This is a genomic window from Ferruginibacter sp. (assembly GCF_049840995.1).
In the GTDB taxonomy this organism is placed as follows: Bacteria; Bacteroidota; Bacteroidia; order Chitinophagales; family Chitinophagaceae; genus Ferruginibacter.
In genome coordinates this window covers 1,787,818-1,845,488 of record NZ_JASGIP010000003.1, presented here as the reverse complement: position 1 = coordinate 1,845,488, position 57,671 = coordinate 1,787,818, and the positions used below count along the sequence as shown (strand labels likewise).

Genomic DNA, 57,671 nt, shown 5'->3' with positions numbered 1-57,671 from the left:
TAAATAAAAATGTGCAGGAGGTAATTCATCACCGTTCTTTTTTTTGCTGATCAGTTCTTTATACACCTGGTGCACATAACCTTTCACGCCATCCCAGTCTTCTCTTGAAAGTACCGGTATATAATGAATGCCTTCATTGGCAGCAGCCAGAGCATTCAGTTCTTCGAAGTATAAAAGATTTTCCACTTTGCGTGTACCAAAGATCAGGTACACATTCTTATGGGGTATACTATGCCTGGTGATACCGTGCAGCATACTCCTGAATGGTGCTATACCTGTACCGGTGCAGATAAGATAATAATCTGTTTCCATTACTTCAGGCAGGGTAAATACGCCCTGTGCACCACGGAATAATATCTCGCTGCCCACCGTTACTTCGTTGAATAGATAGGTAGTGCCTGCTCCTTCTTCCATCAGCACGATCACCAGCTCAAAAACATTGCTGCCATCGGGCCAGCTGGCAATGGAATAGCTGCGCCAGCGTTTATTCTTTTTTTCATGAATGGGCAGGTCCAGCGTAACAAACTGCCCGGGTTTAAAATCAAAACGCTCCAGTTCAGGTACTTCCATCCAGAAGCGGCGGGTATTGGCGGTCTCATTTTCTATCTTGATCACTTTAGCAATGCGCCAGGGTTCAATAGCCATATCGTTATTTTTCAGAAAGATAATAAAAACTAAGTAATAAAAAACCAAAGCATAACGGCTAAACAAAATGAAATTTTGTTATACCTCCGTATCTTTGCAGCCGCATGAACCTGGAAGTGTTGCTGAAAGAATATGCCAACGACCCCCGCTGTTTTAAAATAGTGGATGGCATCACATTGTCTCAACCGCAGCGATTACACTTATCCGGCCTGCATGGCAGTGCTTCCCAATTCATTATTTCGGCAGTTTTTAATCATCCCGCAGCTGCACAGCTCAACCATCTCATCGTTTTACGGGATGCAGAAGAGGCCGTTTATTTTCATAATACCTTAGAGAATCTTACCGGAGCTTTAAACCTCTTTTACTTCCCTGCTTCTTTTAAAAATAAAAAGAATTACAGCCTGCTCAATCCCAGTCACGTAATGCTGCGTACCGAAGCGCTCACCCGCTTAAGTGGTGGCAGTAATAAGAACATCGTGATCACTTATCCCGAAGCATTGTTCGAAAAAGTGGTGCTGTCAAAAACACTGGCAGAAAACATCATCTCCATCAAACAGAGTGATACGATAGATGTAAATGGCATACTGGGAAAGTTTGTGGACTATGGTTTTGAAAGAACAGATTTTGTATACGAACCCGGGCAGTTTGCCATCCGTGGTGGTATACTCGACATCTATTCCTTTGGTAATGAAAAACCTTACCGTATAGAATTATTCGGTAACGAAGTGGATAGTATCCGCATATTCGATCCCGAATCGCAATTGAGCGAAAGAAAATTATTACAGGTAAATATCATACCCAATGTAGATATACTGCAGAATGAAGCAGGAGAAAAAATTTCTTTCCTCGAATTTCTCCCGGAAAATACAGCACTGTGGCTGGAAGACTGGCACTTCATCAAAGAAAAAATTGAACAGCAGGAAGAAGATTTTGGAATATGGCAATCGGAATTCAGCAGCCGACCAAAAAGTACCGATACAGAAGACACACTCAGCACCAAAGAATTTACAGCAGAAGATATAGTAACCGCCACTGCAGTGGAACAACAGTTGCAGTCAAGGCATATCATTGAGTTTGGCAACAAAGCTTATTTGCAGGATAACAGCGCTGCCAGCCGTACCCTGCAGTATGCTATCAAAGAACAACCGGCATTCAATCGCCAGTTTGATATACTCATCAGGAACCTGAAAGAATACGAAGCAAAGAAGTACAATATTTATTTGTTTGCCGAAAACCCCAAGCAGCTTGAAAGGCTGTACACCATTTTCCAGGATCTGAAAGCAGAGATCAATGTGGTGCCTGTACCCACTTCTATTCATGAAGGTTTTATTGACGACGACCTGAAAGCAGTTTGTTATACCGATCACCAGATATTTCAGCGCTACCATAAATACAAGGTAAAACAGGCATTCAGTAAAAACAAAGCGCTTACATTAAAAACCCTGCGTGAATTACAACCGGGAGATTATGTAACGCATATCGATCATGGGGTAGGTGTATACAGCGGCTTGCAAAAAATTGAAGCCAATGGCAAATTACAGGAAGCCGTACGCATACAATATAAAGATGGCGACCTGCTGTATGTAAACATTTCATCGCTGCATAAAATAAGCAAGTACAGTGGTAAAGAAGGCAGCATACCCAAGATGAATAAACTGGGCAGTGATGTATGGAGTAAATTAAAAGACAAGACCAAGAAACAGGTAAAAGATATTGCCACCGACCTGATAAAATTATACGCACAGCGCAAAAGCCAGGAAGGATACGCTTTTAGCCCCGATAATTATATGCAGGCCGAGCTGGAAGCAAGTTTTATTTATGAAGATACCCCCGACCAGAATAAAGCCACTGTAGATGTAAAACGGGATATGGAAAAACCATCGCCAATGGACAGGTTAGTGTGCGGCGATGTGGGTTTTGGTAAAACAGAAATTGCCATCCGTGCTGCATTCAAAAGCTGCTGTGATGGCAAACAGGCTGCCGTATTGGTGCCTACCACCATTCTTGCTTACCAGCATTATAAAACCTTCAGCGACCGTTTAAAAGATTTTCCTGTTACGGTGGATTATGTAAACCGCTTTAAATCTTCCAAAGAAAAAAAAGAGACCCTGCAAAAATTATCCGAAGGAAAGATCGATATCATCATTGGTACACACGCATTGCTCAGTAAAGACGTTAAGTTCAAAGACCTGGGTGTGATGATCATAGATGAAGAACAGAAATTTGGTGTAGCCGCAAAGGAAAAATTAAAACAGTTAAGGGCAACAGTAGATTCATTAACACTAACGGCAACGCCTATACCCAGAACACTGCAGTTCAGTTTAATGGGCGCACGGGACCTGAGCATCATCAACACACCGCCGCCCAACCGCCAGCCTATACAAACAGAAGTAACGGTATTTAATGAAGATGCCATCCGCGATATGATCTATTACGAAACGGAAAGAGGCGGACAGGTATTCTTTATACACAACCGGGTGAACGGCCTTTCGGAAATGAAAGGATTGATACAGGGCCTTTGCCCCGACCTGAGCATTGCATTTGCTCACGGGCAAATGGATGGCGACGAACTGGAAGACACCATCCTCGACTTCATGGATAAGAAATACGATGTGCTGGTTTGTACCAACATTGTAGAAAGCGGCGTGGACATACCGAATGTAAATACCATCATTGTAAACAATGCCCACCAGTTTGGCCTGAGCGACCTGCACCAGTTAAGAGGCCGTGTAGGCAGAAGCAACAAAAAAGCTTTCTGTTATTTACTGGCGCCGCCCATGAGCACACTACCACCCGACAGCCGTAAACGCTTGTCAACATTAGAACAATACAGCGACCTCGGTAGTGGTTTCCAGATAGCAATGAGAGATCTTGATATACGTGGCGCAGGTAATTTATTGGGTGGCGAGCAAAGTGGATTCATCGCAGAGATCGGTTTTGAAATGTACCAAAAGATATTAGACGAAGCCATCCGCGAATTAAAACGCACCCAATTCCGTGACCTGTACAAAGAAGAGATACAGCAGCAGGATGATTTTGTAAGTGACTGTAGCATTGATACCGACCTGGAGATACTGATACCCGACAGTTATGTGGAAAGCATTACTGAAAGACTGAGTTTGTACAGCCGCCTGGATAATTGTGAAACCGAAAAAGACCTGCAGGATTTTCATACCGAAATGACGGATCGTTTCGGGCCCATACCGCCACAGGTAGAAGATCTTTTTACAACTGTCCGTTGCCGTAAACTAGCTGTGGAACTGGGTTTTGAAAAAATGTTCATAAAAGACGAAGTGCTCAAATGCTTTTTTGTAAGCAACCCCGAATCGCCTTATTTTACCAGTGCTACCTTTAATGGCATTTTACTATTTTTACAAAAAGGCACCAATAAAGCTAAACTGAAACAGGTGGGCAAGAATGGTATACTCGTGGTGCAGGACATAAAGACCATGAGCGACCTGCATGAGTTTTTACAAAGAATGACGAATAGCATTGCTGCTTAAATTTGTTGGCATTCATTCCTTGCTATAATTTTCTTTCATGAATAAAAAAGAATACGGCCTTCTCTCACTGCCCGTAATAGTTGCGGCGCTGGGTTTTTATGTAGATATATTCGACCTGTTGTTATTCGGCGTGGTACGCATCAAAAGCCTCAAGTCGTTGGGTTTGCCGGAAGATGCCGTATTATCAAAAGGAGAATTGATAGTAAGTATACAATTGATCGGCATGGTGGTAGGCGGTGTACTGTGGGGTATAATAGGTGATAAGTTCGGACGTTTGAAAGTATTATTTGGTTCCATCCTCCTCTATTCCCTCGCCAATATTACCAATGGTTTTATTACCGATTTGAACCAGTATATCATCGTTCGCTTTATTGCCGGTGTAGGCCTTGCAGGCGAACTGGGTGCAGGCATTACACTTACTGCCGAAATATTACCGAAGGAAAAACGGGGCCTTGCAGGCACCATCATCGCCAGTTGTGGTGTGCTCGGTGGTATCTCTGCCGCCCTGTTATCCAAATTCATCACCGATTGGCGAACCCTTTATTTTATAGGTGGTGGTATCGGCCTTGCATTACTGGCATTGCGTGTATCCGTAGCCGAAAGTGAAATGTTCACATCATTGGGTAATAGTAAAGTACAACGCGGCAATTATCTTCTATTCTTCAACAATAAGAACCGTTTTCTTCGGTTTGCCAAAGGCATGCTGATAGGGATGCCGGTATGGTATTGCATCGGGCTGCTCATGTTTTTTGCCAATGAATTTGCCACCCGTATGGGTGTACAGGGTATTACGCCCGGCGATGCGATCCTCTATCAATATATCGGCCTGGGCTTTGGAGATGTAAGCGCGGGTTTGATCAGCCAGCGTTTGCAAAGCAGGAAAAAGGCGCTCTACTTTTTCTATTTTGTATTTGCCATTTTTATGGTGCTGTTCTTTACACAGCACAACAGTTCGCCCGCATGGTTTTATTTTATTTGTGCAGGGCTCGGTTTTGGTTCCGGAATTTCAGTATTGTATATCATTACCAGTGCAGAACAATTTGGCACTAACTTAAGAGCATCAGCCTCTTCCTCCATCACCAATATTGTAAGAGGATTTACGCCATTATTGTTATTTATTTTTGCGCAATTGAGAGAGAATAAAGCAATAGGATATATCAAGGGCGCCTGGTTACTTGGCATCGGCGTAATGATCATCTCCTTCACAGCACTCTATTTCACCAAAGAAAGTTTCGGCAAAGACCTCGACTTCATCGAAGAATGATCCATAAACCTTAATCCCCTTAACTTCTTAATGTTTAAAAATCGATCGCAGATCGGTTTCCAAACTCCTCCATGTTCTCCAATCGACCAGCGGTCGATTCCCTACCGAATCAGCATCACCGTCTGCTTCTTCTCAATCGTATTCCCCTTAAAGTCGATACCATTCGCCATTACAACATATACGCCACCGGGCTGTTTGTCGCCCTTCCATTTCCCATCCCAGGCCTTATTGTAATCAGAAGAAGAGAAGATCAATTGTCCCCAGCGGTTAAATACCTTCAGGTAATTGAATTGCTTGATGCCGACAGGCGTGCCTTTAAAATCATCATTCAGCCCATCACCATTAGGCGTAAACGCAGTGGGCAGGTAAATATCCGGCCCCTTGTAGATCTTCACTTCCACATCATCATAGCTTTCGCAGCCTTCGGGCGTAGAAGCCTTTAGAGTAAATACCTGTGTGGAAGTAAGAATAGTAACCGGGTTGGGTATAGTAGGATCGCTTAAAAGATAAGCAGGTGTCCAGCTATAACTCAAACCACCGCTGGCACTCAGTTGCACCGGCTGGCCTGCGGCAGCAATAGTATCATTGCCGGCAAAAGCATTGGTGCCATATATATTGATCGTTTTTTCCAGCGAATCAGAATAACAGCCGTTGGAAGCCGTAGCATACAATTTTACTTTATACGCACCATTGGCAGTATACATATGCTGTGCATTTTGAGTAAGCGCCGTACCACCATCACCAAACACCCATTTCCATTGTGTTACAGTGGCGGAATTATCTACCGCACTAAAATCCACCAGCGCAAACTTACAGGCATCTTTAAAATTAATGCTCACACTCGGACTGGGGTTTACATAAAACGTCTTGCTGGCAGTATCACTCACACAACCCAGGTTGCTGGTAGCCACCAGCTTCACCGTTTGCGAACCTGCAGTAAATGTATTGGAAGGATTTTGCGCTGTACTGAACTGCGTACCGTTATATACCCACGACCATTGCGTAACCGTGCCGCCATTTACTTTCGACGAATCCGAGAACTGCACCGGCAAGCCATTACATACCGGTGTACTGTACCCGAAATTAGCGGTGGGTTTACTATTGATCACAATAGGTTTCTTAAGCGTGTCTGAAGCACAGCCTTTGGCATTGTGCACCACAAGCAGTACCGTATCATTACCCGTAGCAGTATTGAATACAGTGGAAGGGTTTTGCTGGTTCGATATGCCACCGCTGGCGCCTAAGGTCCACCACCATTGATTAATGGGAACACCATCTGTTGTAGTGGAAGCATCAGTAAGCGTAACACTGGTTGCCTGGCAAATTGTTCCATAATTAAAATTTGCAGTTGGTTTGTTTACTACAAAAACAGCTTTCGTTTGTATTCCAGTGCATCCTCCCGGGCCCGGACTTACATAAAGCGGATAAGCGAAAAGCGATACACCATGGCTTCCTGGTGTTAGATAAGTGTATGTAGGATTTAATGTATTGTAAACAATATTATTATCAATTTGCCAGTTCCATGTAACCGTAGCAGTATCCCCCACCGCAGGAACAGCATTACCTGAAAATAAGGTGGGTTGACCTAAACAAACAGAATCCGTAAAAGTAAAATCTGGAATCGGTGGCCCATAAATATGTACAACTTTATACAACGTATCTGATTCGCAACCCTCCTGGCTTTTTACCACATGTTTTATGAATTTATCGCCCGGTGTTGTATATATAACCGGCACGGAAAACGTAGTGCCTGTTTGTCCATTATTATCCAAATCCCAATAATAAGACTGTAAGGTGCCAACTGTTACAGTGGAAGTGCTTGTAAAAGCCAGCGGATTATTCTGTGGTCTGAACATGCAATTGCCATTAGTAGTAAAACTTGCAATTGGCTTAGACCCAATAGTAATGGTCTGCGTATTCGTAGCTTCACAGCCATCTGCACCAATTACTCTTTGTATAACAGTATATAGCCCTGCCGTAGTATAAGTATGCACCGGGTTCAGGTTCACAGAATCAATTGGGCTGCCATCTCCAAAGTCCCAGTAAAATTTTGCAATAGTGGAGAATGCCACCGTCGCATCTAAAAATGTAATGGGTTCATTCACACATTTTTTTTGCGTGGTACTGAAATTAAAAGCGGGGCTCAAAGCGGTTTTGAATCTTTGTAAATTAAATTCTCCGCCTGTGCTTCCGGTGAATCCCCAATAAACCATTGGATTTCCTGCAAATACGGTATTTACAAGATCCCTCACAGCACTTACTCTTAAACTTCCGTCTATATAAATTGAAAGCGTCGTTGTAGCGGCGTCCCATTGAACACGCATGGTATGCCAGGCTGCATCCTCGATATCATTACTTCCGTTTACAGCAGTAACAGGACCGGCAATATTATTAGCGCTGTTATGATTGATATCTCCGTTCAACTGGATGGCGATATGATCATAAGATGGGTCATTATCCGGCGAGCTGTTCTGGTACGTATCAATAGTTACACCAACAGCAGGTGTAATGCCTGAATAACCCATACCATTACCGCTGCTGCCTACACTGGTACTTATGGGCTGCAACACAAATGCAATACCATCTGCACCGGCTCCGCCAGGCTGGGGGCTTCCCAGCCAAACGTCGAACTTAAAGTCAAAAGATTGTGTAAGATTGATCTTGTTATTGTTCCACACCGAGCCGCTTTGTCCGCCGGCGGCAGGTGTTAAAGTATAAGCATTGCAGGCAGTTTGTGTGGCACTTCCGTTAACAGTGTATTGTTGTGCAAAAAGGATTTGACTGCAGCAGCTAAAAAAGAACAGTAGGAAATAATTGATGGTAAGCTGAACTCTCATGCTATAAAAATAGATTTTTATTGTTATTGTTATAGCAGGCAGTTAATAAATAAGGCTATCCCAAATATAGGATAGCCTCCGCATTTTTTAAAAAGATTTATTAATCCCAGCCTTTCTTAGCAACGCCGTCTGCCACAGCTTTCAGGGCAGCCGCTTCTCCAAGCATGGTGGTCATTTTATTGCCTTTACCATCGTGGCCCTGCGCCATATAACCGCCACGGGATGTTTTTGTAATAACTGCATCCTGCATAGGAACGTTCTTTTCCTTGGTTTTCATGCAGTAAGCTGTGATCATGTTACTCATTTTCTTTGAATTTATTGTTAGTAATTATGGATGAATAAAAGCCTTCGGGGTACAAGCTACAGAAAATAGGGGATTTACCAAAACAACCCCACAGGCACCCCAGTTCCTTTTCCACAGCAAAGATTGCAAACGCATTGCAGTATAAAAGATATTCATCAACTGTATAGGCTATATTATAAGGGCAAAGGCTTATCCCTAAAGCAGCTTTTTGACCGTAAACCCTTTTGCTTACAGGCTTTTATAAAAAAATCCGCCTCCTAAGATCCGCCCACGATACACTGGTCAATTAAAATGGGAGCCGATGGCTCCCATTCAATTTTATCTAATTATGTGATTTAAAATCTTAATAACTTTTCTGCCCACAGGGCCTTAAAAAGCCGTTTTGTATTGCCCGGATTATTTTTCCTGGTCAGCAGTACCGGTTACTTCGTAACGGATGGTATTGCCATCGATCACTTCCTGGTAATAAACACCGGCAGGTGATACAAAATATTTCTCCTTTTTCAGGATCACGGTTTTAGAGCCTTCCGGCAACCTGTCGAACCTGGTACCCACTTCTGGAGTAGTGTTGGTGGGTTGCGGCGCTGGAATCACTTTATCATTAGTGGTGGCCTGGCTGTTATCATTATCGTTATCAATTACAGGAGGAGGAGGAGGAGCAGGTGCATCTTCTTCGGTACCGGCGCCGGTATTCAGCACGCCATCCGTACCCACCACCCTGTAGCTCAGCTTATTTTTTGCACTGATCTCTTCCTGGTAAAAAGTCCCGCCCAGTTCATAATACTTCACACCATCTATCACGGTTACTTTAGCGCCGGAAGGCAGGTGCTTAACAGTAGCGCCCAGTGGCGGAGCTGTTACTTCGTATCCACCACCGCTGTAAGGGCGATAGTACACACCATCGTAATAGTAATAAGGATTAGCGCCAATATAGAAAGGATAATAACCCACGGGCAGGATATTGATCCTGAAACCGAATGCAGGGCCAAAATGCACATAGGAATAAGAGTAAGGTGCCCTGTATACCGGCCTGCTGTAATAAGGCCTTGCATAATGATACACCGGCGGCCTGCCAATGTTAATAGAAACAGACGGACGAACCGGCCTGTAATTGTAAGAATAATAACCACCGTAATGGCGGCCACGGTCATTGTAACGGCGCTGTGCCGAAACACTGGTACTGATAGCCAAAGCCAATACGAGTACGAAGATCGTTAAGGGTAGTTTTGTATTGCGTTTCATAAAATTGTTTTTTTCTAGACGATAAATTTACCTAAAAGTTACATGGCTTTTTTAAAACAGAAACTATTTAACAAATAGATTAAAATTCAATAAAAAGTCCCGCCGGTGGGCGGGACTGCTTCATAAATAGCTTTGTCCATTATGCGTCTATCTTGGCATATTTCGCATGCGTTTCAATAAATTCCCTGCGGGGTGGCACCTCGTCGCCCATTAACATACTGAAAACACGGTCTGCTTCTGCAGCACTTTCAATAGTAACCTGTTTCAATGTTCTTGTTAAAGGGTTCATAGTGGTTTCCCATAATTGCTCGGCATTCATCTCTCCCAAACCTTTATAGCGCTGAGTATTCACACTCTCGTCTTTGCCCTGGCCAAACAATTGTATCAGTCCTTTGCGTTCTTCATCTGTCCATGCGTATTCCTGTTCTTTTCCTTTTTTAACCAGGTATAGGGGTGGTTGTGCAATGAATACATAACCCTGTTCCACCAGCTCCTTCATGTAGCGGAAAATAAAGGTCAGTATCAATGTGGCGATATGGCTACCGTCCACATCCGCATCCGTCATGATGATCAGTTTATGATAACGCAGTTTGGAAGTATCCAGTGCCTTGGGGTCTTCCGGCGTACCGATCTTAACACCCAGTGCGGTGAACATATTCCTGATCTCTTCATTATCATAGATCTTATGTTCCATTGCTTTTTCCACGTTCAATATCTTACCACGCAAAGGCAAGATAGCCTGGAAGCTCCTGTCCCTGCCCTGTTTGGCGGTACCACCCGCCGAGTCTCCTTCCACCAGGAACAGTTCGCATCTTCCGGGATCTTTATCACTGCAATCGGCCAGCTTACCGGGTAAGCCACCGCCCGTTAATACACTTTTGCGCTGCACCATTTCCCTTGCCTTACGTGCTGCGGCCCTTGCCTGTGCAGCCAGTATCACTTTCTGTATAATGGTCTTGGCCTCTTTAGGATTTTCTTCCAGGTAAGCATCCAGCACACGGCTTAAAGTGGCATCCACCACACCCATTACCTCGTTATTACCCAGCTTGGTCTTGGTTTGTCCTTCAAACTGCGGCTCGGGAACTTTTACCGATATAATTGCGGTTAGCCCTTCCCGGAAGTCATCCCCTTCAATTTCTACTTTTGCTTTTTCAAACAGTCCCTGTTTTTCGCCGTAGCTTTTAAACACCCTGGTGATACTTCTGCGGAAACCAGCCACATGCGTACCCCCTTCAATGGTGTTGATATTGTTTACATAGCTGAAGATATGTTCCTGGTAACCGGCATTGTACACCATCGCTACTTCCACAGCCACATTGGTACCGGCATCATGCCCTTCGCAATTGATCACCCTTGGTATCAGTGACAAACGGTTGGCATTCTTATCGATCATTTCCACAAATTCAGAAATACCACCTTCGCTGTAAAAAGTTTTGGTATAAGTGCTGCCATCATCTTCTTTTTCCCTCAGGTCGTTAATGGTGATGGTGATCTTACGGTTCAGGTAAGCCAGTTCTCTTAAACGGCCTTCTAAAATATCTTTGTTATAAATACCGGATGAAAAAATAGTAAGGTCGGGCCAGAACTGTACCTTGGTACCATGCGTATCAGAAGTACCAATTTCACGAACCGGGTATTTTGGGATACCGATACCATATTCCTGTTCAAATATTTTACCATCGCGGTTTACGGTTACATGCAGTTTGGTGCTCAATGCGTTCACGCAACTTACACCCACACCATGCAAACCACCCGATACTTTATACGAATCCTTATCGAATTTACCACCGGCATGCAGCACGGTCATTACCACTTCCAGCGCACTTCTTTTTTCCTTGGTGTGCATGGCGGTTGGGATACCACGTCCGTCATCTTCTACAGTGATAGAATTATCTTCATTGATAGTTACTGTAATGTTCTTGCAATGGCCGGCAAGGGCTTCATCAATGGAGTTGTCCACCACCTCGTACACCAGGTGATGCAAACCCTTGATACCAATGTCTCCGATATACATGGCAGGCCGCTTGCGCACCGCCTCCAGTCCTTCTAAAACCTGTATACTGTCGGCGCCATAACTGGCTTTTTGTGCGGCGGTGATTTCTGCTGTTTCTGTGCTCATAAATGGGGGGATATCTCCTTATTTTTTTATAAAAACGATTATCGGCAAATATACTGAAAATAAGGCGTTTTTCCCAGTATAAAATACCTTCCAAAACGTTAATTACTTATAATTTTTCCACAGCTTTTTCAATTACCGAAAAGCGGAAAAAAAGGGCGCATCTTTTTCCCGATTTGACAAAGAATGTAATAAGTACTATATTTGCATATACAAAGATGCCGGAACACATTGACATATTAGAATTGGCCTACAAACAGCCCCTGATGCACAGCCAGTTGCAACAACTGATGCATAAGGAAAAGCAGGTACCGGGCAGTGTCACCTATTCCATCAAGCGCTACGCAAAGGAACCGCAGTGGAATATGGATGATATTGGTATGATCAATTATCATGTAGAAAAGAACAACCCCGATGAAAATTACCTGCAGCTGCGCTTTTGCGTAAGCGGCAATGTATACTGTCGTGAAAAGAAGACCGAGTGCGATTTCTGTAAGTTCAGCGCCTCTAAATCCTGCGTTGAAAAAGTGGACAGTGTGGATGTGCTCAGTTTTACTTTCTCACCTTCCTATTTAAAACAGTTTGCCAGCGGTAAAAAGAACGCCACCTTATCTGATAATGTGCTTTCATTTCAGCATACTACCTCCTTCAGCAAAACGCTTCCTTTGTGCGGTAAAACACGCCTGGCAATAGAAGCGCTGTTGAACCATACTTACACCGACAGCCTGGAAAATATCTTCCTGAATGCTCAAACACAGATCCTGCTGCTGTACAGCATGGATTGTATGATGGGCGACCCCGAAGAAAAATTCACCTGTAAGTTCCTGGCAAATTCTGATGACAGGGAAAAGATCACCCGTGCCAGGGAAATATTATTGCAGCATATCGGCGAACCACTCACCATCAAGGCGCTGAGCCGTAAAGTGGCCATCAACGAATGTTATCTTAAAAAAGGATTCAAGGAATTATTTGGTACCACCATCTTTGATTTTTATCAGACACAAAGAATGGAACACGCTAAATATTTATTGTACGATAAAGGTTTGAGTGTAACAGAAGTTTCCTCCTTACTGGGTTATTCCTCCATCTCCCACTTCAGCACTGCTTTTAAAAAGCATACCGGCATTAAGCCCTGCGAATTATTATTGCATTAAGAAACCAGGAGGGAGATGTAGACACAACTCCCGGATGGATATCTTCCACATATTTTATACGTTAAACAATTTCAGTAGACCTGCGGCCTTCATTTCAGTATCGGCATACTCTATCATTTGCTGCAGGCCCGCCAGTTCATCCTCGCTCAGTAAAAAACTGATACCTTCCGAAGGCGTGCGGATAACAATGGATTTTATTTTCCGGTCTGCAGATGGCTGCCGGTGCTCCACTGCCGTGAGCAGGTAATTCCTGAAGTTCTCAAAATCTTCTGTTGTAAAAGTGATCATCAGGTTGCCAAAACCCGTTTGAATTTTATTGCATTGATTACATTCCACCACGTAGCCCACTGTATCATCATGAAACCAGGTTTGGTAATTGCACATAATTGTAAATTTTACCAAAAATGATAAAAACAAAACAGCCTTGCTTTCACTATCAGGAAATCGGTTTACGCAAAAAGGAAACTGACAATACTATTACAAATGCATGGTCCGACGCCCCTGTCTGACCATGCACATGGTCTGACGCCCCCGTCTGACCATGTACCTTCGGATCATAATGAAGAAGCGATTTTTTTAAACCCGCCCGCGCCCCATCCTTTCACAGCTTTCGAAGCAAAGACAAATTACTTTTAGCTAATCTCCGTGCTTTTTTTACATGGTCAGACGGGGGCGTCAGACCATGTAAAAAAAAAGCAGTCAACTAAAAGTTGACTGCTTTAAAACGTTGCGTAATTATCTTAAGAACCGCAGCTGATACAGCCATCCTGCATCGTACAAACCGGTCCGTCTGCTTCAGTAGCTTCCACATCAATCACCGTGTTGCCTTTTGTCTGCTCCACATTCGGTATCACAGGTTCCACTTCATTGCTACCCTGTTTTTCCACCGTAAACTGTACCGCCTGTGTAGCCGCCTGCGAACGCAGGTAATACATACCGGTCTTCAAACCTTTTTTCCAGGCGTAAAAATGCATGGACGTTAATTTGGAAGAAGTAGGACTATCAACAAACAAATTCAGCGATTGTGATTGACAGATATAAGCACCCCTGTCTGCAGCCATATCGATCAGGTTACGTTGCTTGATCTCCCAAACTGTTTTGTACAGTTCTTTGATATGCGCAGGGATCTCGTCAATATTTTGTACCGAACCATTGGCAGCAATGATCTTATTCTTCATGCTGTTGTTCCACAAACCTAAATGCACCAGGTCTTTCAGCAAATGTTTGTTCACAATAATGAATTCGCCGCTCAGTACACGCCTGGTGTAGATGTTGCTGGTATAAGGCTCAAAACATTCGTTATTGCCCAATATCTGCGAAGTGGATGCGGTAGGCATCGGCGCAACTAATAAAGAATTTCTAACACCATATTGCTTCACTTCTTCTTTTAAAGCAGCCCAGTCCCAGCGATCGGTAGGTGTTACACCCCACATATCAAACTGGAAGATACCTTTTGAAACCGGTGAACCTTCGTAGGTTTCGTAAGCGCCATGTTCTTTAGCAAGGTCCTTGCTGGCAGTCATGGCAGCAAAGTAGATGGTTTCAAAAATATTCTTGTTCAGCATTTTTGCCAGGTCGCTTTCAAAAGGCAGGCGCAGCATAATGAACACATCTGCCAGTCCCTGCACACCCAAACCTACCGGGCGGTGCCGCAGGTTAGAGGTTTTAGATTCCTCTACTGGGTAATAGTTATTATCAATAACAGCGTTCAGGTTTTTGGTAACCTGGTAAGTTACTTCATATAATTTCTGGTGATCAAAACTATTGTTGATCACATAACGGGGAAGCGCAAGCGAAGCTAAGTTACAAACCGCTACTTCTTCAGGACTGGTATATTCCATGATCTCGGTGCACAGGTTGCTGCTCTTGATCGTTCCCAAATTCTGCTGGTTGCTCTTGCTGTTGGCAGCATCTTTATACAGCATATAAGGTGTGCCGGTCTCAATCTGCGATTCCAGTATCTTGAACCAAAGGTCTTGTGCTTTGATCGTTTTCCTGGCCCTTCCTTCTGTTTCGTACTGCGCATATAATTTTTCAAATTCAGGTCCCCAGCATTCGCTCAGGCCCGGTGCTTCGTTGGGGCAGAATAAACTCCATTGTTCATTGGCTTCCACACGTTTCATGAACAGGTCACTGTTCCATAAAGCAAAGAACAGGTCCCTGGCACGCATCTCTTCTTTACCATGGTTCTTTCTCAGGTCCAGGAATTCAAAGATATCAGCATGCCAAGGTTCTAAGTAAATAGCAAAAGCGCCTTTGCGTTTGCCACCACCCTGGTCTACATATCTCGCTGTATCATTGAATACACGCAGCATCGGGATGATACCATTGCTGGTACCATTGGTACCGCCAATATAGCTTCCGGTTGCACGGATATTGTGTATAGCTAAACCAATACCGCCTGCACTCTGCGAAATCTTAGCGGTTTGTTTCAGTGTGTCGTAAATACCATCAATGCTGTCTTCCTTCATGGTCAACAAGAAGCAGGAACTCATTTGTGGCTTAGGCGTACCGGCATTGAACAAAGTAGGTGTAGCATGGGTGAACCATCTTTCACTCATTAAGTGATAGGTTTTGATCACGCTTTCAATATCGTTCTTGTGAATACCGACAGCCACACGCATGTACATGTGTTGCGGACGCTCTGCAATTTTGCCGTTTACCTTCAGCAGGTAAGATTTTTCCAGTGTTTTAAAACCAAAATAATCAAAAGCAAAATCACGGTCATAAATAATGGTACTGTCCAGCAGGTCAGCATTGTCGTCAATGATCTGCATCACATCATCGGCGATCAGCGGTAATTTTTTTCCGGTTGTAGCATCTACATAATGGTAGAGTTTTTTCATCGTGGCAGAAAAACTCTTTACCGTGTTCTTATGCAGGTTGCTTACAGCGATCCTGGATGCAAGGATGGCGTAATCAGGATGTGTAATGGTTAACGAAGCGGCGGTTTCAGCAGCCAGGTTATCCAGTTCTGTGGTAGGTACACCGGCATAGATACCTTCAATGGTCTTTTTAGCCACGTCTATTACGTTCACGATCGGGCTGAGGCCATAGGATAATTTTTCTATTCTTGCGGTTACCTTATCAAACTTAACGGATTCTTCTTTTCCGTTTCTCTTTATAACATACATCGTTATTATATTTAAGTGGTTAGTGCGTTGTCTTGTCAGTTGTGAGTTGTCAGTAGTGAGTGAAGAACCCTGTAATGCAGCGCTCTTGATAATACTCACCATTCACTACTCACCACTCACTTTTAAAAGTCTTCTTCCAATGAAAACGACTGCGTTTCCTTCGTTCCCATCACCCCTGCTTTCTGGTAATCGCCTACTCTTTTTTCAAAGAAGTTGGTTTTGCCCTGCAGCGAGATCATCTCCATAAAATCAAATGGATTGGTGGTGTTGTACACCGTAGCATAGCCCAGTTCGCTCAACCACCTGTCGGCAACAAACTCAATGTATTGCTGCATCAGTTTGGCGTTCATACCTATCAAAGCCACCGGCAATGCTTCTGTAATGAATTCTTTTTCTATCGTTACAGCATCGGTAATAATTTTATGTACCTGTTCCTGTGTTAATTGGTTTTTCAGCATTTTGTACAGCAGGCAGGCAAATTCGCAGTGCAAACCTTCATCGCGGCTGATAAGCTCGTTGCTGAAAGTAAGGCCCGGCATCAGTCCTCTTTTCTTTAACCAGAAAATGGAGCAGAAGCTGCCGCTGAAGAATATACCTTCCACAGCTGCAAAAGCCACCAGCCTTTCGGCAAAATTGCCGTTGTCGATCCAGCGCAAGGCCCACTCTGCTTTTTTCTTTACCGCAGGAATGGTATCAATGGCATGGAACAGTTTATATTTTTCGTCAGGATTTTTAATGTACGTGTCTATCAGCAAAGCATAGGTTTCGCTGTGGATATTCTCCATCATGATCTGGAAACCGTAAAAGCACCTTGCTTCGGGCAGTTGCACTTCGCTCATAAAGTTCACCGCCAGGTTCTCGTTCACGATACCATCGCTTGCAGCAAAAAACGCCAGCACATGACTGATGAAATGGCGCTCGCCATCATTCAGGCTGTCCCAGTCCTTCATATCGCCGCTCAGGTCAATTTCCTCGGCGGTCCAGAAGCTGGCCTCGTGTCTTTTATATTGTTCCCATATTTTGGGATAATTGATCGGCAGGATCACAAAACGGTCCTTGTTCTCTTTCAATAGTATTTCATCTGTATGATCCATAGCGAAAAAAGGTTTTCTGCCGGGAGAGAAGTAGGGCGCTGAAGGGATGAGCCGTTTTAAACAGCTGAACCATCAGTATCTTGCCTTTCTCCCGAAAGCGTTGTTACTAAAATTGATAATGGCAGGTCTTCTGACTTACTTCATTGTTTAAGGCCTTCCCGTCTTTGCGAGGCGAGACAGTGGCTCGAAGATCAAACAACTTATTGAAGCTCACAGCTACGGGGATAGTCCGGGATTCCATTTTTTTGAAAAGATGTACACCTGGTTCCCTTTTAATGCCCCGCAAAAAATACTACGGGGTCAACCAAAATCTTTTGTAAAATAATAACCTAAAATTAAAATACGGCGAAGTTGTTATTCACCGCATGTTGAAAACATTTTCGTCATATATCAGAACCCTTTGGCAGCAATATTTTGCGGCCGGGCAGCTGCATTTTGTAGTTGGCTTTGCATTTAAATTATAGTAATCAGGTAAATCTTTTTACTTTTATCCCGTTCATTTCCTCATCCTTAATTATTCGAACCATGTTATCAAAATCAATGCAGGATGCCCTCAACAGGCAGGTATTAATGGAAGCACAATCCTCGCAGGCATACCTGGCCATGGCCAGCTGGGCCGAGATACAGCCGGGGCTGAAAGGCGTTACAGAATTCTTTTTCCGCCACAGCGACGAAGAGCGTATGCACATGCTTAAACTGATGCACTTTATCAATGAAAGGGGCGGTTTTGCCATCATCCCACAGCTGGAGCAACCTACACTTACTTTTGTATCGTTGAAAAAAGCTTTTGAAGAATTAATGAAGCACGAACTGGCGGTAAGCGCCAGCATCAACGAGCTGGTGGATCTGGCCCTGAAAGAAAAAGATTATGCCACCCATAATTTCCTGCAATGGTATGTAATGGAACAAATGGAAGAAGAAAGGCTGGGCAGGGAATGCAATGATAAGCTGGAAATGATCGGCGATGATAAAAGCGGCCTTTACCTTTTTGATCGTGATATTATGACGATGGACGCCGGGGGCAGTAAGAAAAGATAGTCAAACACTTTATTTTTTATAGCACCAAATGCACGCCCTGTACTGTGGTTATTATACGCCCCGGTACAGGGTTTTACTTAACGGCAATGCAGCAGCAACCTGTTTCATCCTTCGGTTATCCTTCGGACTGCGTTCGGTCTACTTCCGGTCATGATCTGGTCATCTCTTCTTCGATCATAACATCTACTGCAGGCAATAGTATGCTTCCCCACCCTATCATATAGTTTTCGTATTGTCACACCCCCGTCAGTTTTCTTTTTCCGTAAATCATTTTCCCGATTATTATAATGAATTAAATACGATTGCAATTTCTTTACATTGCAAACAGGCGACACCGTTATACAACAACAATTATTATCTTATTGTTTATTTTTTATTTTAACAATTTGGTTCAACAATTACTGTTTTAATTTGTATTCAGTTTGTAAGTATCGCCTTTAAAAAATATTAAGCCCGGTCAAACAATATAATTTATTTGGTATCTGGCAGCAGTTGGTTATAAAGTATAATTATACATAAGATTGTTTGCACCGGCACCAATTGATCCACTGAAAGGTTTTCGCAACAACAGCGAAAACCTTTTCATTTTCCTTTTGCGTAAATCATTTTCCCTCTACAGCAGCAGTAAATACTGTTACTGCAATTACTTTCGCCGCAAAAGAAAGCAGCAAAGCGATTGTCACAAAATTGTCAAATAGGTTTATTGAATTCTTCTTTACAATTCTGTGATAAAACTCCTTCTTCCGTAGAGGAACTTTGCAGCCGCAACAGAAGAACATGAAAAAAAACTACACTGTATTATTAGCCTTATTTGTTTCACAAGGCTTATTGGCGCAGGATACTGCAAATAGCAAACAACTTGAACAGGTAATTGTTACCGGCCAGTTTAAAGCACAATCTTTAAAAAAATCTGTTTACCAGGTACGTGTTGTAAACCAACAACGCATTGCGTTAAGTGGCGCAACCAATGTTCAACAGGTATTGAATAATCAACTTGGCTTCAGGTTTAATAATGATAATACATTAGGTACAAGCAGCGTTCAGCTTTTGGCAATGAGTGGCAGAAATGTGAAGATACTACTGGATGGTGTGCCTATGCCAGATAGAGGAGATACAAGAGAAAGTCTTAACCAGGTAGATGTTAACAGCATTGAACGTATAGAAATAGTTGAAGGTCCTATGTCCGTATCCTATGGTTCCGATGCTTTGGCCGGTGTGATCAATATCATTACCAAAAAAGGTAACGGGCACTCGCTTTCTGTAACTGCAAAAGCACAGGAAGAAACTGCGGGTAGCGAATATTATCCATTCAGTTATAAAGGCGCCCATATTCAGAACATCGGTATCACTTCTTCTGTAAAAAAATGGAATTTTTCTGCAGCCGGTACACACAATGATTTTGATGGTTTTGGTGGTGATGATTATGGAAGAGGTAAATTATGGAGACCTAAAGAACAATGGTTTGGTAATGGCAGAGTGGGTTACAATAATGGAAAGATCAATTTATATTACAGATTGGATGGATTACATGAAGACATATCAGACAGGCAGGCTATTAATTTCGCTAATTACAGGGCTATTGATAAATATTACATCACTAACCGCTACATGCACCAGTTGCAAAACCAGTGGCATATCAGTGATAAAGCACAGTTAAGCTCCGTTCTTTCTTATACCGATTATGAACGCCGTACAAAAACATTGCGCCACGATTTTCAGGCGGGCACAGAAGTGCTTACTACGGGTGCCGGAGAACAGGATATTTCCAAATTGAAAAGTTTTGTATTCCGCAATACATTAAGCTACCAGTTCTCTGATAAATTTTCAATACAACCCGGCATTGATATCAACTACGAAAAAGTAAGTGGCGACAGGGTTGCAGGTTCACCTTCCATAACAGATTATGCTTTGTTTATAGCAGCAGAAATTGCACCAACCGACAAGATCAATATCCGTCCGGGAGTGCGTTTCATCAAAAATTCTGTTTATGATGCGCCGCCAGCCATTCCTTCAATCAATACTAAATTCAAATTAAGCAATACGCTGGATTTTCGCGCCGCTTATGCTTATGGCTTCCGTGCTCCTGCGTTGCGTGAGTTATATTTTTCTTTTCATGATGCCAACCATGATATTGATGGCAACCCCAATTTAAAAGCAGAGCACTCCAACAGCTTTAATGCTTCTTTCAACTGGGCGCCTGCACAAAAAAATGAGGTTCGTTTTGGTGCTGTGCTGGGTGGTTTCTATAATATTTTCAATAACCAGATAGATCTTGCAAGCAGCACTGTAAATGGTGCAACTGTATACACTTACTTTAATGTACTTCGCTCTAAATCTGCAGGTGCTACATTGGAAAATACCATCAACTGGAAAAATCTTGAAGCTACCGTTGGGTTCTCATACATAGGTTTTTACAATGGGTTGTATGATGACAAGAGTTATATCAAAGATGACAGCCGCGATTTTTTATGGACGCCGGAGGTCAACAGCAATATCATTTACAACATCACAAAGCTTAAGACCAGGTTGGGCTTATTCTATAAATATTCAGGCAAAAAACCTGCTTTTGCTTTCGGCACCAACAGCAGCAACCAGGATATTATATATGTAGCAAAAACTGATGCTTATAACCTGGCAGATTTTACCATCACTACTACCGTTAATAAATTCATTACTGCAACTGGTGGAATAAAGAATCTTTTTGATGTTACTAACGTAAACAATACTGCAGTAAGCACAGGTGTACATAGCTCCAACGGCCCGTTGGCATTGAACTACGGCCGCTCTTACTTTTTAGGACTCACTTTTCAATGGAATAGAAAATAAACAATCACCATAATAACTAAAACAAACGAATAATTTTATGAAGCATTTACAGAAATTGATGGCAGCGGCTGTGATAGCCGGAACTTTTACGGCTTGCAAAAAAGATAAAGACCCCATTATAGTAGTACCGCCATCCAGCGGTGCACAGGTGCAGCTTGACGGTGGTACCGGAGGAGCATCAGCAGTGAACTCAGTTTTTCTTGATCTGAGCACCGATAAACAAACTGCATTGGCCCGTGCCAGCTGGGATCTTGGCTTTTACTGTGGCAGCGATTTCAGGGTGATCTTAAACAATACTGCAAGTGCGGGTGCAAAAGTGTTGACAAAAAATGATCTGACTGCTGTGGTAGCTGCAGATACTATTGGCTTAACATTGGCAACCAGCCAAACTGCTCCGGCTCCCGGCGACCTGGCTTATTTTGATGATATCGCAGGTGATCTTACCAAAACTGTTATTCCTGCTGTTTCAGCAACCGATGCAGATAACAAAGTGATCATCTTAAACCGAGGTATAGGTGGCGCTATCCCTGCCCGTGCATGGGTTAAACTGAGGGTATTACGTAATACCAGCGGTGGCTACACTTTGCAATACGCCGGTATACAGGAAACAACTTTTAAAACTTTACAGATCTCTAAAGATGATATCTATCATTTTAAATTAGTATCAATTGAAAATGGTGTTTTATCAAGTGGCTTCCCTGAAAAAGATAAATGGGATATTACCTGGGGATACTCTGTTTATCAAACCGATTTCGGTGGCGGCATGGTTCCTTACAACTTCTCCGACCTGATAGCAGTAAACTATTTAGCCGGTGTAACTGTTGGTACTAAAACTTATGCTGATGCTACAGTAGCCGGTAATGCTTTTACTGCATTCAATAAAGATAGTGTAGCCAACACAACAATGGTAAGCGGCCGCTGGACCATCGGCAGCACCTGGAGGAGCACACAACCTGCAACAGGCGCTATCCTCAATAGGTTCTATATCATTAAGGACGCTGCCGGCAATTATTACAAATTACGTTGCCTTGCTATGGGCGTAGGCTCTGACGGTGGTACAAGGGGTAAACCTGATTTCAAATACACCCTCATCAACTAAGTCTCTTTTCACTCTGATATAAAGCTGTCCTCCAACCTGTTGGAGGGCAGCTTTTTCTTTTTGCGTAAACCCAATTACCGATACCGTAATCTATTGTCATCATTCTGTCATTGTTTTGCGATACAAAAACTATAACAGATGAAAAAAACCTTCTTCGTAATAAGCCTGTGCATCAGTCTTGCCTCTTTTGGTCAGCAACAGGCCGGTAAAAAAAATGTAGAATCCCTTTGCGGCTGCTTTGATGTGGAATTTAAATATGCCGAAACATTTTCGCCCGACCCTAATTATAAATACCACGACAGGGAAACTATCAGTGGCGGTACCGAATATATTTTTCCTGTTGTAAATACCGACAAACGTTTGGTGTTACAACATTTACTGGTGGTTACCGATTCTATTATTGTAAAACACTGGCGGGAAGAATGGACCTACGAAAACCCGGTGCTCTATAATTTTAAAGGCGATAAAACATGGGTAAAGGAACAATTAAAACCAGAACAGGTAAAAGGCAAATGGACACAAACTGTATGGGAAGTAAGTGATGCGCCACGTTACCAGGGCTTTGGCGACTGGGTGAATATTGAAGGCAAACCCACCTGGCAAAACACTGCTTTTGCTCCACTACCACGTCGTGAGTATTCTGTAAGAAGCGATTATAATATTTTAAAAAGACAGAACCGCATCATCATCGATACCGATGGCTGGATACACGACCAGAACAATCAAAAGATCATCCGTGCAACAGATGGTACCGATAAACTGCTTACCGAAGAAAAAGGCTTGAACACCTATAAAAAGATCAATGAATCGGCCTGCCAGGCAGCCAAAGACTATTGGGAAAAAAATAAAGTGTACTGGACCAAAGTGCGTACCGCATGGGAAGACTATATCAAAACACACGCGGTAATAAAATTAAAAGAAGATGCCGGTGGCAAACCTATGCACGATCTACTATTTGCCATTGCAAAAGACTTTGCTGATAAAAAGATCACCGATGTACAGGTAGATGAAAAAATAAAAGCAACGTTTGATAAATATCTCTCAGAAGAAAAAACAGCAGCTGTAAAATAACTGCTGCAACATATTCCATAAATGAAAGAGCATCCATATAGGATGCTCTTTTCACGTACTAATTTTAAACTTGAACTAAGGCGTGTTCTTCTTTGGAATGATTTTAACGTGGTTTCACCGATATTGATTGGTTGATCTGGATATTGAATCGCAATTTTTTGTCTTTTCCTGGATATGGATTGCTAAAAACGGAACCATGTGTAAGTTTTATTAGAATAAAAAAATGTGACGGGAGCAAGACTACCCCCGTCTTTACCCTAATAAAACCCTAAACCAGCAAAAAATTAAAACGCATTCGTGTTAAATATTTTTTATTCAACGGTATTGGAAAAAAGTTACTTTCAATGGAATTGGAAACTACTATTCTGTTTTTTAAAGGTTTGTGATGCCGGCCTTTGATCAGCCCTCTTTCACAAATCCTTCGCTTGAATAATTACCAATATTATGCCAATAGCCCAAAATGTGGATAACTCACCGGACTTGTGTACTTTTCTCGAATTTTTACTACAACCCCTTGTTTAGCAAATAAGTACGACCGTATTTTTACTATCCATTTTGCTTAAAAACTACGGCGTAAAAGCCGTGTGCACGGGTCATCGCAAAAAACGCTGTAGCCTTTAGTTCTTAATTAGTAACGCGGCGCACCGCCTATTTTAACTACCTTTGCAGCCTTATTTTTTAACAGGGTCGGGCGCCCCCGTCTGACCAAGACCGGATTTTTTTATGGCAGGCAAATACAAAGAATACAACCAGTTGAATTTACCCTCTATAGGCGAGGAGATCCTGGCAAAATGGAACCAGGCCCATGCTTTTGAGAAAAGCGTGGAATTGCGGGAAGGAAAGACCCCGTTTGTTTTTTACGAAGGCCCCCCGAGCGCCAATGGTATGCCCGGTATTCACCACGTTATCAGCCGTACTTTAAAAGACCTGGTATGCCGTTATAAAACCATGCAGGGCTTCCAGGTACAGCGCAAGGGCGGATGGGATACCCATGGCCTGCCGATAGAACTGGGCGTTGAAAAAGAACTGGGTATCACCAAAGAAGATATCGGCAAGAAAATAAGCGTGGAGGATTATAATAAAAAGTGCCGCGAAGTGGTGATGCGCTTTAAAGATAAATGGGACAGCATTACCCAGCAGATGGGTTATTGGGTGGACCTGAACAATCCTTATATCACGTTTGAAAATAATTATATCGAAACACTGTGGTGGTGCTTAAGTGAGTTATATAAAAAAGGTTACCTGTACGAGAGTGTGAGCATACAACCTTATTCTCCTGCTGCGGGCACCGGTTTATCATCGCACGAGTTGAACCAGCCGGGCACCTATAAAGATGTGAAGGATACGAGTGCTACGGTGATGTTCAAAGCTATACAGAATGCAAAATTCAAAATAAAGAATGTTGATGGCGATGTATACCTGATGGCATGGACCACCACACCATGGACACTGCCTTCTAACCTTGGATTAACGGTAGGGCCGAATATTGATTATGTGCTGGTAAAAACTTTCAATCCTTACACTCATCTTCCTGTTAATGTAATTCTTGCGAAAGCATTATTACATAAATACTTTAAAGCAGAGGGCGAGAATGGTGACCTGGAGAATTATTCTGCCGAAGTAAAATTAATACCCTGGAAAATTCTTTCGGAATTTAAAGGAAGCGAACTGGATGGTGTAGAGTATGAACAGCTGCTCCCTTCCGAAGCAAATACTTTAGATAAGATACACGAAATAACGCCAGGCGCACAACCATTCCGCGTTATATTGGGCGATTTTGTTACCACCGAAGATGGTACTGGTATCGTGCACACTGCACCTGCATTTGGTGCGGATGACTATAAAGTGGGAAAGAAGAACAACCTCGGTATCTTAACCTTAGTTGATAAGCAGGGAAAATTTGTAGAGGGCGTGGGCGAATTCAGCGGCCGCTATGTAAAAGATTATAAAGATGAAGCAGGTTATGTGGATGTGAATGTTGACATCTCCGTTAAATTAAAATTAGAGAACCGTGCTTTTAAAGTAGAAAAATACGAACATACTTACCCGCATTGCTGGCGTACCGATAAGCCGGTAATCTATTACCCGCTGGATGCATGGTTCATCAAGACCACCGCTGTTAAAGACCGCATGGTGGAACTGAACAAGACCATCAACTGGAAACCTGCTGCCACCGGCACCGGCCGCTTTGGCAACTGGCTGGAAAATATGGTGGACTGGAACCTGAGCCGCTCCCGCTTTTGGGGTACTCCCCTGCCCATCTGGAAAACGGAAGATGGCGAGGAAGAAAAATGTATCGGCAGCATTGAAGAACTGAACAGCGAAATAAGAAAAGCTGCCGAAGTACTGGGCGGTGAGACCAATAAGCATTACTTACACGATGGCATACTCGATCTGCATAAACCTTATGTGGATGATATTACATTGGTATCTGCCGCCGGCAAACCCATGAAGCGGGTGCCCGACCTGATAGATGTATGGTTCGACAGTGGCGCCATGCCTTATGCGCAATGGCATTTCCCTTTTGAAAATAAAGAACAGTTCAAAAAATCATTCCCTGCAGATTTTATTGCCGAAGGTGTTGATCAAACGAGAGGATGGTTCTATACTTTGCATGCGCTGGGTGTTTTATTATTTGATTCTGTTGCTTACAAAACTGTAGTGAGTAATGGTTTGGTACTGGATAAAAATGGTAACAAGATGAGCAAACGCCTCGGCAACGTGGTGGATCCTTTTGAGACCATTAATAAATACGGCGCCGATGCCACCCGCTGGTACCTTATCACCAATGCGTCCCCATGGGACAGCTTGAAATTTGATATTGGTGGTATACAGGAAGTGCAACGCAAATTCTTTGGTACATTATATAATACCTACCAGTTCTTTGCGCTGTATGCCAATGTGGATGGTTTTGCTTTTAAAGAAGCGTATATCCCCGTTAAAGAAAGGCCGGAGATCGATCAATGGATATTATCTTCTTTAAACACTTTAATAAAAACGGTACAGCAGTACATGGACGATTACGAGCCCACACAGGCGGGCCGTGCGATAGAAGAATTTGTGGACGCTCATTTAAGTAACTGGTACGTGCGCTTATGCCGCCGCCGTTTCTGGAAGGGTGAATATGAGCAGGATAAGATATGCGCTTATCAAACTTTGTACGAATGCCTGGAAACCATTGCTGCACTGATCGCTCCTGTTGCGCCTTTCTTTGCCGACTGGTTGTTTGTTAATTTAAATGAAGTAAGCAACCGCTTTGCAAACGAATCGGTGCATCATATATCATTCCCGCAGGCAGATGCAGCGGTGATGAATGCAGAACTGGAAAAAAGAATGCAGCTGGCACAGGATGCCTCTTCACTGATATTATCGCTGCGCAAAAAAGTAAATATCAAAGTACGCCAGCCACTGCAGAAAGTTTCTATCCCCGCTATCGATAAAGAAATGGTGGAAAGGATAAAACTGGTGGAAGATATCATTAAGGCAGAAACGAATATCAAGGAGATAGAAATGCTGGCCGATGATAATAATTTCATCCGCAAAAAAGCAAAGGCCAATTTTAAGACCCTGGGTAAAAAACTGGGGCCAAAAATGAAATGGGCGGCCGAAGAGATAGCAAAATTTGATAATGCGATGATCGAAAAGGTACAGGAGGGCGAGTACCTGCTGAATGCGGATGAAGTGGCAAAGGGCGGGGCGCCGGTGTATATCACGGCCGAAGACATGGAAATTTCCACCGACGAGATACCGGGTTTTGAAGTGGCGGCAAAAGGTCCGCTTACTGTGGCCCTGGATATCGTGATCAGCGACAGCCTGAAAAAAGAGGGCGATGCCCGTGAATTTGTGAACAGATTGCAGAATATCCGTAAGGAAAGTGGCTTTAATCTTACTGACAGAATAATTGTAAAAGTATCTGCAAATGCAGACCTGCAGGCATCTTTTAGTGAATATAAATCTTATATTTGCGCCGAAATTTTGGCAGATTCCCTCGAGTTTTTGCCTCAAATTAACGATGGTAACGCTATTGAAATTAACGAATCCATTGTAAATGTGAACGTTATAAAAAAAGGATCATAACATGGCAACTAAAAAGAAAGCTGCAAAACCTGCAGCAAAAAAGCCTGCTAAACCTGTTAAAGCGGCCACTAAAAAGGCTGCACCTGCAAAAAAGCCCGTTAAACCTGCTCCAAAAAAAGCGGTAAAACCTGTTGCAAAGGCCAAGCCGGCAGCAGCAAAGGCTAAAAAGCCGGCTCCTAAACCAGTAGCCAAAAAAGCGGTTCCTGTAAAAAAGGCCGCCAAACCAATAGTTAAACCAGTATCAAAAAAACCGGTTCCTGTTAAAACACCGGCACAAAAACCTATGGCAAAAAAAGTTGAAGCACCGAAACCGGAAGTGAAACCGGCCGCAGCAAAATCCGCTACTCCTGTAAAATCTGAAGCAGCAATAAAAGCAAAAGATATTAAAGTAGCGCCACCCAAACCAGTAGTAATACCAAAAATAACTACTAAAACCACCCGTAAATACCAGCCTGATTTTACCAAATCGGTACTGGACCAGCCTAAGAACGACCCGGGAGCTCCGATCGTAAGGTACAGCGATGCTGACCTGGCAGAGTTCAGGGAACTGATACAGCGCAAGCTGGAATCGGCTAAAAAAGAACTGGCTTATTTACAGGGACTGATCACCCGCAAGGATGAAATGGGTGGTGATAATGATGATGCCCGTTACATGACCATGGAAGATGGCAGTATGAGCATGGAAAGGGAGCAACTGAGCCAGATGGCCAGCCGCCAGATCACTTTCATCGATCACCTGGAAAAAGCATTGATGCGTATTGAGAACAAAACCTATGGTATTTGCCGTGTAACCGGTAAACTGATCGATAAGGCCCGTTTACGTGCCGTACCGCATGCCACCCTTAGCATTGAAGCTAAAATGGGTTCCGCAAAATAACCAGGTAAAATATTCATGAATAAGTAAAGGAGAACAGATCATTGTTCTCCTTTTTTAATTTTACCTTGGCATACTTTCATTCATTCAACTGAAAATCTTTCCTCATGTTCAATAAGCTCCGCACAGTAATTTATTATGTGCCCGATATGCAGCAGGCAAAAGAATGGTATGTAGCCGTTACCGGTATACAACCCTATTTTGATGAACCTTTTTATATTGGTTTTGATATCAATGGCCACGAACTGGGCCTGCATCCCGTGGAAGGAGAGCAGACAAAAGGCAATCAAACTGTTGCTTACTGGGCGGTGAATGATATTAAAGCAGTTGTTGCAGCATTGCTTGCAAAAGGCGCTGCATTATACGAACAGGTAACCGATACCGGTGGTGGTATTAAAGTGGCCACTGTTACAGACCCCTGGGGTAATGCTGTGGGCCTTATTGAAGGCGCTTAAACAAAATACCCGCTTAACGGTATTGCCCTGCCTGCATTTCAGCTGTTCTTTTACATAAAAAAGATGAAGTACCTTTTACTGATCTGCCTGCTGTTCTCACTATCGCTTACTGCACAGGTAAACGAAAAAGAATTAAAGGAGAACATGGCAAAGCTCGACAGCTCTACTGCAGCACTCAACGAATCCATTGCCAGGAGTATGCACGCCGCCGATTCTATCGAAATGGCCCGTACCAACGAACAGATGGCCCGCAACATGAGTTCGTTTATGGCTGCCCGTAAGGAACAGGAACGTAAACAAACACAGCAAATGTATTTTCGCCTGGCATTTGGCGGCGCCATGCTGGTGGTGTTGGTAGTGGGCTTATTGAGAAAGAAAAAGCCGAAGGCCTGATCGTCCTTATGGCTTAAGGATGATATAGGGCTGTTTTAAAATACCGGGCGCATCGTCTGCATGCACTTTAAAATGCCTGCTATGATCGGATGCATAATATGTTTCCCTGGAAACAGTTCCTTTAAAACTGGTATTGCCCGATCCCACATATATTACTGCCACTCCTCCCGCTACTTTTGGATTAGGTAATGCAGGGATCTTTTCTGCTGCTATCCGGCGCCTTACTACGGCGCCGCAACACATAGTTTTATTGCTCATGATCTGTATCTTGTTTGATTGTTGAAAAATAAAGTGTGATCTTTTCTATAATGGAAGCGCCGCCTGCAACAGCGAAAATCAAAAAAATGCTTTTCCACTCCATATGGTACACCGTAATGATTGTAAGCATGGAAAGCCATACTGCAGCACAATGAAAACATTCTATCAAACTTCCCATTTTAAGTTTATAAAATAACCAACGCAGTTTGGTAATGCAATTAAAAGGCCCGGCTTCATAGCAGATCAATGTAGTGAGCCGCCATACCACCAGTATGGAAATCAACAACCAGAGTGCATTACCGGGATCTATTTTTAAAAGCATGACCTTAGATTAAATAAACAGGATGAAAATGGGTTAACACGTTCACCCTGCTTTGTGTGAACATTTACTAACCAGTCATTAAGAACAGAAACCGGCAGGTGGGCATGGACCAGTTACGTTGAAGCCAAATGGCGCCTGCAGGTTGAGTACGGTGATACCGCCAAAAGTGCATTTCAGCTGTGCATTGATACCGATACCATAGGTACAGTTGCTGCCCGATGTGGTTCTGCCCACACCAGCCACACCGGTGATAGTAGCGGTACAGCCAGCACAGAAAGTAATCCCCACCAGGGTGGCGCAGGCCTGTGCACTTGCCCTGCCCCATGCAGTGGCACCGCAGCAGGTAACCCTGTACCCAACGCTTACGTCTACACTAAAACTGGCGCCCGCCAGTACCACATTCTTGTGGCATACCCTGAATGGATTGGTCCAGCTGGGGCACCAGTAAGGGATACGTACGGTAAGGCTGAAGGATTTACTGAAATGCTTGGTAAAGGTTCCTTCTTTAAAAGGTACAGAACACAGGTTGGCAATAGATGTAGCCACAACGGAGTTGTCGATCAATACACCTGTTTGAGGAACAAAGCCGCCTTTTAAAACAGTTTGCCCGGTAAGCGTTGCGGCAGGTACACCTGCTACCGCCACACCGGAGTTGGCGATCTTTACAATGGCATTAAAGTTGGGTTTACTTGCCACCAGCTCCTGCGAAAATTTACGCAGGTCGGATTCTTTTACATTCTTTAATCCTGCTGAAGCAAATACCTGGCTGCCCGCTTTTACAACATTATCCCACTCGCCCTGCACTTTTGCTTTTGCAGCAGCGGTGGTGGCAGCTGCCATACGTGTTTTGAATTCGGATTCCATTTTGGTGAATTCAAGCGTGCTTACAGAGGAGAACAAAGTGCCGATCACTTTTGAGGGATCCATTTTTTGGCCGGCCAGCGCTTCTGCCGTTGGTGTGGTACTTTCATTGATGGCACGGATCTTTGCCACCGCGGCAGCATTCAGGCTTACAGCAGTAATGTTTTCCAGCTTTACTGTATCTGTGGGTGCCGCCTGCTTGCCCTGGAAGTCTTTAAGTTTTGATTTGAGTGCTGCTGTTGTAACAGCAGTTTTTGGCTGATCTGCTTTAAAGAGTTTTACCTTACCGAATTCTTTGGTAAGTTCAGCATCGCTTAACAGTTTAAAATCGATTGAGTTTGGCATAATTTACCGTTTTGATTTTGAAAAAATGGGATGTTATACTGCAACAGTGACCCAGGTTACCGGAGCATTACAATCTTTCAACAGGAGTTTTAAGTTGAGTGTATTTTTGGCCTGGAACCGCCTGCAGCAGCAGGCTTATCTTATCAAATTGTCATGCATGATTGATTTGAAAAGCACAACACAAAGATGAAAAACGGGCAACGTGAAATCAATGTGCCATCAAACATAACTGCAGCATTTGCAACGGAAATCAAAACCCGTTAAATAACGGATATACGCTGTTCTTTACACGGAAAATAAGTGTTCAATTTTTTTATAACGGCTCCTTTATCAGGTAGTTACTGGGCAGGAAAGAAAAATGCCCTTTTCAGGCTATTGCAGCAGGAAGTGTTTTGCTATACATTTGAAAGCAATATTCTTTCACTTAAAAAAATCAAACATGAAAAAGATACTGATCTTATGCAACCTGCTTTTATTGGCAGTTATTTTCTTCCTGTCCTGCAATCACGACGATATCAAAAAAGCGGATGAGGCCTTATGGGAGAAACAATGTAAGAATAAACTATGCGGAGATTATGAGGCCGGTTCGTGGAGTGGTAAGATCAATGCGGTATTTGCAAGGCAGATTGCAGATAATTACCAGAAAGATATTGCCAAGAATTTTATCTGGCGAGATGGTAACAATACCGGTAGTGAAGATGCCAGGTCGATCTGGTTCTCGCTGGAAACCATCAAGAAATTCATCTGGATCATAGAATCCAATCAATGTAAAAAGAATTGTAGGGACAGCCTGGGCATCCGTATATATTATGCCCGCTACCCCGAAGCAAAAGACCCGATCTGGAAAACGCCGGGATTAGCACCGGAAGCAAGGTATGCAGGGCATCATACCGTGTTCATGATACCAACCTATTGGGACCCAAGAGACAGTATGCATCACGACTTTGATCCCATGAGCCGTATTTGCCGTGGCCCTTTCGATACTTCCGCCACAGCCAAACCTACTACTATATTCTTTGAGTTCACCGGCGATCCTGATGGACAAAATCATGGCAACCTGATACCCCCTGATCTTAACAGTGGCAATGCTTTTTAAAATGTACCGATGAAACAGCGGCTTATCTTTTTACAGGAACTACTGAACTACAGCGAGATGGTTGCGCTGGTGGCGGGGCTTATTGCGTGGATATTCATTACAGATAAAAGGGTGAGGTACTTTGTTGTGTACCTCGCCTTTATTGTTGCCTGCGAACAGTTGGGCCATTACTTTGCAAAGTCGCAGCTAAAAACGGAAAATGTGATACTGTACAATTACCTGGTGATACCGGTAGAATTTTTATTCAATATCTGGTTCTTATACAGTTTCATGCCTTCCAAAAAAAGGTGGCAGCTATGTTTTGTTTTTTCAATCACCGGTATACTGGCACAGGTAATTGAGCTGACGTTCTTAAAAGATGAACGTTTTTTCTTTTCTTCTCTCTCGTATATCGTCAATACTTTTTTATTACTGGTGGTGATCCTTATGTTCTTATTGCAGTTCATCAAGACGGATCAACTGCTGCAGTATTACCGGCATTTTTCATTCTGGGCAGCCATTGCATTACTGATCTATTACCTGGGATCATTTCCCTTGTTTGCATTTTATAACTACTTATACCAATCAGACAAAAGCAGTTTTTATGTATATTGGCAGATACAGATATGCCTCAACATACTGATGTATCTTTTGTTTGCAGCCGGATTATTATGGACAAATATAAAATACAGATCTTCATCACCCTGACACTGGTTGTAGTGCTGGCACTTATAACCGGTATCATTATTTACATATTCCAATATCGTAAAAGAAGATTGCTGAATATCAAAGAACAACAGGAAATGAAAAGAGAACATCAACAGGAACTTTTATCCACCCAGCTGGAAATGCAAACGCAAACGATGCAGCATATCGGCCGGGAGATACACGACAATGTGGGCCAGAAACTTACCCTTGCCAGCCTGTATACGCAACAGCTTGCTTATGAAAACAAAGCGCCGCAGATCAATGATAAGATCGAAAGCATCAGCCATATCATCAACGAATCGCTGGCTGAACTGAGACAGTTATCAAAATCACTCACTGACGACAGTATTGATAATAACAGCATCACGGAATTGCTGCAGCAGGAATGCGATAAGATCAATAACCTGAAAAAATGTAATGCCCATTTTACCTGCAGCCGGGATAATATTGCTTTACCTTACCAGACAAAAAGTATACTGGTAAGGATAGTGCAGGAATTTTTGCAGAACAGTATCAAACATGCCGATTGCAGGAACATCTATGTTGTATTAAAAACAGGTGATACTACTTTAGAACTTGACCTTAATGATGATGGTAAAGGATTTGAAACAACCAGTACTGAAGGCAAGGGGATCGGGCTGGCAAATATAAAAAAGAGGACCGCATTGATAGGCGGCAGCTGCCGGCTGGAAAGTGAAATTGGTAAAGGCACAGCGTTAAACATAATCATACCTTTATAGCATGCAACACTCCATTGTAATAGTTGATGATCATATTCTCATTGCAAAAGCGCTTGCAGGTATCATTGAAAATTTTAAACAATTCAATGTATTGTATGAATGCGAGAATGGTAAAGTGCTGCAGGATAAATTAAAGGTAAAGAAGAACATTCCTGATATAGTGCTATTGGATATCAGTATGCCGGTAATGGATGGTTTTGCCACAGCGCAGTGGCTTAAGGAAGCGCACCCCGAAGTACTTACCATTGCACTGAGCATGCAGGATGACGAACAAAGTCTTATAAAAATGATCCGCTATGGCGCCAAAGGATATTTATTGAAGAATGTACACCCCGCAGAGCTGGAGAAAGCATTGGATTCATTGGTAAAAAATGGATCTTACTATCCTGAGTGGGTAACCAGCAAAGTATTCATGAGCCTTAGCTCCGAGAGTGCTGTACATAGCAGCAGGATCGACATTACAGCTAGGGAAAAAGAGTTTTTGCAGTATTCCGTTACCGAAATGAATTATAAAGAGATAGCCGAAAAAATGTTCTGCAGTCCCCGTACAGTAGAAAGCTACCGGGATAGCCTATTCGAAAAACTGGGATTGAAAACAAGAGTGGGATTAGCCGTATATGCTATGAAAAATGGTTATAACTGATACCGGGCCTGTTATTTCACTTCCTGCATATCCACCAGCCTTTTATAAAAACCATTTTGTAACAACAGGCTGTCGTGTGTTCCTCTTTCCACTATTTCCCCTTTTTGCAACACAATGATCTCATCTGCATGGCGGATGGTAGATAAGCGGTGTGCAATTACAATAGAAGTACGGTTGGTCATTAAATTATTAATGGCATCCTGCACCAGGCGTTCGCTTTCTGTATCCAGCGAAGAAGTGGCTTCATCTAAAATGAGGATGGGCGGGTTTTTTAAAACTGCTCTTGCAATGGTCATGCGTTGTCTTTCTCCACCACTCAATTTAGTACCCCTGTCGCCGATATTGGTATTGTATCCTTCTTCTTTTGTAATGATAAAATTATGTGCATTGGCTACTTTAGCTGCCTGCTCAATTTCCGCAGCGTTGGCGTTGTTCATGCCCAAAGCAATATTATTGGCAATGGTATCATTAAACAAAATAGGTTCTTGTGTAACAATGCTGATCAAACTTCTTACCGATTCCAGCGAATAATCTTTGATATTGATACCATCAATTAATATCTCTCCGCTGCCAGCATCATGAAAGCGGGGTACCAGGTCGGCCAGCGTGGATTTACCAGCCCCGCTGCTGCCTACCAACGCTACTGTTTTTCCTTTCGGGATCTTTAAATTGATATTCTTTAATATCACAGCATCCTCATACATGAATCCTACATTCTTAAATTCAATGCAATCTGTAAATGTTTCAATTTTTTTCCCGTTAGGATTATCTTCTACTGTAACAGGTGCATTCATGATCTCTTCTATCCTGTCGATAGCAGCTGCTCCTTTGCGCATATTACTGAACGCAGTGGAGATGGATTTTGCAGGATCGATAATGTTATAGAACAATCCCATATAGGTTAAAAACAAAGCGCCATCCAGGCCAAGACTCGCACTTTTACTCAATACCAGTCTTCCGCCAAACCATAGTATTCCTGCAAAGATGGCCACGCCCATCATTTCGCTTGCAGGTGATGCAAGATCCCTGCGAAAGCCCACATTGTTTCTTGCTTTTTCCCAATCGTAACTGATGTTGGAAAATTTGTTGCGCAGTATTCTTTCTACATTGAATGCTTTTATCACTCTTAAACCACCCAGCGTTTCTTCAATGGTGGAAATGGTTTCACCGGCTTTTACCGCAATGATACCTGATTGTTTTCTTAGCGACCTGCTGATACGGCCTATTACAAAACCCATAACAGGAATACACAACAATATAACACCTGTGAGTAAAGGGCTGATATAAAATAAAAAGAACAGGTTGATGATGATCGTCAGCGGATCTCTTACCCAACCTTCCAGTGTGCCTACCACAGATGCTTCCACTTCGCCTACGTCAGTGGTAATGCGGCTCATCATATCGCCTTTGCGGCGTTCGGTAAAATACCCGATCGGCAGTTCCAGTATCTTATTAAAAATATCTACACGAAAACGGGTTACAATACCATTCTTGATAGGTCCCATTGCCCTGTAGGATAGATAAAGAAAGAAATTCTTGAGAAAAATAGATATCACAATGAGGATACATACCACACCCAATGCATGAAATTTATCGCCCCCATTGATAAGCCCATTCAACTGGTCGGTCATGAATCTTGTAATGGGATTATTAGAGGTGGTTTTTGGAATGCCTGCCTGTTCTACATTAAATATCAGTTGCATAAAAGGCAATAACATACCTATTGATAAAATTGCAAAAACTATGGAAAGAAGAATGCTCACAAAATACCATGCTATGCCGGCTTTGTACTGTTTCAGATAATTAAAGACCCTGGAATATTGCCTCATTTGTAATAAATAGAAATATAAACGGCAAAGTAACTAATTTTACAGCGATTAAAGCGTAAACAATATGTTAGAAGGTAAAAGGCAGAAGCAGGTTGCCGGCCTGTTGAACAAGGAGCTGAGCGATATTTTTCAGCGCCTGGGTTTGAATATGATCGATGGGGGCATGGTTTCAATAGCCGGTGTAAAGATCACACCCGATCTTTTTGATGCCCGCATTTACCTTAGTTTTTTTAAAGTAAAGGATAATGATCTTGCGCTCAAAAAAATTGAAGAGCATGCGCACGAAATAAAAAAAGAATTGACTGCAAGGGTAAGGCACCAGCTGCGGAGCATGCCCAAACTGAGTTTTTATATTGATGATACGCTGGAGTATGTTGATAAGATAGAAAAGCTTTTTAAAGAGATCAAAGAAACCCCGCATCCTTCGGAAGACAAGGAAAAAAGTGCAGAAGACTAACCGGCCAACCTGAACCACCAACTTTGATATATTCATGTATTTAGCCTTTGCCTGGAGATATTTTAAAGCAAAAAAAAGCGCTAATGCCATCAACATCATTGCATGGGTTACCGTGGGCGCTATTGCGCTGGCCACCTGCTGCCAGGTGCTGGTGCTGAGTGTATTCAACGGGTTTGAAGGACTGGTAAAATCCTTATACGCTTCTTTTTATACCGATATTAAAATTGTACCTGCCACCGGAAAAACTTTCCTGCTTTCACCTCAGCAACTTGCACAAATAAAACAACAACCTTTTGTACAGCAATATTCTTTAATTGCCGAAGAAAAAGCGCTGTTGCAAAACACCGGCGCCGATGAATCGCAAACAGTGATCTACCTGAAAGGTGTGGATGATAATTATGATAAAGTGTGTGGTGTGGCTGCAAAAACCAATAAAGGTAAATTCAATACCGGTACGCTGGATGAACCGGGACTGATAGTTGGTTCGGGTATACAATATGCCGCAGGCATCAGCCTCAATCCTGCTTTTGACACGGAGAAACTTACGGTGATATTACCCAAAAAGAACAGCGGCAGCAGTGACCCATTGCAATCACTCAGCGAAGGCAATGTAGCACCCACCGGCATCTTTACCATACAGCAGGATTTTGATAACAAATACGCCATCACCAATATTGATTTTGTAAAACAGCAAATGGGGCTGGACAGTAATGAATACAGCGCCCTGGAATTAAAGCTTACTGCCAAGGCTGATATTGAACAGGCAAAGGAAAAATTGTCTGTATTAATGGGCAGCAAATACAAAGTGCAAACACTTTACCAGCAGAATATGAGCCTGTACAATACCATGAAGCTGGAGCGCTGGTTCATCTTTGCAGTGTTTACACTCATCCTTATTGTATCGGCATTTACCATGGTAAGTGCTCTCACCATGCTGGTGCTGGAAAAACAAAAAGACATTAATGTGTTGCAGAGTATGGGCGCCAGCCGCACGGCTGTTCTAAAAATATTTTTGAGCGAAGGATTGTTGCTGGGAAGTATTGGTGCTGCAGGTGGTATTTTATTGGCTACCATCCTTTGTTTATTGCAACTGAAATTTAAATTGATAAAGATCGGTGGCGGTTCTTTTTTGGTGGATTATTATCCTGTGCAATTAATAGCAACCGATTTTATATTAGTGGCCGTAACTGCCCTGCTCATTGCTTTCTGCGCTTCCTGGTTCCCGGCACGCAAAGCTGCACAGCAACCTTTTGAATTAAGATAGAATTTTAATCCAGCATTTTTAAAATATCCAGGCCCTGTTGCCATTGCCAGTGCCCCGATGCCGCATTGATATGCCCTGCTTTGCCGATATTGATCAGTTCGCTGCCCCAGTTGTTAGCAAAGAATTTTGCCCTTTCCAGTGTAACCCATTGGTCATCTTCACTTGCTACTACAATGGTCTTAAAATCTATTTTCTGTAATGGTATGGGCGTAAAACCTGTTGCAGGAAATGTATAAGCCGGATTTTCCACATCGCTCGGTGCTACCAGCAATGCCGCTTTGATCTTTCTTTTATAAGTAGCTGCCCAATGTGCAATAGTGGAGCAGCCCAGGCTATGCCCTATCAAAACCACCGTTGCCGGATCGTAGCCCGATAAAGCATCGTCTATAGTTGCTATCCAATCCTTACAGGCAGGTGCATCCCATTCCTGCTGCTGGATGCGGCGGAAATTGTTACCGGTGCTTTCAAAAAAAGTTTGCCAGTGCTGCGGGCCGGAATTGCCCAGGCCGGGTACAATAAAATAATTGGTCATGGTCATAAATTAAAAAGAGTTGGTGTAAACCAACTCTTACTATTTTTTAAGACTTAATAATCTCCCAGGGTTTCCGGCAACTGCGCCAGCGCTTTTGCCAGCTGCTCATCGTTGGGGGCAATACCGTGCCATTCGTGGCTGCCTTCCATAAAGTCGATGCCTTTACCCATTATAGTACTCATCAGTATCACAATAGGCCTTCCTTTACCTACAAAGCTTTTAGCATGGTTTAAACCGGCCACCACGGCATCCATATCATTACCGTTCATTTCCAGTACTTCCCAATTAAAGGCTTCAAATTTGGCCCGCAGGTTATCCAGTCCCATTATTTTTTTGGTAGGGCCATCAATCTGCTGACCGTTCCAGTCGATGGTGGCAATAAGATTATCCACATTTTTGTGGGCGGCAAACATAATGGCTTCCCAGTTCTGTCCTTCGTCCAGCTCTCCATCGCCATGCAGGGAGAATACTACGTGATGATCGTTATTGAGTTTTTTAGCCAAAGCCGCACCAATAGCCACACTCATACCCTGCCCCAGCGATCCGCTGGCAACACGTACACCCGGCAGGTGTTCGTGCGTAGTAGGATGGCCCTGCAGCCTCGAATTCAGCTTTCTGAAAGTAGCCAGTTCCTTTACAGGAAAATAACCGCTGCGGGCCAGTGCACTGTAAAATACAGGCGAAATATGCCCATTGCTCAGGAAGAAAACATCTTCTCCCACCCCATCCATCTTAAAGTCGGGGTTATGCTTCATTACATTAAAGTAAAGCGCAGTAAAAAATTCTGTGCAGCCTAAAGAGCCGCCGGGGTGACCGCTTTGAACGGCATGTACCATACGTACAATATCCCTCCTGATCTGTGATGCTATTTCCGGTAATGTATTCATCTGGAATATTAATTTATTGTCAACAATCGCAAGTTTTTATACCTAATTTTCGATGCAAACCTACTTAAATCAGTCGATAGAAAAACTAAAAAATTGATTCCTGTTTAAATAGTTAATAATAAGTTTATAATTTCTTCGTTATTTCATTAAAGAAAACCGGCTGAAATCATTTTTGTCTAAAAAATCCGGAATTAATTTAACAGGCAACTTTTTGGTTTAAAGCAGCGTCTTACTTAAATATTATAAGTATTTCTATAAAATATTAGGTTTACTTAAAACATATTTAATACTTTTGTACCATAATGATTGCCATTAAATAATTTGAATGGAACATATCTTACTTAGTGCGTCCCTGGCTTTTTTGATAACTTTTTTTGCCATACCTATCGTAATACAGGTTGCTAAAGACAAAAAGTTATTTGACGAGCCCGACGAGCGTAAAGTTCACAAAACTGTTATCCCCACTTTAGGAGGTTTAGGCATTTTTGCCGGGTTCATTATCGCCACTTTAATGTGCGTTCCCTCAGGCATCACTTCCGAACTACAGTATTTTGCAGCTGCCACTACCGTTATCTTCTTTTTGGGGCTTAAGGATGATATTCTTATCCTGTCTGCCAGCAAAAAATTCATCGGCCAGTTGGTTGCAGCAGGTATTGTGATCAGGTTTGGAGGCGTACAGTTGACCAATATGCATGGCTTTTTAGGTATTTACGAAATACCCCATATTGCCAGCGTGGTATTGACCATATTTACCATCATTGTTATCACCAATTCATTCAACCTGATAGATGGAGTGGATGGACTGGCAGGCAGCCTGGGTGTATTGACCACTTTGGTATTCGGTATCTATTTCTTTTATGCAGGACAATTGACCTACGCTGTAATGGCACTTGCTCTTACCGGTAGTATCGTTGCCTTCCTGATCTATAATTTTTCGCCTGCAAAAATATTTATGGGAGATACCGGTTCGCTGTTGCTGGGCCTTGTAAACTCCATACTGGTGATCAAGTTCATTAATGTTGCAGGTAACCCTGCTGCCAATAAATTTGCACTGGAAGCTTCTCCTGCCATCGGTTTCGCTATCTTAATGATCCCTTTGTTTGATACTTTAAGGGTGTTCACACTGCGTATCTTAGACCGCAGGTCTCCATTCAGCCCCGACAGGACGCATATTCACCATTTCTTGCTGGACCTTGGTTTCAATCACAGGATGGTAACTTTAACCTGCGTTACTGCCAATATCGGTTTTATAGTGCTGGCTTACTTTATCCGTGGCCTGGGCGCTACCACCGCTATCGGAATTTTGCTGATCTCTGCTTTTACTTTTATTGGTGTGATCTATTACAGCCGCCCCAAAAACAAAAGCGTATCCAATATTCCGCCGGTTAATAACAACAATATCATTAAACCCCGTAAGATACTTTCGCTTGCACCTGAAAGCGTGGAAGCTGATTAATAAACCGTTCACCTCTTTTAAAGCCTTAATATTCAATGATATTAAGGCTTTTTTATGCTTTTAATTGAGCGGCAAATACCAAATAACGCTTCTTTTTTATAGCTTTGCACCCACTTAATACATACATATGTCTGCAGAATTAGATAAAATACTCAGCGATACAGAATCATCCATGACAAAAGCGATCAGCCACCTGGAGGCAGAGCTGGTTAAGATACGTGCCGGTAAGGCCAATCCCAATATGCTGGACGGTATAATGGCCGATTATTATGGCAACCCTACCGCCATTAACCAGGTAGCCAATATTTCTGTATTAGATGCCCGTACCATTTCGGTACAGCCCTGGGAAAAGAATATGCTGCAGGTGATAGAAAGAGCTATTATTATGGCCAATATCGGCATCAATCCTCAAAATGATGGATCGGTGATACGCCTGTTTTTACCACCCCTTACCGAAGAAAGGAGAAAGGAATTGGTAAAAAGGTGTAACGGCGAAGGTGAGCATGCTAAAGTGGCTATCAGGAACATCCGCCGCGATAGTATTGAAGCCATTAAAAAACTGCAGAAGGATGGTTTGAGTGAAGATGTTGGCAAGGATGGCGAAAAAAGGATACAGGATACTACTGATAAATACATTGCCCTGGTTGAAAAACATCTTGCCGCCAAAGAGAAAGAGATAATGGCAGTATAATTGCGAATGTAAAATATACAATGTCGAATGTAGAAAACAGTTTGATCAATTGTAATTACCTTCTTTCTATAAATATTCGATATTCAACATTATAAAATTCAACATTCATTATGCAATATGCAAGGGAAACATGGTTCTTATTGCTTTCTACTCCCCTGTATGCAATGCTGATAGGATTGGAGATCTTACTCAGTAACTGGCAGCATAAAAAATTCTATACTTTAAAAGAGACCTTACAAAATGTTTACCTCACTTTAGTGAATGCGGGGCTGGACCTGCTGTTGCGCTGGGCATTTTATATCAGTGTACTGCAATGGAGTTTCGATCATCATTTTTTTGCCATTGAAAATCCTTTTCTCTACTGGTTTCTTTTATTTATACTGGAAGATCTGGCTTTTTATGTGGAGCATCGTATAGATCATTACTGTCGCATTTTCTGGGCCGTGCATGTTACGCATCATTCGTCTGAAGAATTTAATCTTACCACCGGTTTCCGTTCGTCGGTATTACAGCCGGTATATCGTTTTGTATATTTTATTCCGCTGGCATTGGCAGGGTTCAGGCCCGTGGATATTGTGTTTATGTATTCGCTTACTCAAACCTATGGCATACTGGTGCATACGCAATACATTCATAAAATGCCCCGCTGGTTCGAAGCTGTTTTTGTAAGTCCCAGTCATCACCGGGTACATCATGCCAGCAATGTCATTTACCTGGATAAGAATATGGGCATGTGCCTCATCATCTGGGATAAACTGTTTGGCAGTTTCCAGGAAGAAGTGGAGAGTGAGCCTGTAAAATATGGCCTTACCAAACCGGTGCCCAACCATGGCCATCCTTTAAAACTCATTTTTCACGAATGGCAGAATATCGGCAGGGATATTTCCAAAAAATTGCCGCTGGGCACAAGGCTCAAATACCTTTTTATGCCCCCGGGCTGGAGCCATGATGGCAGCACTAAAACTGCAAAAGAAATGAGGCAGGAACGTTGATGCAGTAAGTTATTGTTTTACTTTACGGTTGGCAAAATATACCCCGAACAAAATGATAGCCAGGCAGAGTACCTGTTTCCATCCTACTTTTTCGCCGTAAATAACACCCCAGATGATGGCAATTACCGGTATACCATAAGTAACCATTGATGCAAATACCGCCCCTGCTCTTTTTACCAGCATATAGAAAATAATGGAAGCTACTGCGGTGCCAAAAACACCCAGTATAGCAGCAGCGGTTGTTGACCATAAAACTGTTTTACTGGTAAGTTCCAGGTTGAAGTAGCCGGTGAACGCCAGCACGATCAATGCGGGTATGGCATTTAGTGTAAGCGCCACCGCAGCTATCTGCAATGATCCTATATCTTTTAAATGCTTGTGCACCATATTTACATTAAAGCCATAAAATATTGTGGCGAGTACCACGTAAAAAACATAGAGCAGGTTTTGCCCTTCCTTTAAATGGCCCTTACTAAGCAGCAATAAAATACTACCCGTAAACGAAATGAGTATGCCAATTACCTTATTGGTGTTGGTATTGCTTTTAAAGAATAATGCGCCGGTGATGATAACAAAGATGGGCGTAAGGCTGTTGAGTGTGCCTGCCAGTGCACTTTCTATACCATCACTGCTTTCGGCAATGCAGAATAAATAAGCCGGTAATAAACTGCCCAGCACACCGCTCATAAAAATGGTGAATATTTTATTGAGTGGTATCAAGGGTGCATGCCTTATAGCCACCGGCAATAAAACAATACCGGAGAATATGATGCGCAATGATGCCACCTGGTAAGCAGATAAACTTACCAATCCTTCTTTCATTAAAATAAAACTGCTGCCCCAGATGATGGAGAGTATTACAAAAATGAACCAGTTAAAAAATCCTTGTTTCAAAAATTTAAAATTTCAGGTTGCAAAGTTGTAGTTTTTAAATGGAATTAAGAACAATATTTAGCAGATGCTGATATGCATACTGTAAGATGTACTACAGGATCTTGTAGTACTGCATTTACAAAAGCAACCGTTAAGTTTAGTTTAACCAACATTGTTTGCAATCCTGCTTTTTTTTATATAGCTTTATTTTCCGCTGTTACCCTTTGCAAGCTTATCATTCTATTTTTAAACTACAAAAATTACACTTATGGGATTCATGAAAGAATTTAAAGAGTTTGCAATGAAGGGCAATATTGTTGACCTTGCAGTTGCAGTTATTATCGGTGGCGCTTTTGGAAAGATCGTTACAGCTTTGACTGATTCGATCATTATGCCAATAATCAGTCTTGTAATGGGCAAAGGAGGAATGTCTGAAGTTACTTTTACGGTAGGGCATACTGTATTCCCGGTTGGGATCCTCATCCAGGCCATTATTGATTTTATATTGATAGCCCTGGTGTTATTTGTAATGATAAAAGCTATGAACAGTGCGATGAAGAAAAAAGAAGAAGCTCCCGCACCTCCTGCAGGTCCTTCTTCCACCGATGCATTACTGATGGAAATAAGAGATGCATTGAAAAAATAAGTAGTTTTATACAACCTTAATAAAGCATTGTTTGTCTAACGACTGCAATGCTTTTTATTTTTAATTAAACTAACAGTATGAAACAGATCATCCTTTCCCTTACATTTTCAGGTTTTGCATTCGGAGCACTGGCACAGGATGCCACGGTTAAGCAATTACAGAAAGACGCCGGCAAAGATGTAAAGAGCGCCGAAAAAGACGGCTGGAAAAAATCCGGCACATTGGTATTGAACTTAAACCAGGGCAGCCTGAGCAACTGGGCTGCGGGTGGCGAGCAAAACACGCTTGGTGTTAATGGTATCTTTAATTATGGCATCAATTACCGCAAGGGAAAGAATACCTGGGACAATTATTTTAACCTGGCACTGGGCTTTCAGAATGCCACCAGTTATAATAAGTTCCGTAAAACAGACGACCTGATCGATATTACCAGCAAATACGGTTACCAGGTGGCTAAAAAATGGTATGCGGCCGCATTGGTCAATTTCAACAGCCAGTCGCTGGAAGGTTTTGCGTATACGGATACGGTGAACACCAAAATATCCAACTTTTTAGCGCCCGGCAAGCTGCTGGTTTCGCTGGGTATGGATTACCGGCCCAATGCCGATCTTTCGGTATTCATTTCGCCCATTACCAGCCGCTGGATATTCAAGCAGGACCCTGATTTTTTTGCCCTGGATAAATTTGGCGTGCCTGCCTTTAAGAAAACTTACAACGAAATCGGCGCCTATCTTACCGCCAAATACACTAAAGCGCTGGCAAAATGGGCCACTTATGCCGGCCGCCTGGATCTTTTCAGCAATTACAAACGCAACCCGCAGAATGTGGATGTGTATTGTACCAACCTGTTAACCATGAAGTTCAATACCTGGCTGGGCACCACCATCAGCCTGGATATGATCTACGACGATGATATCATACAAAAAACGCAATTGAAAGAGATTTTAGGTATCGGGCTTACCCTAAAACTGTAGAAGAATTGTGGAATAGTTATGGCCCGAATTCAGCCAGTAATCAATACATTTGCCCTCTTCCCAAGGGGGCTTATTTTATAATATAATTTTGATATGGTGACCAACGCTTCTTACCAGATAAAACTACAGGATTTTGAAGGGCCTTTCGATCTGTTGCTTTTCTTTATTGAAAGGGATGAACTGGATATTTACAATATTCCCATTACCAAGATAACCAACGACTTTTTGGAGTTTATTCACCAGGGAGAAAAACTGAATATTGAGCTGAGCAGTGAATTCATTTTATTCATCAGCACATTAATGCGCATTAAAGCTAAAATGTTGCTGCCCCGCAAAGAAGTGGATGCACAGGGTAATGAAATAGATCCTAGGCAGGAACTGGTGAACAAGATACTGGAGTACAAAAAATTCAAGGAGGCCGCTGCGCAGATGGCAGAAATGGAAGCTGCCCGTATGATGATCGTAAAGCGTGGTAATGCGCAAAAAGAAATTGCACAGATCGGTGAAGAAGCGGGAGAAGGCACCGAAATTCAGGCCGTGACCCTGTTCAAGCTGATGAAGGCTTTTGAAAGAGTGGCGCAGAAATTACAGGAACGCAATAACAAACCGGTGCATACCGTGGTGCAGTATAACTATACCATGGAAGGCAGCCGCGAATACATGCACAATCTTTGCCGCAGGGAAAAAACTTTATCCTTCGAAAAGATATTTGATGTGTGCAGAGAACCGCATCCATGCGCTCTTTTTATTCCTGAATATGCTGGAAATGGCCCAGGGCCGATACATTACCTTATTGATAGGTGAAGGACGCAATAATTTTATTGTGGAATGGAATGAGAACCGCGAAGAAGATGTGGTAGGTTTGATACCGGATAATAATCCTACGATCTGGAATTAAAATAGTGAATCCCCTCTTGCGAGGGGATTTTTTTTGGCCACGGATTACACGAATTTTCACGGATTGTATAAAGTGATTTCTTAAATTTTAATAATAGATATTCAGCAGTATCGGTTTGTCTGCATCATCGATATAAGTTTTTAGTGCTGTTAAAAATGCAGGTGCTACTGTGGGGCAGCCCCAGCTTTCGCAGATAGGGAATGGTGCCGTTTCTTCGTTGGGCACGCAGGAATGTGAGTGCAATACCACGAAACGCTCGAATGCCTTGCTGTTACTGGCATCCAGCCCATATAGTTTAAAAGCCAGCCCGAATTTTCCTGTATAAGAATTGCCGATCTTGTATTTACCCAGCGAAGTACATAAACTATTGGGGGTATTGGAAAATTTTATTTGTCCCTCATCTGTTTTGCCGCTGCCATGTGTTACCAGGCCGGATAATTCAATGGAATCTTTTTTAAGGTTGTACACGAAAAAACGTTTTTTGCCGGATTCGATCTTCATGTCCACCATAAAACAATACTCACTGTTATAAGCATGTTCTTTGGCGTAAGCAGCAATATCATTGGCTTTTTGCTTCAGCCTTAGCAATATCGCTTTAGCTGCTTCATTTTTTGCAGGGGTGAAAGCGCTTTTTTTAGCCGTGCTGGCAAACTTTGGTTTGTACCAAAAGAAATAGCCTAATGCAGAAATGCTGGCTAGCGACAACAATACTGTTGCAGTGAGTTTCATAAAAAATTTCATGGAAGTTTTGTTAGAGTTCTGATGCGTAACGAAACTATTTCCACAAAAATTTTTCTGCGGCTGTTAAAGAAAATAAAATATGCGGTCAGCGGTCGCTCCGCTCTTCCATTTTAAGATCGGTATCGAAAGGGCTTTTTGTAAATGGATAAATGCTTTGTTTGATAAAACCTTTGGGGTATTGCGCCTCGTGTACGCCTGTTCCTTCGGGCCATACTTTGCCGGGCAGGTAATAGGTGCCGAATATCATGTCGATGAACGGGAAGATGGAAGCGAAATTCTTACCATAGTGTTTCGGGTCTTCGCAATGATGCCAGTGATGGTATTGCGGCGTGGTGAAAATGTATTTTAAAAAACCGAAGTTGATCCTGGTGTTGGCGTGTATCAATACGGCGTGTATGGCGATGAAGATGATATAGGTATTGAATACGGCGTGGGAAAAGCCCAGCACATACAGTGGAATAAAGGTCATAGCCCTTGTAAAAAAGATATCGATAAAATGCGTACGGCTGCCGGCCAGCCAGTCCATATGCTGTGTTGAATGATGCACCGAATGAAAACGCCACAAATAAACATGGTTATGAAATATGCGGTGCGCCCAGTATTGAAACAGATCAGTGGTGAAAAATGCCAGGAACAATGCTGCTATAAATGGCAGGTTCTGTACCCAGGTATGTATACCATCCAGCCCTATCCAACTAAAGAATACAATGGCGGGTTTTTGTGTAATGATACCAAAGAACTGTATGAACAAATGGCTGATGACAAAATACACCAGGTCGGTACGCCACTCTTCGTGAAATTTTGTTTGGTTAGTATTTTTAGGCAGGAATAATTCTATTGGTATAAAGATCACTGTCATTAATAAAAGGTCCAGCAACATCCAGTCGAGCCCAAAATACCAGTCCGATTTTTGTACGTTGCTGCCCTGCACACTGAAGGCACCCAGTAAAATGGCCACGCCGGCAATACCGGCGCCAATAGCAGCCAGTTGTATTTTTTTGCTCAAGATCAAACTGAGCAAGGAAAAAAAGAAAGCTGCAACGATCACCACTTTTATCAGCGTTTGCATAGAAGCAGCGGTGTATATTTCTCTGAACTCGGGTGTAGTGAGTTTTTCAGGAAAAATAAAACACAGTATGCTTACCAATGCTAAAATGGAAAGAAAGATGGAGATATAACCACTGATGGTTCCATTACCAATTTTTAAACGCTGCGGTTTGGCCTGGTTCATTTTTAAAATAGTTTATTCAGTTAGTTTAAAAGCGATCTTATCGTCAAATGTAAAGCATTTTCGGCCGATGATGTGTACCGGTTACTAACCAGGCACCACCTTTAATTAATTTTACCGCCAAGGCATAAAATAAAAAAGCAGCAGTAAAAACTGCTGCGGGTATTTTAAGAATAATTAATCCATTATTTTATCAACTGTGCTACGCTTACACTGCTCATTTCCCTTAACACAGCTGCAATGCCATTGGCATCTATACCAATCTCATCATACAATTGTTTGGGCGATCCGTGTTCCACCAGCCTGTCGGGTATACCTAATATTTTTACTTCGGCTTTATAACCATGTGCGTTCATAAATTCCAGTACAGCGCTGCCAAAGCCACCTACCACGGTGCCGTCTTCTACCGTGATCACTTTATTGAATTTTGCAAATACTTCATGCAGCATTGCTTCATCCAGTGGTTTTGCAAAACGCATATCGTAATGAGCAGGATTGATGCCATCTGCTTTTACATCCCTTATGGCCGCAGCAGCAAAATTGCCCGGGTGACCAAATGAAAGTACCGCTATATGCTCTCCGTCTTTTAATTTTCTTCCCTTACCGATCTGTATCTCTTCAAATGGATATTTTTCGGCCATGGTATCTTTCTGCAGATCAGGTAATACCCCTTCTCCTCTTGGATAGCGAATTACTAATGGCAGCTGCAGGCTATCTAACTGTGACGTGTACATGATATTCCGCAATTCCTTTTCATTCATCGGCGCAGCTATCACCAGGTTGGGTATACAACGCATGAAGGCAATGTCATAACAACCGTGATGGGTTGGCCCGTCTTCTCCTACCAGTCCTGCCCTGTCTAAGCAAAACACCACCGGTAATTTCTGAATAGCCACATCATGCACCACCATATCATAAGCCCTTTGCATAAAGGATGAGTAAATGTTACAGAACACTTTCATGCCCTGTGTGGCCATACCAGCACTTACTGTTACCGCATGCTGTTCGGCAATGCCCACGTCAAAAGCACGGTCGGGCATTTCGGCCATCATGTATTTGAGTGATGAACCGCTGGGCATTGCAGGTGTGATCGCAAATATTTTTTCGTTCTGCTTTGCCAGTTCTATCATGGTAAAACCAAATACATCCTGGTATTTCATTGGTTGCGGTAGATCGAATTGCTTCTTCTGTATCTTACCCGTTGTTTTATCAAACAGGCCCGGCGCATGCCAGAGTGTTTGATCTTTTTCTGCCAGGTCGTATCCTTTACCCTTTACCGTTACTATGTGTAATATTTTGGGTCCGGGTATATTTTTAAGATCCTGTAATGTATCCACCAGTTTGGTGATATTATGCCCATCGATCGGGCCAAAATAGCGCAGCTTCAATGCTTCAAACAAATTACTGCGGCTGTTCACCATTCCTTTCACCCCTTCCGTTAATTTATGCGCCATATTGCGGCTGAAGGTTTTACCCACCGGTAATTTACCCAGCAGCTTCCATACATCGTCTTTTACTTTATTATAGGTTTGAGAAGTGGTGATGTCAGTCAAATATTCTTTCAAGGCGCCCACATTGGGGTCGATGCTCATGCAGTTATCGTTCAGGATAATAAGCATATCTGCATCTGCAACGCCTGCATGGTTCATGGCTTCAAAAGCCAGGCCGGCCGTCATGGCGCCATCACCGATCACGGCAATGCTCTTACGGTTCTCGCCTTTGTATTTTGCGGCCATGGCCATACCCAGTGCTGCACTGATGGAGGTGGAGGAATGGCCTACGCCAAATGTATCATATTCGCTTTCGCTGCGCTTGGGAAAGCCGCTGAGGCCTTTATATTTCCTGTTGGTGGGGAAATTGTCCCTGCGGCCGGTCAGTATCTTATGGCCGTAAGCCTGGTGGCCCACATCCCATACCAGCTGGTCGTAAGGGGTATTGTATACGTAATGCAGGGCTACGCTTAGTTCCACCACGCCTAGGCTGGCGCCGAAGTGCCCGCCGTGAACACTTACAATATCAACGATATATTGTCTTAATTCGTTGCAAAGCTGGTGCAACTGCTCCTTGCTGAGTTTTTTAAGGTCGTCAGGGGAATCGATAGTTTTCAGTAATGCGCCGGGCGTAAGCTCCATGCTGTATAGATTTATTAAGCGAAGTTAGGTTATTATTTTGGAGAGATATAGCTATTAAACATACTTTAACGTCAAAAGTTGAGTGAAATTGCGGGTTAGTGCAGGTATCTGTCCAGGTGTAACAGCAGGTCGGGATCGGGGCAGTTGGCGAGATAATAATCCCGATCTTTTTCGGCGCAAACGCCGGGATAGTCGCCCCGGTAGAGCCGCATATCGCTGATGACCTGGAAATGCAGGTGCGGCGGCCAGTTGCCGTTTTCTGACGGCCTGCCGAAATGGGCCAGCAGTTGCCCCCTGCTCAAAAAGCTGCCTTCTTTTAAATGGTCAATATCTGCCAGGCTTAAATGACCGTATAAAGTATGGAACACCACGGTATCCAGCTGATGCTGTAAAATAATGGTAGCGCCATAATCGCCAAAGTTGTTATTGAATGCAAAACTATGCACTGTTCCGCCGAGTGGTACATATACCGGTGTGCCTGCCGCTCCCCAGATGTCGGTTCCGATATGCAGGCGGCGGGGTTGTTCGGCAGGTTTTTCAATATCATATTTCTTTTCTTCATTAAAAAGAAAACTGCGTTTATACATTTCCCTTAATTCACCATAACCACCGATCAGGAACTTAGCCCGTTGTGCTGCTCTTTCATGATCGATATAGATTGAAAATCTTTCTGTATCGCTGTATATCTCTTCGGTAAGTGCCGTATTGTTCTTTGAAAGATCGATTGCAGCGATCTTTTCCCTGGTCGGGTCAAGATCCACCACACACCTGAAGCCTGCCTGGTCCTTCAGCAACAATTTTTCCAGTAACGTTTTCATGCAATGAAGTTAAATAAAAAAGCTGCCCCTCGCAGGGGCAGCTGTATATTATTGGTTTTCTCATGTGACTTACAATACTTCGATCTTGGTTTCCACCAGTTTCTTACCCTTATCATCACCTACGATCACCAGGTATAAGCCTTTGCCTACACTCTTGATATCGATATCCATAGTGCTGTAAGGACCTGTTACCGGTATGGACTTCGCATACACTTTAGCACCTTTCAGATCGTAGATCGTTACAGTGCGCAGGAATCCGAAGCTGCGGTAGCTGGTGTAGTACCTCAACTTGAACTGACCGTTATTTGGATTTGGTGCAACATATAATTTATCTGTTGCAGAATCCTTGATCACCACCGGTGCAGATAAAGCGGTACAACCTGCCGCTGTGGTTACTCTTGCAGTGTAGCTGCCTAACTGGTCAACTGTGATACCGCTTAAAGAACTGTTGGTAGCGCCTGTTATTGTTACCCCGTCTTTGAACCATACAATGGTGTTGCCGGTTGCTGTAGGCGTGATAGTAGCAGTGATACCGGTAGTCAATAATGGTGTAAGGCTGGTATAAGGTGATGCGCTTAAAGTGATCACCGGTACAGGGTTAACGGTAACGGTTACACTGGCACAGCTAGTGGTATTACATGTACCTTCTGCCCTTACGTAGTAAGTAGTGGTACCGGTTACTGCCACACTTAAAGTAGCGCCGGTTCCCACCGCTGTGCCACCGCAACTTACGGTATACCATTTCCATGATGCGCCGGTACCTAACGCTCCGCCTTGTACGCTGAGTGTAACGGAACCAGGTCCGCAGATAGCAGCAGCGCTTGAAGTAGCTCCGGTTGGTGCCACAGACTGGCCGTTCACGGTAATAGTGAATGTTTTGGCTGTGCCCGGACAACCGCCTGCTGTTGGTGTAACAGTAATGGTAGCTGTTACAGCGTTCGGTGTATTGTTCACTGCGGTAAATGCAGCGATATTACCGGTGCCGCTGGCTGCTAAACCAATTGATGGTGTGTTGTTGGTCCAGTTATAAGTAGTACCGGTTACGCCACCTGTAAAGGTTACTGCAGTTGTTGAAGCGCCTGTACACAATGTCTGGTTAGTGATTGCATTTACAGATGCAGTTGGATTAACTGTGATAATAAATGTTTTAGCAGTACCGGTGCAACCATTCAGTGATGGAGTTACTGTGATGGTGGCTGTTACAGCTGTAGTGCCAGCGTTCACAGCAGCGAATGCAGGGATATTTCCTGTACCGCTGGCTGCCAGTCCTATTGAAGTGGTATTGTTCGTCCAGCTGTAAGTAGTACCGGCTATACCACCGGCAAATGTTACTGCTGCTGTATTGGCGCCATTACATACTGTTTGGTTAGATGGCTGTGTTACCACCGGTGTTGGGTTTACGGTAACCGTAGCTGTTATAGCAGGGCCGGGACAACCAGCATAAGAAGGCGTAATAGTAAAGGTTACTGTTACAGCTGCTGTACCGGTGGTAGTTAAAGTACCGGCGATATTACCTGTACCTGATGCTGCAATACCGGTAGCGGTTGCAGTGTTATCCCTTGTCCAGCTGTAAGTGGTACCGGTTACATTGCTGCTTAAAGCAATAGTAGTGATCGGCTGACCAGAACATGCTGTTTGGGTAGCTGGTGTAGCTGTTGCACTTGCAAATGGATTCACCACAACTGTTGCAGTTATTGGTGTGCCTGGGCAACCATTGGCTGTTGGTGTAATGGTAAAGGTTACTGTAATTGGTGCAGTGGTGGTATTTACCATAAAGCCACTGATTGTGCTGCCCGAACCGCTGGCTGGTATACCACCCGGTGCAGTAGTAGCAGAACTGTTATTCCTTGTCCAGGTAAAGGTGGTACCTGCAACACCTGTAAGTGTTATTGGTGTGATATTACCCGCTGAACAGATGGTTTGAGATGCCGGTGTTGCCACTGCTGTTGTTGCCGGATTAACCAGTACAGTTGCTGTAACCGGTGTACCGGAACAGCCATTGGCAACAGGAGTGATAGTGAAAGTTACTGTTACAGCTGCTGCTGTTGTATTGGTTAATGTACCGCTGATATTACCTGTACCGCTGGCGGCAATACCGGTTACAGAGGCAGTATTATTCCTTGTCCAGTTATATGTAGTACCAGTTACGGCACTTCCTGAATTCACGATCGTAGTGATTGCAGTACCAGAGCAGATGGTCTGCGATGCCGGTGTAGCCGTTACTGTTGGGCTTGGGTTAACCAGTACAGTTGCTGTGATTGGTATACCCGAACAGCCATTGGCAACAGGCGTGATAGTAAATGTTACTGTTATGGCAGCAGCAGTGGTATTGATCAATGTACCAGTGATATTACCGGTGCCGCTGGCAGTAATGCTACCAGTTACAGTTGCTGTATTGTTCCTGGTCCAGTTATAGCTGGTACCTGCAACTGTTCCGCTGAATGCAATGGGTGTTATTGCAGCACCTGAGCAGGCTGTTTGTGATGCCGGTGTTGCTGTTGCATCAGGTGTTGGGTTAATAACAAAGTTAGTTACGCTGCTTGGCCTGCACGTTGGATCCAGTGGTGTAGGCGTAAGTATTGCATAAATAAAGTAATTATTGGCTGCAGCAAAGCTGGTACTTGCAGTAGCTGTTGTGCCACCACCTGTCAGGGTTCCGTTAGATACGGTTGCCAGTACAGTTCCACCAGTATATGGATTAGCAGTAGCTGCAGTAAATGATTTAAATACGATACCATAAGTAACACCCATAGATGTAAGACCTGATGCAGTAAGTGTTATTGGAGCACCAATACATCCTGAAGGTGTTGGGTTGGTAGCTACGCTTCCTATTACAGGACATACAGAGCAACCGCCAGGTCCAACCAATCCTAATATAGTGGTGGTAGAACAGCCATTGCCATCTGTTACAGTAACAGAATAGTTACCTGCTATCAGGTTGGTTTGATTCTGTGCATTTGGAACTACACCAGGACCTGTCCATGCAAATAGATATGGGCCGGGAGCGCCACTTAATGCGATTGATATGGCTCCATCTGCTGTTACGCAGGTGGTAGGTTGCGTATAAGTTGGGGTAACCGTAACCGTTGGGAAAACAAATACTGTTACAGAACCAGACATATTGCTGGTACACAGGTAGGTAGTATTAGTAGCAACCACAGTATATGTACCTACTGTTGTTTGTAATCCAAAACTGATGGCAGCGCCTGTTCCCGCTACTGGTGCACCAATGTTGGTGGTACCATTTAATACCAGTTGGTAGTTAACGCCTGTTTGAGAATTAGCAAGACCAACTGAAGCACCAGCTCCTGAAGGGCAATAGCCGCCGCCGCCTGTTACAGCATAAGCAGTTGGGTTATTAACTGTTACTGTAACAGAGCCGGTTGCAGGGCAACTGTAGCCGTTGGTTACTGTAAAGTTATATGTAGTGGTTACAGACGCTGTAACACCTGTTGGATTTTGTACATTGGATGTAAAACCTGCCGGAGTTGAGGTCCATGCATAGGCATCCGGAGCTGCCGGAGATGTGATAGAGATATCATCCACATCCAGGTAGAATTCGTTGGCAGCAGAATAACAGTTCCATGCAAAATAGTAGGTACCACTTGCACCCGGTGTAAACGTAGCAGTTTGCAGGGTATAAGTAGTAGTGGTAATAGTACCCACATCCTGAACAGTGGTAGTTTGTGCAGCAATGGTTTGAGCTGTACCCACTGTTACTTTTAATTTTTCAGGGAAAGTAGTACCACTGCTCCTGTACCATGAAGAAACCGTATAGGTTACACCTGCTGTAAGGTTAACACCGGAAGTGATCAGGTAGGTGTTAGCCGCATTGGTAGAGTTCCAGTTGTATTCAGCACATTTTGTACCGGTTCTCGCAGCACCATTTACTGGCCCGATGGTCCAGTTATTACCGGTACCACCATTCTGAATAGACCATGCTGCAGGGATACCGCCTTCGAAGCCTTCAGATAAAACGCTTATTGGCGCAGAATTGGAAGTAACCACAGTATTAAGGTTAACCGGCGTACCCGCACAGATATTGGTGCTGGAGGCCGTTACACTGGTAACAACCGGTGCCGGGTTAACCGTTACCACTACGGAATTTACACCCGGGCAACCTGCAGCACTTGTGCCGGTTACAGTGTAAGTTGTTGTAGAAGCGGGGTTTGCAATTACTGTAGCAGTAGTAGTACTGTTTAACCCTGTTGCAGGCGACCATGAATAGGTAGCCGCACCTGATGCAGTAATTGAAGTACCGGTTGTATTATTACAAATAGTGGCCGAAGTTGGTGTAAGGCCAATAGTTGGTGTTGCATTAGATGTAACTGCAAACTGTGCAGTGGTGGCAGTTGCACCGCCGTTGGCACAGGTAACCACTACAACATAATATACAGTAGTTCCTGTAGGGATCACGCCTGTATTAAGTGTAGCACCATTGGCACAGTTAATATTGGTGTAAGGGCCACCGGAAGTAGTGGACGATTGCCATTGCAGGCCAATACCACTGGTAGAAGAATATCCTGTAAGTGTAAGGACAGTTGAGCTACCCTGGCAGATATTTACGTTACCGCTGATAACACCCGCAACAGGAGTACCTGCACAGGCAGCAGGTGCTGTACCTGCAAATTCATCTGCACCCAGGTCAGGTGTAGTTGCATTACGTACATCACCATCAATATCATCAGTGATACCAGAAACACTGATACCGGCAGATTCTGTTACAGTTGGTGTAGCGACATTAATGTGCAGGAAGCTGGCACCTGTACCGGTAGTAGCAGTAAATGGTGTGCTTATCTCAGACACTGATGCTGATTCCCTGGTGCTCACTGCTGTTTTAAATGTAGCCAGTGTTACATATGCAGTGGTACCATCGTAGAAAAATGCATTATTGGTACAACCGGAACCAGGATAAAACAGGTTATTATTAGAAGCTGTATTATAGTTGGTCAGCGTTGTACTCGATTCTTCTGTAAGCAGAAGTGTAACCTGTACCGTTAGGGGTAGAGGTATTGATGAAAATATTATTTTTTATTGTTAAAGAAGCAGATGTTGCTGTAGCACTGGTTGTAGCAAACAAGGCCGATGATGAAAAGTTGGCACCTGATGATGTAGCAGCAATATTTACTGTATTGTACGACAGGTTCAGGTTGGAAGTGGCCGTGGTTGCAGTGATATTAATACCCCTTACAGCGTCTGTTGTGCTGGATGTTAACGGTGCTTTAAGATCACCAATGGTATTATTATAAAAATTCAACGAGGTGGTGGCGGCAGCAATAGTAACACCGTTTACCACACCTGCGGCATTAGATGATGTAAGGCCGGAGATTTTATTTTTGAACACATTGCCATTGGTACCTCCTGAATACAGGAGACCTGTAACAGTAGATGCACCGGTGGTAGATAAATTGCTAACCGTATTACCCGAAACCGTGATACCCAGTGAAGCAGTACTTCCGACCTGAAATCCATTAATGGTGGAAGCGCCTGTTAAACCGGTTACGGTATTGTTGTTGAACTGGCTTCCCACAGCGCCATAGCTATGATAAAAACCAAATATGGTTGCCGCACCGGTTGTTACGTTACTAACGGTGTTATTATTAATGATCACCACCTGTGCTGTAGCTGTATTGGAAAATGTTCCATAAAAACCAGTGGCACCGGTAAGGTTGACATTGGAAAAATTGTTATTGGTAATAGTTGAAGTACCGGAAGTAGGACTACCATTGTTATAATAACCGTAAACTGTACCACCTGCACCTGTTTTAGTGAATGCGCCTGATATAGCGTTATTCGTTACTGTAACAGCTGGTGTGGCGTTACTTGCGTAAACCAGGTAAACACTAGCAGTTGTATTGATATTACTATTATTGAAAACGTTATTATTAACGGTTTCTGAAACAGCAGCATTAGGCAGATAAATATGATAGTAAGTACTGGTATTGGCAGCAGTAGTAAGTTCCTGGATAGTGTTGTTGTTCACTACAGTTGTTCCTGTATTGCCCGGGTATATACCATAGATGGAGAAAGCGCCACTTGCCTGCGTAAGTGTAACATTATTGAATGTTGCATTGGCGCTGGCTGTAGTACCAAAAAAGTAGATACCGTAAGTATTGGTATTATTACCTACACCACCGCTGGCATTATTAATGGTATTATAAGATGCATTACCGCCATTCTGGTAGGCCATATAAACACCAAAAAAGTTGTAAGAGGCATTACCGCCACCATTGGTAACAGTGTTACCGGTAGCTGCACTGGTACCACCCACATCATTGTTCTGATCATATAAAGTGTAAGGCGATGCAGCAGCAAAACCGGCTACCCAGATACCTTCATTGATATTACTGATAGTATTGCCATAGAACTTATTATTACTGTGCAGGTCTCCTGTTGCAGTAATTGTTAATGCTGTACTGCTTGTCGCAATATTATGACCGGAATAGATACCGAAAGATCCATTGGGATTCGTTCTGTCCAGTGTTATCGTACAATTCTGGATAGTTACATTCTGGCAACCATCAAAAGGAGCAGCTCCATTTAAGTTAACCATTGCATAACCCCATTCCATAAACGCAGCAGCAGTATTGGCGGCATTTTCTTTAATATCAATGGCGCTGATGGTTACATAGTCAGTTCCCAATAATTTAAACACACCATCCGATGTAGTGGAGGTACCGCCTGTAAATGCCGTTAATACAGGGTTGGCGCCTGCACCGCTTTTCTGGAACACCAATGGATTGGTGGCAGATAAAGACGCATTTAAAAGCGTGGTACCTAAAACAAGACCACCTGAAGGAACTGTTTCAGTATAGCCTGCAGGTACGTTAATGGTAGCACCACCGGCACCTACGCCGGTTGTGTTCAATGCAGTAACAGCAGCAGCCATCGTGGCGTAATCCACCCCGATAGTTTTTGTACCTGTTACCTGTGCATGGGAAAAGATTGTGCATAGCATTACGCACAAGAGAAGATAGAGCTTCCTCATAAAGTTTAGTTTGGTTTTATTATTGCGGGTGTTGCAGTTTTTTCAAACTACAGCGTCTAAAGTAATTCGTTTTATCGGAACGAACAAATACTCGGCAGTATTTTTACGGTTTTATTTTTGGGGCTTGCTGCAAAAATGCATTTCTTTAAAGCCTTTGCCAGTACTGGATTTCAGAAGAATTTATAAA

44 protein-coding genes and 1 riboswitch (1 of these 45 running past the window's edge) are annotated in these 57,671 nt (G+C 43.2%); of the genes, 23 read left to right on the top strand and 21 right to left on the bottom strand.

What is annotated here, in order from left to right:
• Nucleotides 1-645, bottom strand: the 5' portion of a protein-coding gene (locus QM738_RS09715) for a ferredoxin--NADP reductase (RefSeq protein WP_462276494.1). The gene continues 93 nt to the left of window position 1, outside the view; the window shows 645 of its 738 coding nt (coding positions 1-645); its start codon is at nt 643-645; the stop codon falls past the left edge of the window.
• A gap of 104 nt (nt 646-749) precedes the next feature.
• Here QM738_RS09715 and mfd point away from each other — a divergent pair, with 104 nt between their 5' ends.
• Entirely contained in the window at nt 750-4,148 is a 3,399-nt protein-coding gene (mfd, locus tag QM738_RS09710) for a transcription-repair coupling factor (RefSeq protein WP_462276493.1), read from the top strand.
• 37 nt (nt 4,149-4,185) lie between these two features.
• Nucleotides 4,186-5,412 (top strand): MFS transporter, encoded by a 1,227-nt coding sequence (locus QM738_RS09705; protein ID WP_462276492.1) that lies wholly within the window; start codon nt 4,186-4,188, stop codon nt 5,410-5,412.
• 101 nt (nt 5,413-5,513) lie between these two features.
• Here QM738_RS09705 and QM738_RS09700 read toward each other — a convergent pair whose 3' ends face one another.
• The 4 genes from QM738_RS09700 to gyrB all read right to left on the bottom strand — a co-directional run bounded on the left by QM738_RS09700 (nt 5,514) and on the right by gyrB (nt 11,914).
• Nucleotides 5,514-8,249 carry a lectin-like domain-containing protein gene (locus tag QM738_RS09700; protein ID WP_462276491.1) on the bottom strand — a complete coding sequence of 912 codons (2,736 nt, stop codon included), beginning with the start codon at nt 8,247-8,249 and terminating at the stop codon, nt 5,514-5,516.
• Nucleotides 8,250-8,349: 100 nt separating this feature from the next.
• The gene (locus QM738_RS09695) at nt 8,350-8,553 is read right to left on the bottom strand and encodes a hypothetical protein (RefSeq protein WP_462276490.1); all 204 of its coding nucleotides are present in this window, start codon (nt 8,551-8,553) and stop codon (nt 8,350-8,352) included.
• Between the two features lie 396 nt (nt 8,554-8,949).
• Nucleotides 8,950-9,795 carry a DUF6515 family protein gene (locus tag QM738_RS09690; RefSeq protein WP_462276489.1) on the bottom strand — a complete coding sequence of 282 codons (846 nt, stop codon included), beginning with the start codon at nt 9,793-9,795 and terminating at the stop codon, nt 8,950-8,952.
• A gap of 139 nt (nt 9,796-9,934) precedes the next feature.
• The gene (gene gyrB / locus QM738_RS09685; RefSeq protein WP_462276488.1) at nt 9,935-11,914 is read right to left on the bottom strand and encodes a DNA topoisomerase (ATP-hydrolyzing) subunit B; all 1,980 of its coding nucleotides are present in this window, start codon (nt 11,912-11,914) and stop codon (nt 9,935-9,937) included.
• A gap of 263 nt (nt 11,915-12,177) precedes the next feature.
• Between gyrB and QM738_RS09680 the strand changes: the two genes are divergently transcribed.
• A complete protein-coding gene (locus QM738_RS09680) occupies nt 12,178-13,065 on the top strand; it encodes a helix-turn-helix domain-containing protein (protein WP_462276487.1) in 888 nt (295 codons plus the stop codon).
• Between the two features lie 54 nt (nt 13,066-13,119).
• Here QM738_RS09680 and QM738_RS09675 read toward each other — a convergent pair whose 3' ends face one another.
• From QM738_RS09675 to QM738_RS09665, 3 genes are all read right to left on the bottom strand, one after another.
• Complete coding sequence (locus QM738_RS09675; protein ID WP_462276486.1) at nt 13,120-13,449, bottom strand: DUF6686 family protein; 330 nt, start codon at nt 13,447-13,449, stop codon at nt 13,120-13,122.
• A 356-nt stretch (nt 13,450-13,805) separates the two neighbouring features.
• On the bottom strand, nt 13,806-16,199 hold the full coding sequence (locus QM738_RS09670; RefSeq protein ID WP_462276485.1) for a ribonucleoside-diphosphate reductase subunit alpha: 2,394 nt from the start codon (nt 16,197-16,199) through the stop codon (nt 13,806-13,808).
• A 122-nt stretch (nt 16,200-16,321) separates the two neighbouring features.
• Nucleotides 16,322-17,293 (bottom strand): ribonucleoside-diphosphate reductase small subunit, encoded by a 972-nt coding sequence (locus QM738_RS09665; RefSeq protein ID WP_462276484.1) that lies wholly within the window; start codon nt 17,291-17,293, stop codon nt 16,322-16,324.
• Between the two features lie 103 nt (nt 17,294-17,396).
• Nucleotides 17,397-17,617: riboswitch (cobalamin riboswitch) on the bottom strand.
• Between the two features lie 201 nt (nt 17,618-17,818).
• On the opposite strand from QM738_RS09665, the gene QM738_RS09660 reads away from it, so the two are divergent.
• The 8 genes from QM738_RS09660 (at nt 17,819) to QM738_RS09625 (ending at nt 29,126) form a co-directional block, all read left to right on the top strand.
• Nucleotides 17,819-18,331, top strand: coding sequence for a ferritin (locus tag QM738_RS09660; protein ID WP_462276483.1), 513 nt, complete (start codon nt 17,819-17,821; stop codon nt 18,329-18,331).
• Nucleotides 18,332-19,108: 777 nt separating this feature from the next.
• On the top strand, nt 19,109-21,157 hold the full coding sequence (locus QM738_RS09655; protein ID WP_462276482.1) for a TonB-dependent receptor plug domain-containing protein: 2,049 nt from the start codon (nt 19,109-19,111) through the stop codon (nt 21,155-21,157).
• Between the two features lie 37 nt (nt 21,158-21,194).
• Entirely contained in the window at nt 21,195-22,256 is a 1,062-nt protein-coding gene (locus tag QM738_RS09650) for an HmuY family protein (RefSeq protein WP_462276481.1), read from the top strand.
• A gap of 138 nt (nt 22,257-22,394) precedes the next feature.
• The gene (locus QM738_RS09645; RefSeq protein WP_462276480.1) at nt 22,395-23,327 is read left to right on the top strand and encodes a DUF6607 family protein; all 933 of its coding nucleotides are present in this window, start codon (nt 22,395-22,397) and stop codon (nt 23,325-23,327) included.
• 723 nt (nt 23,328-24,050) lie between these two features.
• Nucleotides 24,051-27,404: an isoleucine--tRNA ligase gene (ileS, locus tag QM738_RS09640; protein ID WP_462276479.1), complete on the top strand. Its 3,354-nt coding sequence runs from the start codon at nt 24,051-24,053 to the stop codon at nt 27,402-27,404.
• 1 nt (nt 27,405) lies between these two features.
• On the top strand, nt 27,406-28,281 hold the full coding sequence (locus tag QM738_RS09635) for a TraR/DksA family transcriptional regulator (protein WP_462276478.1): 876 nt from the start codon (nt 27,406-27,408) through the stop codon (nt 28,279-28,281).
• Nucleotides 28,282-28,385: 104 nt separating this feature from the next.
• Complete coding sequence (locus QM738_RS09630; RefSeq protein ID WP_462276477.1) at nt 28,386-28,733, top strand: VOC family protein; 348 nt, start codon at nt 28,386-28,388, stop codon at nt 28,731-28,733.
• A 63-nt stretch (nt 28,734-28,796) separates the two neighbouring features.
• Nucleotides 28,797-29,126 (top strand): hypothetical protein, encoded by a 330-nt coding sequence (locus tag QM738_RS09625; RefSeq protein ID WP_462276476.1) that lies wholly within the window; start codon nt 28,797-28,799, stop codon nt 29,124-29,126.
• 6 nt (nt 29,127-29,132) lie between these two features.
• Here QM738_RS09625 and QM738_RS09620 read toward each other — a convergent pair whose 3' ends face one another.
• The 3 genes from QM738_RS09620 to QM738_RS09610 form a co-directional block, all read right to left on the bottom strand.
• Nucleotides 29,133-29,384 (bottom strand): hypothetical protein, encoded by a 252-nt coding sequence (locus QM738_RS09620; protein ID WP_462276475.1) that lies wholly within the window; start codon nt 29,382-29,384, stop codon nt 29,133-29,135.
• Entirely contained in the window at nt 29,374-29,706 is a 333-nt protein-coding gene (locus QM738_RS09615) for a DUF1360 domain-containing protein (protein ID WP_462276474.1), read from the bottom strand. Before QM738_RS09615 ends, QM738_RS09620 begins: the two co-directional genes overlap by 11 nt.
• 78 nt (nt 29,707-29,784) lie before the next feature.
• Entirely contained in the window at nt 29,785-30,912 is a 1,128-nt protein-coding gene (locus QM738_RS09610; RefSeq protein WP_462276473.1) for a hypothetical protein, read from the bottom strand.
• A gap of 439 nt (nt 30,913-31,351) precedes the next feature.
• Here QM738_RS09610 and QM738_RS09605 point away from each other — a divergent pair, with 439 nt between their 5' ends.
• From QM738_RS09605 to QM738_RS09590, 4 genes are read left to right on the top strand one after another with little or no spacing between them, the layout of a single operon-like run.
• A complete protein-coding gene (locus QM738_RS09605; RefSeq protein ID WP_462276472.1) occupies nt 31,352-32,008 on the top strand; it encodes a hypothetical protein in 657 nt (218 codons plus the stop codon).
• A 9-nt stretch (nt 32,009-32,017) separates the two neighbouring features.
• The gene (locus QM738_RS09600; RefSeq protein WP_462276471.1) at nt 32,018-32,695 is read left to right on the top strand and encodes a hypothetical protein; all 678 of its coding nucleotides are present in this window, start codon (nt 32,018-32,020) and stop codon (nt 32,693-32,695) included.
• Entirely contained in the window at nt 32,659-33,435 is a 777-nt protein-coding gene (locus QM738_RS09595; protein WP_462276470.1) for a sensor histidine kinase, read from the top strand. The genes QM738_RS09600 and QM738_RS09595 overlap by 37 nt, the downstream gene beginning before the upstream one ends.
• 1 nt (nt 33,436) lies before the next feature.
• Complete coding sequence (locus QM738_RS09590) at nt 33,437-34,078, top strand: response regulator (RefSeq protein ID WP_462276469.1); 642 nt, start codon at nt 33,437-33,439, stop codon at nt 34,076-34,078.
• Nucleotides 34,079-34,089: 11 nt separating this feature from the next.
• Here the strand turns inward: QM738_RS09590 and QM738_RS09585 are convergent, their stop codons facing one another.
• Nucleotides 34,090-35,907, bottom strand: a complete 1,818-nt coding sequence (locus QM738_RS09585) for an ABC transporter ATP-binding protein (protein ID WP_462276468.1) — start codon at nt 35,905-35,907, stop codon at nt 34,090-34,092.
• Nucleotides 35,908-35,971: 64 nt separating this feature from the next.
• Between QM738_RS09585 and rbfA the strand changes: the two genes are divergently transcribed.
• Nucleotides 35,972-36,364 carry a 30S ribosome-binding factor RbfA gene (gene rbfA, locus QM738_RS09580; protein WP_462276467.1) on the top strand — a complete coding sequence of 131 codons (393 nt, stop codon included), beginning with the start codon at nt 35,972-35,974 and terminating at the stop codon, nt 36,362-36,364.
• 34 nt (nt 36,365-36,398) lie between these two features.
• Nucleotides 36,399-37,628 carry an FtsX-like permease family protein gene (locus QM738_RS09575; protein ID WP_462276466.1) on the top strand — a complete coding sequence of 410 codons (1,230 nt, stop codon included), beginning with the start codon at nt 36,399-36,401 and terminating at the stop codon, nt 37,626-37,628.
• A 4-nt stretch (nt 37,629-37,632) separates the two neighbouring features.
• Here QM738_RS09575 and QM738_RS09570 read toward each other — a convergent pair whose 3' ends face one another.
• Both QM738_RS09570 and QM738_RS09565 read right to left on the bottom strand, forming a co-directional pair.
• The gene (locus QM738_RS09570; protein ID WP_462276465.1) at nt 37,633-38,160 is read right to left on the bottom strand and encodes an RBBP9/YdeN family alpha/beta hydrolase; all 528 of its coding nucleotides are present in this window, start codon (nt 38,158-38,160) and stop codon (nt 37,633-37,635) included.
• Nucleotides 38,161-38,213: 53 nt separating this feature from the next.
• Nucleotides 38,214-39,047, bottom strand: coding sequence for a transketolase (locus QM738_RS09565; protein ID WP_462276464.1), 834 nt, complete (start codon nt 39,045-39,047; stop codon nt 38,214-38,216).
• Nucleotides 39,048-39,372: 325 nt separating this feature from the next.
• Between QM738_RS09565 and QM738_RS09560 the strand changes: the two genes are divergently transcribed.
• The 3 genes from QM738_RS09560 (at nt 39,373) to QM738_RS09550 (ending at nt 42,186) form a co-directional block, all read left to right on the top strand.
• The gene (locus tag QM738_RS09560; protein ID WP_462276463.1) at nt 39,373-40,503 is read left to right on the top strand and encodes a glycosyltransferase family 4 protein; all 1,131 of its coding nucleotides are present in this window, start codon (nt 39,373-39,375) and stop codon (nt 40,501-40,503) included.
• 127 nt (nt 40,504-40,630) lie between these two features.
• The gene (gene frr / locus QM738_RS09555) at nt 40,631-41,194 is read left to right on the top strand and encodes a ribosome recycling factor (protein WP_462276462.1); all 564 of its coding nucleotides are present in this window, start codon (nt 40,631-40,633) and stop codon (nt 41,192-41,194) included.
• A 110-nt stretch (nt 41,195-41,304) separates the two neighbouring features.
• A complete protein-coding gene (locus tag QM738_RS09550) occupies nt 41,305-42,186 on the top strand; it encodes a sterol desaturase family protein (RefSeq protein WP_462276461.1) in 882 nt (293 codons plus the stop codon).
• A gap of 9 nt (nt 42,187-42,195) precedes the next feature.
• On the opposite strand, the gene QM738_RS09545 is transcribed toward QM738_RS09550, so the two are convergent.
• Nucleotides 42,196-43,080: a DMT family transporter gene (locus QM738_RS09545; protein WP_462276460.1), complete on the bottom strand. Its 885-nt coding sequence runs from the start codon at nt 43,078-43,080 to the stop codon at nt 42,196-42,198.
• Nucleotides 43,081-43,327: 247 nt separating this feature from the next.
• On the opposite strand from QM738_RS09545, the gene mscL reads away from it, so the two are divergent.
• The 3 genes from mscL to QM738_RS09530 all read left to right on the top strand — a co-directional run bounded on the left by mscL (nt 43,328) and on the right by QM738_RS09530 (nt 45,483).
• Entirely contained in the window at nt 43,328-43,705 is a 378-nt protein-coding gene (gene mscL, locus QM738_RS09540; RefSeq protein ID WP_462276459.1) for a large conductance mechanosensitive channel protein MscL, read from the top strand.
• A 77-nt stretch (nt 43,706-43,782) separates the two neighbouring features.
• Nucleotides 43,783-44,679, top strand: coding sequence for a DUF3078 domain-containing protein (locus QM738_RS09535; RefSeq protein ID WP_462276458.1), 897 nt, complete (start codon nt 43,783-43,785; stop codon nt 44,677-44,679).
• A gap of 93 nt (nt 44,680-44,772) precedes the next feature.
• Complete coding sequence (locus QM738_RS09530) at nt 44,773-45,483, top strand: segregation and condensation protein A (protein WP_462276457.1); 711 nt, start codon at nt 44,773-44,775, stop codon at nt 45,481-45,483.
• 181 nt (nt 45,484-45,664) lie between these two features.
• Here QM738_RS09530 and QM738_RS09525 read toward each other — a convergent pair whose 3' ends face one another.
• The 6 genes from QM738_RS09525 to QM738_RS09500 all read right to left on the bottom strand — a co-directional run bounded on the left by QM738_RS09525 (nt 45,665) and on the right by QM738_RS09500 (nt 57,484).
• Complete coding sequence (locus QM738_RS09525; protein WP_462276456.1) at nt 45,665-46,318, bottom strand: murein L,D-transpeptidase catalytic domain-containing protein; 654 nt, start codon at nt 46,316-46,318, stop codon at nt 45,665-45,667.
• A gap of 85 nt (nt 46,319-46,403) precedes the next feature.
• Nucleotides 46,404-47,549 carry a sterol desaturase family protein gene (locus QM738_RS09520; RefSeq protein WP_462276455.1) on the bottom strand — a complete coding sequence of 382 codons (1,146 nt, stop codon included), beginning with the start codon at nt 47,547-47,549 and terminating at the stop codon, nt 46,404-46,406.
• 182 nt (nt 47,550-47,731) lie between these two features.
• Complete coding sequence (gene dxs, locus QM738_RS09515) at nt 47,732-49,678, bottom strand: 1-deoxy-D-xylulose-5-phosphate synthase (protein ID WP_462276454.1); 1,947 nt, start codon at nt 49,676-49,678, stop codon at nt 47,732-47,734.
• Between the two features lie 95 nt (nt 49,679-49,773).
• Complete coding sequence (locus tag QM738_RS09510) at nt 49,774-50,496, bottom strand: peptidoglycan DD-metalloendopeptidase family protein (RefSeq protein ID WP_462276453.1); 723 nt, start codon at nt 50,494-50,496, stop codon at nt 49,774-49,776.
• Nucleotides 50,497-50,565: 69 nt separating this feature from the next.
• A complete protein-coding gene (locus QM738_RS09505) occupies nt 50,566-55,302 on the bottom strand; it encodes a PKD-like domain-containing protein (RefSeq protein ID WP_462276452.1) in 4,737 nt (1,578 codons plus the stop codon).
• A gap of 133 nt (nt 55,303-55,435) precedes the next feature.
• Nucleotides 55,436-57,484 (bottom strand): beta strand repeat-containing protein, encoded by a 2,049-nt coding sequence (locus tag QM738_RS09500; protein WP_462276451.1) that lies wholly within the window; start codon nt 57,482-57,484, stop codon nt 55,436-55,438.
• Between the last annotated feature and the right edge of the window lie 187 nt (nt 57,485-57,671).

Coding starts and splice junctions, on each gene's coding strand:
- mfd (WP_462276493.1), top strand. CDS start 750: ATGAACCTGGAAGTGTTGCTGAAAGAATATGCCAACGACCCCCGCTGT.
- QM738_RS09705 (WP_462276492.1), top strand. CDS start 4,186: ATGAATAAAAAAGAATACGGCCTTCTCTCACTGCCCGTAATAGTTGCG.
- QM738_RS09700 (WP_462276491.1), bottom strand. CDS start 8,249: ATGAGAGTTCAGCTTACCATCAATTATTTCCTACTGTTCTTTTTTAGC.
- QM738_RS09695 (WP_462276490.1), bottom strand. CDS start 8,553: ATGAGTAACATGATCACAGCTTACTGCATGAAAACCAAGGAAAAGAAC.
- QM738_RS09690 (WP_462276489.1), bottom strand. CDS start 9,795: ATGAAACGCAATACAAAACTACCCTTAACGATCTTCGTACTCGTATTG.
- gyrB (WP_462276488.1), bottom strand. CDS start 11,914: ATGAGCACAGAAACAGCAGAAATCACCGCCGCACAAAAAGCCAGTTAT.
- QM738_RS09680 (WP_462276487.1), top strand. CDS start 12,178: ATGCACAGCCAGTTGCAACAACTGATGCATAAGGAAAAGCAGGTACCG.
- QM738_RS09675 (WP_462276486.1), bottom strand. CDS start 13,449: ATGTGCAATTACCAAACCTGGTTTCATGATGATACAGTGGGCTACGTG.
- QM738_RS09670 (WP_462276485.1), bottom strand. CDS start 16,199: ATGTATGTTATAAAGAGAAACGGAAAAGAAGAATCCGTTAAGTTTGAT.
- QM738_RS09665 (WP_462276484.1), bottom strand. CDS start 17,293: ATGGATCATACAGATGAAATACTATTGAAAGAGAACAAGGACCGTTTT.
- QM738_RS09660 (WP_462276483.1), top strand. CDS start 17,819: ATGTTATCAAAATCAATGCAGGATGCCCTCAACAGGCAGGTATTAATG.
- QM738_RS09655 (WP_462276482.1), top strand. CDS start 19,109: ATGAAAAAAAACTACACTGTATTATTAGCCTTATTTGTTTCACAAGGC.
- QM738_RS09650 (WP_462276481.1), top strand. CDS start 21,195: ATGAAGCATTTACAGAAATTGATGGCAGCGGCTGTGATAGCCGGAACT.
- QM738_RS09645 (WP_462276480.1), top strand. CDS start 22,395: ATGAAAAAAACCTTCTTCGTAATAAGCCTGTGCATCAGTCTTGCCTCT.
- ileS (WP_462276479.1), top strand. CDS start 24,051: ATGGCAGGCAAATACAAAGAATACAACCAGTTGAATTTACCCTCTATA.
- QM738_RS09635 (WP_462276478.1), top strand. CDS start 27,406: ATGGCAACTAAAAAGAAAGCTGCAAAACCTGCAGCAAAAAAGCCTGCT.
- QM738_RS09630 (WP_462276477.1), top strand. CDS start 28,386: ATGTTCAATAAGCTCCGCACAGTAATTTATTATGTGCCCGATATGCAG.
- QM738_RS09625 (WP_462276476.1), top strand. CDS start 28,797: ATGAAGTACCTTTTACTGATCTGCCTGCTGTTCTCACTATCGCTTACT.
- QM738_RS09620 (WP_462276475.1), bottom strand. CDS start 29,384: ATGAGCAATAAAACTATGTGTTGCGGCGCCGTAGTAAGGCGCCGGATA.
- QM738_RS09615 (WP_462276474.1), bottom strand. CDS start 29,706: ATGCTTTTAAAAATAGATCCCGGTAATGCACTCTGGTTGTTGATTTCC.
- QM738_RS09610 (WP_462276473.1), bottom strand. CDS start 30,912: ATGCCAAACTCAATCGATTTTAAACTGTTAAGCGATGCTGAACTTACC.
- QM738_RS09605 (WP_462276472.1), top strand. CDS start 31,352: ATGAAAAAGATACTGATCTTATGCAACCTGCTTTTATTGGCAGTTATT.
- QM738_RS09600 (WP_462276471.1), top strand. CDS start 32,018: ATGAAACAGCGGCTTATCTTTTTACAGGAACTACTGAACTACAGCGAG.
- QM738_RS09595 (WP_462276470.1), top strand. CDS start 32,659: ATGGACAAATATAAAATACAGATCTTCATCACCCTGACACTGGTTGTA.
- QM738_RS09590 (WP_462276469.1), top strand. CDS start 33,437: ATGCAACACTCCATTGTAATAGTTGATGATCATATTCTCATTGCAAAA.
- QM738_RS09585 (WP_462276468.1), bottom strand. CDS start 35,907: ATGAGGCAATATTCCAGGGTCTTTAATTATCTGAAACAGTACAAAGCC.
- rbfA (WP_462276467.1), top strand. CDS start 35,972: ATGTTAGAAGGTAAAAGGCAGAAGCAGGTTGCCGGCCTGTTGAACAAG.
- QM738_RS09575 (WP_462276466.1), top strand. CDS start 36,399: ATGTATTTAGCCTTTGCCTGGAGATATTTTAAAGCAAAAAAAAGCGCT.
- QM738_RS09570 (WP_462276465.1), bottom strand. CDS start 38,160: ATGACCAATTATTTTATTGTACCCGGCCTGGGCAATTCCGGCCCGCAG.
- QM738_RS09565 (WP_462276464.1), bottom strand. CDS start 39,047: ATGAATACATTACCGGAAATAGCATCACAGATCAGGAGGGATATTGTA.
- QM738_RS09560 (WP_462276463.1), top strand. CDS start 39,373: ATGGAACATATCTTACTTAGTGCGTCCCTGGCTTTTTTGATAACTTTT.
- frr (WP_462276462.1), top strand. CDS start 40,631: ATGTCTGCAGAATTAGATAAAATACTCAGCGATACAGAATCATCCATG.
- QM738_RS09550 (WP_462276461.1), top strand. CDS start 41,305: ATGCAATATGCAAGGGAAACATGGTTCTTATTGCTTTCTACTCCCCTG.
- mscL (WP_462276459.1), top strand. CDS start 43,328: ATGGGATTCATGAAAGAATTTAAAGAGTTTGCAATGAAGGGCAATATT.
- QM738_RS09535 (WP_462276458.1), top strand. CDS start 43,783: ATGAAACAGATCATCCTTTCCCTTACATTTTCAGGTTTTGCATTCGGA.
- QM738_RS09530 (WP_462276457.1), top strand. CDS start 44,773: ATGGTGACCAACGCTTCTTACCAGATAAAACTACAGGATTTTGAAGGG.
- QM738_RS09525 (WP_462276456.1), bottom strand. CDS start 46,318: ATGAAATTTTTTATGAAACTCACTGCAACAGTATTGTTGTCGCTAGCC.
- QM738_RS09520 (WP_462276455.1), bottom strand. CDS start 47,549: ATGAACCAGGCCAAACCGCAGCGTTTAAAAATTGGTAATGGAACCATC.
- dxs (WP_462276454.1), bottom strand. CDS start 49,678: ATGGAGCTTACGCCCGGCGCATTACTGAAAACTATCGATTCCCCTGAC.
- QM738_RS09510 (WP_462276453.1), bottom strand. CDS start 50,496: ATGAAAACGTTACTGGAAAAATTGTTGCTGAAGGACCAGGCAGGCTTC.
- QM738_RS09500 (WP_462276451.1), bottom strand. CDS start 57,484: ATGAGGAAGCTCTATCTTCTCTTGTGCGTAATGCTATGCACAATCTTT.